The 54,074-nt window shown below is 71.5% G+C and carries 48 protein-coding genes; 35 read left to right on the top strand and 13 right to left on the bottom strand.

The window, feature by feature from the left end; all coding sequences use genetic code 11:
• Nucleotides 1-254 precede the first annotated feature (254 nt).
• Nucleotides 255-1,361 (bottom strand): pyridoxal-phosphate dependent enzyme, encoded by a 1,107-nt coding sequence (locus tag ACFY3J_RS06515; RefSeq protein ID WP_384171871.1) that lies wholly within the window; start codon nt 1,359-1,361, stop codon nt 255-257.
• Nucleotides 1,362-1,630: 269 nt separating this feature from the next.
• On the opposite strand from ACFY3J_RS06515, the gene ACFY3J_RS06510 reads away from it, so the two are divergent.
• From ACFY3J_RS06510 to ACFY3J_RS06490, 5 genes are all read left to right on the top strand, one after another.
• Nucleotides 1,631-2,383, top strand: coding sequence for a GntR family transcriptional regulator (locus ACFY3J_RS06510; protein ID WP_384171868.1), 753 nt, complete (start codon nt 1,631-1,633; stop codon nt 2,381-2,383).
• A 439-nt stretch (nt 2,384-2,822) separates the two neighbouring features.
• Nucleotides 2,823-3,017 (top strand): SPOR domain-containing protein, encoded by a 195-nt coding sequence (locus ACFY3J_RS06505; RefSeq protein ID WP_384171865.1) that lies wholly within the window; start codon nt 2,823-2,825, stop codon nt 3,015-3,017.
• Between the two features lie 42 nt (nt 3,018-3,059).
• Nucleotides 3,060-3,488 (top strand): (deoxy)nucleoside triphosphate pyrophosphohydrolase, encoded by a 429-nt coding sequence (locus ACFY3J_RS06500; RefSeq protein ID WP_384171862.1) that lies wholly within the window; start codon nt 3,060-3,062, stop codon nt 3,486-3,488.
• Between the two features lie 145 nt (nt 3,489-3,633).
• Nucleotides 3,634-4,086: an ATP-binding protein gene (locus tag ACFY3J_RS06495; protein ID WP_384171859.1), complete on the top strand. Its 453-nt coding sequence runs from the start codon at nt 3,634-3,636 to the stop codon at nt 4,084-4,086.
• A 274-nt stretch (nt 4,087-4,360) separates the two neighbouring features.
• A complete protein-coding gene (locus ACFY3J_RS06490; RefSeq protein WP_384171856.1) occupies nt 4,361-6,973 on the top strand; it encodes a SpoIIE family protein phosphatase in 2,613 nt (870 codons plus the stop codon).
• A gap of 20 nt (nt 6,974-6,993) precedes the next feature.
• On the opposite strand, the gene ACFY3J_RS06485 is transcribed toward ACFY3J_RS06490, so the two are convergent.
• Nucleotides 6,994-8,766 carry a hypothetical protein gene (locus ACFY3J_RS06485; RefSeq protein ID WP_390840417.1) on the bottom strand — a complete coding sequence of 591 codons (1,773 nt, stop codon included), beginning with the start codon at nt 8,764-8,766 and terminating at the stop codon, nt 6,994-6,996.
• A gap of 815 nt (nt 8,767-9,581) precedes the next feature.
• Here ACFY3J_RS06485 and ACFY3J_RS06480 point away from each other — a divergent pair.
• Both ACFY3J_RS06480 and ACFY3J_RS06475 read left to right on the top strand, forming a co-directional pair.
• Nucleotides 9,582-10,652, top strand: coding sequence for a hypothetical protein (locus ACFY3J_RS06480; protein WP_390840509.1), 1,071 nt, complete (start codon nt 9,582-9,584; stop codon nt 10,650-10,652).
• A 19-nt stretch (nt 10,653-10,671) separates the two neighbouring features.
• The gene (locus ACFY3J_RS06475) at nt 10,672-11,013 is read left to right on the top strand and encodes a hypothetical protein (protein WP_390840416.1); all 342 of its coding nucleotides are present in this window, start codon (nt 10,672-10,674) and stop codon (nt 11,011-11,013) included.
• On the opposite strand, the gene ACFY3J_RS06470 is transcribed toward ACFY3J_RS06475, so the two are convergent.
• From ACFY3J_RS06470 to ACFY3J_RS06455, 4 genes are all read right to left on the bottom strand, one after another.
• Nucleotides 11,010-11,780 (bottom strand): succinate dehydrogenase/fumarate reductase iron-sulfur subunit, encoded by a 771-nt coding sequence (locus tag ACFY3J_RS06470; RefSeq protein ID WP_390840415.1) that lies wholly within the window; start codon nt 11,778-11,780, stop codon nt 11,010-11,012. The genes ACFY3J_RS06475 and ACFY3J_RS06470 overlap by 4 nt on opposite strands.
• The gene (locus ACFY3J_RS06465) at nt 11,777-13,720 is read right to left on the bottom strand and encodes a fumarate reductase/succinate dehydrogenase flavoprotein subunit (RefSeq protein ID WP_384171845.1); all 1,944 of its coding nucleotides are present in this window, start codon (nt 13,718-13,720) and stop codon (nt 11,777-11,779) included. Before ACFY3J_RS06465 ends, ACFY3J_RS06470 begins: the two co-directional genes overlap by 4 nt.
• A gap of 25 nt (nt 13,721-13,745) precedes the next feature.
• Complete coding sequence (locus tag ACFY3J_RS06460; protein ID WP_390840414.1) at nt 13,746-14,582, bottom strand: hypothetical protein; 837 nt, start codon at nt 14,580-14,582, stop codon at nt 13,746-13,748.
• A gap of 81 nt (nt 14,583-14,663) precedes the next feature.
• Nucleotides 14,664-14,951, bottom strand: coding sequence for a hypothetical protein (locus tag ACFY3J_RS06455; RefSeq protein ID WP_361413207.1), 288 nt, complete (start codon nt 14,949-14,951; stop codon nt 14,664-14,666).
• Between the two features lie 329 nt (nt 14,952-15,280).
• Between ACFY3J_RS06455 and ACFY3J_RS06450 the strand changes: the two genes are divergently transcribed.
• Nucleotides 15,281-17,557, top strand: a complete 2,277-nt coding sequence (locus ACFY3J_RS06450; RefSeq protein ID WP_390840508.1) for an ABC transporter family substrate-binding protein — start codon at nt 15,281-15,283, stop codon at nt 17,555-17,557.
• 67 nt (nt 17,558-17,624) lie between these two features.
• On the opposite strand, the gene typA is transcribed toward ACFY3J_RS06450, so the two are convergent.
• Nucleotides 17,625-19,532, bottom strand: a complete 1,908-nt coding sequence (gene typA, locus ACFY3J_RS06445; RefSeq protein WP_384171839.1) for a translational GTPase TypA — start codon at nt 19,530-19,532, stop codon at nt 17,625-17,627.
• A gap of 287 nt (nt 19,533-19,819) precedes the next feature.
• Here typA and ACFY3J_RS06440 point away from each other — a divergent pair, with 287 nt between their 5' ends.
• The 13 genes from ACFY3J_RS06440 to ACFY3J_RS06380 all read left to right on the top strand — a co-directional run bounded on the left by ACFY3J_RS06440 (nt 19,820) and on the right by ACFY3J_RS06380 (nt 33,998).
• On the top strand, nt 19,820-20,410 hold the full coding sequence (locus ACFY3J_RS06440; RefSeq protein WP_384171836.1) for a hypothetical protein: 591 nt from the start codon (nt 19,820-19,822) through the stop codon (nt 20,408-20,410).
• A gap of 610 nt (nt 20,411-21,020) precedes the next feature.
• Nucleotides 21,021-22,673, top strand: coding sequence for an ABC transporter substrate-binding protein (locus tag ACFY3J_RS06435; protein ID WP_390840413.1), 1,653 nt, complete (start codon nt 21,021-21,023; stop codon nt 22,671-22,673).
• A 190-nt stretch (nt 22,674-22,863) separates the two neighbouring features.
• The gene (locus ACFY3J_RS06430) at nt 22,864-23,790 is read left to right on the top strand and encodes an ABC transporter permease (RefSeq protein ID WP_384171831.1); all 927 of its coding nucleotides are present in this window, start codon (nt 22,864-22,866) and stop codon (nt 23,788-23,790) included.
• Nucleotides 23,791-23,823: 33 nt separating this feature from the next.
• Nucleotides 23,824-24,747, top strand: a complete 924-nt coding sequence (locus ACFY3J_RS06425) for an ABC transporter permease (protein WP_390840412.1) — start codon at nt 23,824-23,826, stop codon at nt 24,745-24,747.
• Nucleotides 24,748-24,798: 51 nt separating this feature from the next.
• Nucleotides 24,799-25,845: an ABC transporter ATP-binding protein gene (locus tag ACFY3J_RS06420; protein WP_384171825.1), complete on the top strand. Its 1,047-nt coding sequence runs from the start codon at nt 24,799-24,801 to the stop codon at nt 25,843-25,845.
• Nucleotides 25,838-26,998, top strand: coding sequence for an ABC transporter ATP-binding protein (locus tag ACFY3J_RS06415; RefSeq protein WP_384171822.1), 1,161 nt, complete (start codon nt 25,838-25,840; stop codon nt 26,996-26,998). Before ACFY3J_RS06420 ends, ACFY3J_RS06415 begins: the two co-directional genes overlap by 8 nt.
• A gap of 135 nt (nt 26,999-27,133) precedes the next feature.
• Nucleotides 27,134-27,589, top strand: a complete 456-nt coding sequence (locus ACFY3J_RS06410) for a VOC family protein (RefSeq protein WP_390840411.1) — start codon at nt 27,134-27,136, stop codon at nt 27,587-27,589.
• Between the two features lie 94 nt (nt 27,590-27,683).
• On the top strand, nt 27,684-28,274 hold the full coding sequence (locus ACFY3J_RS06405) for a GNAT family N-acetyltransferase (RefSeq protein ID WP_384171816.1): 591 nt from the start codon (nt 27,684-27,686) through the stop codon (nt 28,272-28,274).
• 153 nt (nt 28,275-28,427) lie between these two features.
• A complete protein-coding gene (locus ACFY3J_RS06400) occupies nt 28,428-30,041 on the top strand; it encodes an ABC transporter substrate-binding protein (RefSeq protein WP_390840410.1) in 1,614 nt (537 codons plus the stop codon).
• 6 nt (nt 30,042-30,047) lie between these two features.
• Nucleotides 30,048-30,971, top strand: a complete 924-nt coding sequence (locus tag ACFY3J_RS06395; protein WP_384171810.1) for an ABC transporter permease — start codon at nt 30,048-30,050, stop codon at nt 30,969-30,971.
• The gene (locus tag ACFY3J_RS06390; protein ID WP_384171807.1) at nt 30,964-31,929 is read left to right on the top strand and encodes an ABC transporter permease; all 966 of its coding nucleotides are present in this window, start codon (nt 30,964-30,966) and stop codon (nt 31,927-31,929) included. The genes ACFY3J_RS06395 and ACFY3J_RS06390 overlap by 8 nt, the downstream gene beginning before the upstream one ends.
• Nucleotides 31,930-31,936: 7 nt before the next feature.
• Nucleotides 31,937-32,923 (top strand): ABC transporter ATP-binding protein, encoded by a 987-nt coding sequence (locus tag ACFY3J_RS06385; RefSeq protein ID WP_384171804.1) that lies wholly within the window; start codon nt 31,937-31,939, stop codon nt 32,921-32,923.
• Nucleotides 32,904-33,998: an ABC transporter ATP-binding protein gene (locus ACFY3J_RS06380; protein ID WP_390840408.1), complete on the top strand. Its 1,095-nt coding sequence runs from the start codon at nt 32,904-32,906 to the stop codon at nt 33,996-33,998. The genes ACFY3J_RS06385 and ACFY3J_RS06380 overlap by 20 nt, the downstream gene beginning before the upstream one ends.
• Nucleotides 33,999-34,098: 100 nt before the next feature.
• Here the strand turns inward: ACFY3J_RS06380 and ACFY3J_RS06375 are convergent, their stop codons facing one another.
• Entirely contained in the window at nt 34,099-36,228 is a 2,130-nt protein-coding gene (locus ACFY3J_RS06375; RefSeq protein WP_390840407.1) for a prolyl oligopeptidase family serine peptidase, read from the bottom strand.
• Between the two features lie 198 nt (nt 36,229-36,426).
• On the opposite strand from ACFY3J_RS06375, the gene ACFY3J_RS06370 reads away from it, so the two are divergent.
• Nucleotides 36,427-36,621: a hypothetical protein gene (locus ACFY3J_RS06370; RefSeq protein ID WP_361413222.1), complete on the top strand. Its 195-nt coding sequence runs from the start codon at nt 36,427-36,429 to the stop codon at nt 36,619-36,621.
• A 67-nt stretch (nt 36,622-36,688) separates the two neighbouring features.
• Here the strand turns inward: ACFY3J_RS06370 and ACFY3J_RS06365 are convergent, their stop codons facing one another.
• A complete protein-coding gene (locus tag ACFY3J_RS06365; RefSeq protein ID WP_384171794.1) occupies nt 36,689-37,135 on the bottom strand; it encodes a hypothetical protein in 447 nt (148 codons plus the stop codon).
• 92 nt (nt 37,136-37,227) lie between these two features.
• On the opposite strand from ACFY3J_RS06365, the gene mshB reads away from it, so the two are divergent.
• The 9 genes from mshB to ACFY3J_RS06320 all read left to right on the top strand — a co-directional run bounded on the left by mshB (nt 37,228) and on the right by ACFY3J_RS06320 (nt 46,182).
• Nucleotides 37,228-38,142, top strand: coding sequence for an N-acetyl-1-D-myo-inositol-2-amino-2-deoxy-alpha-D-glucopyranoside deacetylase (mshB, locus tag ACFY3J_RS06360; RefSeq protein ID WP_390840406.1), 915 nt, complete (start codon nt 37,228-37,230; stop codon nt 38,140-38,142).
• Nucleotides 38,139-38,555 carry a DUF6113 family protein gene (locus ACFY3J_RS06355; RefSeq protein WP_384171788.1) on the top strand — a complete coding sequence of 139 codons (417 nt, stop codon included), beginning with the start codon at nt 38,139-38,141 and terminating at the stop codon, nt 38,553-38,555. Before mshB ends, ACFY3J_RS06355 begins: the two co-directional genes overlap by 4 nt.
• A gap of 159 nt (nt 38,556-38,714) precedes the next feature.
• On the top strand, nt 38,715-40,946 hold the full coding sequence (locus tag ACFY3J_RS06350; protein ID WP_384171786.1) for a hypothetical protein: 2,232 nt from the start codon (nt 38,715-38,717) through the stop codon (nt 40,944-40,946).
• A 239-nt stretch (nt 40,947-41,185) separates the two neighbouring features.
• Nucleotides 41,186-41,590: a peptidase inhibitor family I36 protein gene (locus ACFY3J_RS06345; protein ID WP_390840405.1), complete on the top strand. Its 405-nt coding sequence runs from the start codon at nt 41,186-41,188 to the stop codon at nt 41,588-41,590.
• A 300-nt stretch (nt 41,591-41,890) separates the two neighbouring features.
• Complete coding sequence (locus tag ACFY3J_RS06340; protein WP_390840404.1) at nt 41,891-42,589, top strand: hypothetical protein; 699 nt, start codon at nt 41,891-41,893, stop codon at nt 42,587-42,589.
• Between the two features lie 107 nt (nt 42,590-42,696).
• Nucleotides 42,697-43,626, top strand: coding sequence for an ABC transporter ATP-binding protein (locus tag ACFY3J_RS06335; RefSeq protein ID WP_384171777.1), 930 nt, complete (start codon nt 42,697-42,699; stop codon nt 43,624-43,626).
• Complete coding sequence (locus ACFY3J_RS06330) at nt 43,623-44,363, top strand: ABC transporter permease (protein WP_141358700.1); 741 nt, start codon at nt 43,623-43,625, stop codon at nt 44,361-44,363. Before ACFY3J_RS06335 ends, ACFY3J_RS06330 begins: the two co-directional genes overlap by 4 nt.
• Nucleotides 44,364-44,368: 5 nt before the next feature.
• Complete coding sequence (locus tag ACFY3J_RS06325; protein WP_384172611.1) at nt 44,369-45,571, top strand: sensor histidine kinase; 1,203 nt, start codon at nt 44,369-44,371, stop codon at nt 45,569-45,571.
• Nucleotides 45,568-46,182: a DNA-binding response regulator gene (locus ACFY3J_RS06320; protein WP_225075431.1), complete on the top strand. Its 615-nt coding sequence runs from the start codon at nt 45,568-45,570 to the stop codon at nt 46,180-46,182. Before ACFY3J_RS06325 ends, ACFY3J_RS06320 begins: the two co-directional genes overlap by 4 nt.
• A gap of 266 nt (nt 46,183-46,448) precedes the next feature.
• On the opposite strand, the gene ACFY3J_RS06315 is transcribed toward ACFY3J_RS06320, so the two are convergent.
• A complete protein-coding gene (locus ACFY3J_RS06315; protein WP_384171773.1) occupies nt 46,449-47,300 on the bottom strand; it encodes a SirB1 family protein in 852 nt (283 codons plus the stop codon).
• A 29-nt stretch (nt 47,301-47,329) separates the two neighbouring features.
• Nucleotides 47,330-48,469: a GNAT family N-acetyltransferase gene (locus ACFY3J_RS06310; protein ID WP_390840403.1), complete on the bottom strand. Its 1,140-nt coding sequence runs from the start codon at nt 48,467-48,469 to the stop codon at nt 47,330-47,332.
• 140 nt (nt 48,470-48,609) lie between these two features.
• Here ACFY3J_RS06310 and fdxA point away from each other — a divergent pair, with 140 nt between their 5' ends.
• Nucleotides 48,610-48,930: a ferredoxin gene (gene fdxA / locus ACFY3J_RS06305; RefSeq protein ID WP_100568222.1), complete on the top strand. Its 321-nt coding sequence runs from the start codon at nt 48,610-48,612 to the stop codon at nt 48,928-48,930.
• Between the two features lie 113 nt (nt 48,931-49,043).
• Nucleotides 49,044-50,165 carry a bifunctional succinyldiaminopimelate transaminase/glutamate-prephenate aminotransferase gene (locus ACFY3J_RS06300; protein WP_384171770.1) on the top strand — a complete coding sequence of 374 codons (1,122 nt, stop codon included), beginning with the start codon at nt 49,044-49,046 and terminating at the stop codon, nt 50,163-50,165.
• Between the two features lie 112 nt (nt 50,166-50,277).
• Here ACFY3J_RS06300 and ACFY3J_RS06295 read toward each other — a convergent pair whose 3' ends face one another.
• Both ACFY3J_RS06295 and ACFY3J_RS06290 read right to left on the bottom strand, forming a co-directional pair.
• The gene (locus ACFY3J_RS06295; RefSeq protein WP_384171767.1) at nt 50,278-50,649 is read right to left on the bottom strand and encodes an ATP-binding protein; all 372 of its coding nucleotides are present in this window, start codon (nt 50,647-50,649) and stop codon (nt 50,278-50,280) included.
• A gap of 231 nt (nt 50,650-50,880) precedes the next feature.
• Nucleotides 50,881-51,795, bottom strand: coding sequence for a heavy metal transporter (locus ACFY3J_RS06290; protein WP_384171764.1), 915 nt, complete (start codon nt 51,793-51,795; stop codon nt 50,881-50,883).
• A 157-nt stretch (nt 51,796-51,952) separates the two neighbouring features.
• Here ACFY3J_RS06290 and dapE point away from each other — a divergent pair, with 157 nt between their 5' ends.
• Nucleotides 51,953-53,032: a succinyl-diaminopimelate desuccinylase gene (dapE, locus tag ACFY3J_RS06285; protein WP_390840402.1), complete on the top strand. Its 1,080-nt coding sequence runs from the start codon at nt 51,953-51,955 to the stop codon at nt 53,030-53,032.
• Nucleotides 53,033-53,226: 194 nt separating this feature from the next.
• Nucleotides 53,227-53,985, top strand: coding sequence for a TIGR00730 family Rossman fold protein (locus tag ACFY3J_RS06280; protein WP_384171758.1), 759 nt, complete (start codon nt 53,227-53,229; stop codon nt 53,983-53,985).
• The last annotated feature ends 89 nt before the right edge of the window (nt 53,986-54,074 follow it).

Here is a 54,074-nt window from a genome sequence, read left to right as displayed (position 1 = left end):
CCGCGCCGGGCCGAGCTGGGCCGGGCATGGCATCGAGCCGGATCTCGCCGAACCGGGCCGGACATGGCGTTGTACCGGGCCGGGCCGGACATGGCACCGCGCCGAATCGGGCCGGGCATGGCACCGGGCCGGGCTGGGCATGGCGTTGTACCGCACCGCGCCGGACCGCGCGCCGGACATGGCACCGAGTCGAACTGAGCCGAACTGAGCCGGACCGGACCCGGCCGGACCCGGCAGGCCTGGCCCAGTCGGGGTTACGGCCGGGCCAGGCCCGACTTCAGGCCTGCGCCGCACAGGGGGACCACCGCCGACTTCCCGCCGAGGGCGCCCTCGCGGATCGCCGCCCAGCAGACCGCGCCCGTCGACTCGACGTACAGGCCGCGGGAGGCCAGGTCCAGCTGGGCGTGGCGGATGCGGTCCTCCGTCACGGTCAGGAAGGTGCCGCCCGAGTCCCGTACCGCGCGCAGGATCTGGCGGGCCCGGGGCGGGTGGGGGACGGCGATGCCCTCGGCGTGGGTGGGGGCCACGGGGGTCGTGCCGGTGAGTTCCTCCGCGCCCTCCTCCCAGGCGCGGGCGAGCGGGGCGACCGCCGCCGCCTGCACCGCCCACAGCGCCGGGCGCCGGTCCAGCAGACCGGCCCCGAACAGCTCGGCGATCGCCAGCGCCGCGCCCAGCAGCAGCGTGCCGTTGCCCACCGGCAGGACCAGGACCTCCGGCAGACGCCCGCCGAGGTCCTCCCACAACTCGTGCACGTAGGTCTTCGTGCCGTGCAGGAAGTACGGGTTGAAGACGTGCGAGGCGTAGAACGTGTCCGGCTCGTCCGCGGCGCGCTGCGCGGCCCTGCCCGCCGCCTCGCGGTTGCCGTCGACCACCTCCAGGCGGGCGCCGTGCGCCTCGATCTGCTCCAGCTTCTTCGCCGACGTGCCGAGCGGGACGTACACCGTGCACGGCAGCCGCGCGCGGGCGCAGTACGCGGCGATCGCCGTGCCCGCGTTGCCGCTGCTGTCGGCGACCACCCGGCGCGGGTCGGCGCGCAGCGCCAGTTCGGCCAGCAGCACCGCGCCCCGGTCCTTGAACGACAGCGTCGGCATCAGGAAGTCCAGCTTCGCCGAGACCTCGTCCGTCAGCGGCACCAGGGGGGTGCGGCCCTCGCCGAGGGACAGCGTGGGCGCCGGCATCGGCAGCGTCTCCGCGTACCGCCACAGGGAGTTCACCCTCCCGGTGAGGGACTTCAGGGACGCCGGGGTGGGGGAGAAGTCGAGATCGAGCGGGCCGTGGCAGGAAGGGCAGCGCCAGGCGAGGGAGTCGCCGGGGACGCGGACGCCGTCGGTGGGGCAGTAGCGGTCCGGCAGAGGTGTCATGTACGGAGGTTAAGGGGCGAGGTTCGCCGACGCCCCGTCATCACTCCCGCACGGCACGTCCGTCGCACTCGGCCGCGCCTCCTCGCCCCCCGACGCCTCCGTTTTCCGCCATGTGGAGGTGTGACGGCGGCCGTAGCGGGGAGAAAGCGCCTGGGCATGCCTTCGCCACCCGCAAGTCATCACTTCGAGTGATTCTCTGGCCCCTGCTTGCAAGTACAACCCATGGTTGCCACGCTGTTGCTGTCTGTACAGCTTGATGGGAGCGGCCAGTGACTTTCGGTGAGCAGCCGGCGTACCTGCGCGTCGCGGATGATCTCCGCAAGAAGATCGTCGACGGTCTGCTGCCCCCGCACACCCGGCTGCCCTCACAGGCCAGAATCCGCGAGGAGTACGGCGTCTCGGACACGGTCGCGCTCGAGGCCCGCAAGGTGCTGATGGCCGAGGGGCTGGTCGAGGGCCGCTCCGGCTCGGGGACGTATGTGCGCGAGCGGCCCGTGCCGCGCCGGGTCGCCCGTTCCGGCTTCCGCCTGACCGGCGGCGCCACGCCGTTCCGGCAGGAGCAGGCCGACGCCGAGGTGCGCGGCACCTGGGAGTCGAGCAGCACGCAGGCCGAGTCGAGCGGCGCCATCGCCGAGCGGCTCGGCATCAAGCCCGGCGACCGCGTGATGCGCACCAAGTACGTGTTCCGGGACGCCGGCGAGGCGATGATGCTCTCCACCTCCTGGGAGCCGCTCGCGCTCACCGGCCGAACCCCCGTCATGCTCCCCGAGGAGGGCCCGCTCGGCGGCATGGGCGTGGTCGAGCGCATGCGCGCCATCGACGTCATCGTCGACAACGTCACCGAGGAGGTCGGCGCCCGCCCCGGCCTCGCCGAGGAACTGCACGCCCTCGGCGGTGTCCCCGGCCATGTCGTGGTCGTCGTCCAGCGCACCTTCTACGCCTCCGGCCGCCCCGTGGAGACGGCGGACGTCGTGATCCCCGCCGACCGCTACCGGGTGGCGTACCACCTGCCGGTGAGGTAGGAGCCGCGCGGCAGGGGCCGTGCGGCAGGAGCGTGCGGTAGGAGGTGCGGCGGGGCGGGCGCCGGCCCGGAAGCAGGCCCGGAAGCGGTGATTCCCGGGGGTGGTGTGCGCCCCCTCGGCGCCCGGCCCGCCCGTCCGTCTGCCGCGCCGCCTCGCCCGTGCGCCGTATTCCGGCCGTTCTCGCAGGTCGCCACCGCGGCTGCCGCATGCCCCCGAGTGGATGTACAGAGCCCCTCGCACGGCGCGTTCGCCTCCGTGCGCCCCGGGCGGCCGATTTCCATACTGGCCGGTTGCCTACCTCTTTGTGAAAAGCCGTATTCGCTGCGTGAAGGTTGGGCGTAGGCTCAGGCATATGCGGATTGCGGTTTCCTCAACAGGCGGGACGCGGCGGGGGCCGGGAGCCGGACGCACAGGGGCGGGAAGGAGCAGTGGGGGCGCGATGAACGACAGCACGATCACCCTTCCCTGGCTCGTCGTCCGGCAGGACGACAACGGCAATCGCTACAGCGTCGGCCGGTACGCCACCCGTGCCGAGGCCCAGAAGATCGCGGAAAGCCTCGACGGTCCGGACACCCAGCTGTACTGGGTCGAGCGGATCGAGCAGAGCGCCGGCGGTGCGGGCGGCGACGGCTGACCCCTTCGCCGGACGCAGGCCCGCTCCCGTAGGCTCCGGCGCATGAGCGAACGGATCGTGGTGGTCGGTGCCGCCCTGCTCGACGGCGGCCGCCTGCTCGCCGCGCGCCGCAGCGCGCCCGCCGAGCTGGCCGGTCGCTGGGAGCTGCCCGGCGGCAAGGTCGAGCCCGGCGAGCGGCCCGAAGCCGCTCTCGTGCGCGAGTTGCGCGAGGAACTCGGCGTCGAGAGCGAGGCCGTCGAGCGCGTGCCGGGCAGCTGGCCCCTGCGACCGCCGTACGAACTCCAGGTGTGGACCGCGCGGCTGCGCCCCGGCTCCGCCGACCCCAAGCCCCTCCAGGACCACGACGACCTGCGCTGGCTCACCCCGGCCGAGATCTGGAGCGTCCCCTGGCTGGACCAGGACGTGCCCGCCGTGCGGCAGGCCCTCACCCACCTCGGAGCCGGCCCGGCGGACGGCGCCCCAGGGGCGTGAGAGTCATCGAGCGCTCCGTCGAAGTCCAGGGCGCACGGGAGACGTAGGGCGCGCGCCGGTACGCCGTTCGTGCCACACCGCACCGTCGCGAGCGGTAATGCCCCCTGGATACCGGGTATGTCCCCTTTGTTCTCTGGAACCGTACATGGGTGGGCTTGCCGGCCTGCGAAGTGATCGGCGTGCCTGGGAAGTGAACGGCGTGATCGACACCGATGAAGACACCGCCGAGTGGACCTTTCCCGCGGATCCCGGCGCGGTGCGCGCGGCCCGGGCCGCCGTCCGCGGCAAGCTGCGCAGCTGGGACCTGGACGCGCTCGGCGACATCGCGGCCCTGCTGGTGAGCGAACTGGTCACCAACTCCCTGCGGTACGCGACCGGTCCCATCGGTGTTCGGCTGCTGCGCCGCGCGGACCTGCCCAAGGTGCTGCTGGTCGAGGTCTCCGACCCACTGCCGGACCCGCCCCGCGAGCGTCCGGCCCGCCCGGACGACGAGTCCGGCCGCGGCCTGCAACTGGTCGCCTCCACCTCCCGCCGCTGGGGCACCCGGCCGGACGACGCCGGCAAGACGGTCTGGTTCGAACTGGCCGTCCCGGGGTGAGCGGAGCGGTGGACGGGCCGTGCGCGGAGCCCGCCGGAGAGCCCCCGCCACTCAGTGGCCGGCGGCGGCCGGCGACGGTTGTCCGCGAGCGGGGTTCGACCTGGTCCTGCCCGGTTAGAAGACTGATGGTGTTGTCGCAGGCCCGGACCGGAAAGCATCGGGATGGTCCTGTGATCGTGAACACCGTGTTGTGCGGCGCCGTAGTGCTGGATACTGCGGGCAGCCGCCCCCGGTGACCGGTGCCGGACGCGGTGAGCTGGAGGGGACGGTTCGCGTGAGCGAGATACCAGCGAAGACCACGGAGTCCGAGGACCCGTCGGACGGCGCGAGGGCGGGGTCCGCGGGCGGCGGTGCAGCCGACGGGGCGCCGTCCGGGGACGCCATGTGGCAGAGCAGCCCGCCCGGCTCGATGTACGACTACATCAAGGTGGCCTCCTTCTCCATCGGCCCCGACGGTCACGTCGACCAGTGGAGCCTGCGCGCCGAGCGGCTCTTCGGCATCCCCGCCGAACGCGCCGTCGGGATGGACCCCATCGAGGCGTTCGTCGACCCCGACCTGCGCGAGCACGGCCAGCGCAAGATGGCCGAGATCCTCGACGGGCGGGAGTGGACCGGCGTGGTCCCCTTCCGGATCCCGGACGACGAGGACGGCCGGCGCGGTGAGGAGGGACTCGCCGAGGTCTACGTGATGCCGACGACCACGGTGGAGGGCGACAGGGCCGCCGTGTGCACCGTCGTCGACGTCCGCACCCTGCGGCGGATCGAGACCGACCTCGCCGCCTCACAGGCGATTTTCGGTCAATCCCCGTTCGGTTTCCTGCTGATCGACACCGACCTCAAGGTCCGTCGCGCCAACGAGCGGTTCGCCTCCGTCTTCGGCGGCTCGCCGGACGACCACCGCGGCAGGGGCGTGCACGACTACCTGCCGCGCGGCGAGGCCGAGCGGGTCACCGCCACCCTGCGCCGGGTACTGGAGAACGGGCAGTCCATCACGGACATGCACGTCTCCGGCTTCGTGCCGGGAACCGACGAGCGCCGCCACTGGTCCGTCAACCTCTACCGCGTGCACAGCGGCAGCGGCCGCACCATCGGCGTCGCCTGGCTCGGGATCGACATCACCGCCCGCCGCGACGCCGCCCGCGAGGCCGCCGCCGCGCGGCGCAACCTCGCCCTCCTCAACGAGGCCGGCGCCCGCATCGGCAACTCCCTCGACCTGGAGACCACCGCGCGCGAACTCCTCGACATCGTGGTCCCCGGCTTCTGCGACCTGGCGACCGTCGACCTCTACCAGGGCCTGCTGGCCGGCGACGAGACCCCGCCCGGCCTCGCCGACGGCAGCGCCGAACTGCGCCGCGTCGCCTTCGCCAGCGCGGTCTCCGGCGCGCCGTTCGGCGGCACCGGCGCACACGTCGAACTCGGCGCCGTCCACCACTACCCGTTCAACTCGCCCCGCGCGGACGCCCTGCGCACCGCCCGCCCGACGACCGTGCCCGGTGAGGACGGCGGCCTCGTGCAGACCACGCTGGCCGTGCCGATGGTCGCCCACGACACGGTGGTGGGACTCGCGCAGTTCGCCCGGACCAAGGGCAGCGAGCCGTTCGGCCAGCGCGACCGCGATCTCGCCGTCGAACTCGCCGCGCGCGCCGCCGTCTGCATCGACAACGCCCGCCTGTACCGGCGCGAGCACGAACGCGCCCTGATACTGCAGCGGTCCCTGCTCCCGCCCGGCGACCCCGAGGCATCCGGCCTCGACATCGCCTGCCGCTACCTGCCCGGCAGCGCCGCCACCGGCCGGCCCAGCGAGGTCGGCGGCGACTGGTTCGACGTCATCGAACTCCCCGGCCACCGCACCGCGCTGGTCGTCGGCGACGTCATGGGCCGCGGTCTGCGCGCCGCCGTCGCCATGGGCGAACTGCGCACGGCCGTACGCACGCTGGCCCTGCTCGACCTGGAACCGGCCGAGGTGCTCTCCCAGTTGGACGAGATCGCCCGCGGCCTCGGCGCGCCCGGCGGTGTCCAGCAGGCCACCCGGGCCGCCCGCCGCCCCCGCGAGGCCGACCTCTCCGAGGTGTACCTGGCGACCTGCATCTACGCCGTCTACGACGCGGTCACCCGACGGTGCACCTTCGCCAACGCCGGCCATCTGCCGCCGGTGCTCGTCGAACCCGGCGAGTCCGCGCTGATGCTGGACGTGCCGCCCGGCATGCCGCTCGGCGTCGGCGGCGAACCCTTCGAGGAGGTGGAGGTCGAACTCCCCGAGGGCGCCCTGCTGGCCCTTTACACGGACGGCCTGGTCGAATCCCGCGACCACCCTCTGGACGAGGGCCTCCAGGCCTTCGTCGGTGCCCTCACGGACCCCTCCCGCCCCCTGGAGGACGTCTGCGACCACATCCTCAACACGCTCGGCACCCACCACGGCGAGGACGACATCGCGCTGCTGATGGCCCGCGTCCAGGGCCTGCCCGCCGAGTCCGTCGGCGACTGGGCCCTGCCGCGCGAACCCCGCAGCGTCGGCCGCGCCCGCGAGTACGCCCGCGCCCAGCTGACCGCCTGGGACCTCGAACCGCTGATCGACACCACCGAACTCCTCGTCAGCGAACTCGTCACCAACGCCCTGCGCTACGGCGAGGGCGAGATCAGGCTCCGCCTCCTGCTCGACCGCACCCTGGTCTGCGAGGTGTGGGACTCCGGCCTCGTCCAGCCGCGCCGCCGCCGCGCCCGCGACACCGACGAGGGCGGCCGCGGCCTCCAGCTGGTGGGCCTGCTCAGCGCCGCCTGGGGCTCCCGCCGTACTCCCCGCGGCAAGACGGTCTGGTTCGAACTCCCCCTGCCCGACGGGGAGAACGCCCTGACCGACCCGGCGGAGGCGCTGCTGAGCCTGTTCTGACCGTTCCGCCCGGCCACCGTCTACGCCGCCGGTCCCGGACGGCGACGCCCCCGCGTCCGCGGGCCGCCGTAGCAGGCGGGCGGACCGCCGTCGGGATCCTCGGCCAGGAGGATGCCGCCGAGCACCGCTGCGGTGGCGCCGGCGGACGGGTCGGTGGTGGCGGTGCACGGGTTGCCGTGCAGGCGTACGTCCTGTTCGGCGAGGTCGTGGGCCTGGCGGGCCAGGGTGTCGGCGGTCTGCGGATCGGTAGGGAGGAGGCGCAGTGCCTCCGACAGCCGGATGCGGGCCGTGGCGCCGACCGCGGCCCGGTGCGTGCCGACGAAGTCGTCGGCGGCGGCGACGGCGCTGCGTGCGACGAGTTCCTCGGCGGCCGCCAGGACACCGGCCCGCCGTGTCCCGACCGGCGCGGTCGCCCGCACGATGCGCCGCAGCGCGTCCAGCGGGTCGTACGGCCCCGCGGCCGGCTCGGCGTGTACGCGTACGCGGGCCAGTTCCAGGTCGGCGTGCGTGACGCGGGCGCGCAGCTCACCGGCGGCGACGTCGACGGGGACGGCCGCCGAGGGAGTGCCCGGTGCGAGGGCGGGTGCCTCGTCGGAGGCGGTGGCCGTTTCCGAAGCCTGGCCGTCGGCCGTACGCCGCGCGGGCTTGCGGGACTCGGCGGACTCCGGGGAGCCCGGGGTGGGCGCGGTGGTGCGGTCCGGGTCGCCGGTCAGTCGCGCGGCGGCGGACTCGGCCGCTCGCCGGATCGCCTCGAGGTCCGCCTCCGCGCCGCCGAGCGCCGCCGGTACGAGTCGCTCGGCGGTCGACAGCTCCTCGGCCAGCCGTTCGACGCCGTGCACGAACACCGCGATCTGGGCGATCGCGCCCTCGGCCACGCGCAGGTGACAGGCCGCAGCCAGGGGGTTTCCCGAGTCCGCCGACTGGCGGGCGCGGTTCAGCCGGGAGGTGGCGAGCAGCAGGCGGTCCTTGGCCTGCTCCACGTGTCCCGTGACGGATGCGACGGCCGCCGGACCGTACCGTTCGCGTAGCGCGGCGACGGTCGAGGCGGCGGTCCCCGTGCGCCCCGCCAACTTCCGGAACCGCGCCTCCGCGACCTCCAGCGCCTCACCCAGTCCCCGCTCCAGACCGCGCAGTTCGTCGAACGCGGCGGCCTCCGCGTCCAGCAGCCGGCCCGCCTCCTCACAGCGCCCGACCACGCCGGCCAGCGCCTGCCGCCGGGCGGCCGCGTCCTCGGGGACCCCGTGGTCGTACCGCTCCCGCATCCGGCAGGCAGCCGCGAATTCCGCCTCCGCCTCCCGCACGGCCCGTGCGAACGGCTCGACGGCCGCCGCGCCGAACCGCGCCTCGGCGAAGCCGAGTTCCTCCCGGCTGGTGCGCACCCAGTCGTCCGCCAGTCGCATCAACTCCGTTGACCTCTCGCCGAGTTCATTGGACGGCGGCGGCGGTCGCCACGGCCCGGAGGGCGGGGCGGAACCGCCGCCGGGGGTCGTACGGGTCCTGGCCCGCCGCGTCCGCCGGACGTACCCGTACCCGGCGAGCACCCCCGCCGCGCCCACCGCCACGAGCGGCAGGGCGAGATAGCCCGGCGAGGTCTCGTCGTGCCGCTGTGCGGCGGTGGCGGTCACCGGAGGGGTCTGGGGGAGCGCAACCGCGGCGCCGCTGTTGATCGTCGTCCCCGGAAGCACCAGCCACACCAGGCCCGCCGCGCCACACAGCACGGTGTGCGCCACCCGCCCCGACAGGCGGCGGGTCGTGCGCCGCGGCCGGGCCGCCCGGAACACCGATGCCGTCACATTCGGGAGCGTATGACCGCCCGAGCGGGCACGCGACCGGGGCCGCGGCACTGGTGGGGCCGACGGGACACGTCAACGCGGGAGGGAACACCAGCATGAAGAACACCACCGGCAGACAAGAAACGTCCGGCCAGGAAGACACGACCGGCACCCCTGGCGGGGAGGACGCGTCCGGTACGGGCGACATCACGGGCGGGCGGGAGACCGCCGGCGGGGAGCTGGCGTCCGACGTGGGGAGTGCGAGCGGTACGGGCGACATCGGCGGTACGCACGACAACCTCGACGCGGAGCCCGCGAGCGGCGGGGCCGGTATCACCGGCGGGGAGGACGCGTCCGGTACGGGCGACATCACCGGCGGGCGAGAGGCCGCTGACGCGGAGCACACGTCCGATGCGGGGAGCGCGACCGGTACGGGCGACACCGGCGGCACGCACGACGCGGAGCCCGCGAGCGGTGGGGCCGGTATCACCGGCGGGGAGGACGCGTCGGGCACGGGCGACATCACCGGCGGGCGAGAGGCCGCTGACGCGGAGCTGGCGTCCGATGCGGGGAGCGCGACCGGTACGGGCGACACCGGCGGCACGCACGACGCACCCGGCGCGGAGCCCGCGAGCGGCGGGGCCGGCACCCCCGGCGGGGAGGACGTGTCCGGTACGGACGACCCCGCCGGTGAGCGAGAGACCATCGGTGCGGAAAGCGCGACCGGCAGGGACGACAGCACCCGCGCGAGGAGCGAGACCGGCACCCGCGCGGCGAGTGCGTCCGGTACGGGTGGCACCGTCGCCGGGCGAGAGGCCGCCGCCGTGCCGCGCACCGTGGGCACGGCGCGCCCCGACCCCGATCAGGGGCGCGCGGGTCCGCCGCCCCGACGGCGCCGTGGGCTGCGCTGGGTCCGTCGTGTCGCCCTCGGTGTCGTCCTGCTGCTGGTGTTGCCGCTGCTCGCCGCCGAGTCCGCCCTGCGGGTGAACTACACGGGCGACCCCGTCGACGGGACGTACACCAGGGGCCAGGACGCGATCTGGCTGGGCCACGCCTGGGTGGACGGCCGGAAGACGGACGCCGATGTCGCGGCTCTCGCCCGGCGCCTGCGCGGTACCGGCATCCGCGACCTCTACGTGCACGCGGGCCCGCTCGAACACGACGGCACGCTCCCCAAGTCGTCCTATCCCAAAGCCGGTTGGCTGATACCCGCCGTGCACCGCGTGCTGCCCGGCATCCGCGTGCAGGCCTGGCTCGGCGACGAGCTGGCCACCGAGAGCCCGGACGGGATGCGGCTGGAGCGGGCCGCGACGCGCGCGGCCGTGGTCACCTCCACCCGCGAGATCCTGGCGGCCGGTTTCGACGGCGCCCACTTCGACCTGGAGCCGCTGCACTCGGGCGACCGCGACTACCTGGACCTGCTCGACGACCTGCGCGCCGTCACCCGCGCCCACGGCGTACCCCTGTCCGTCGCCGCCCACCAGATCGACCCGCTGCCCGCCTTCCACTCCGTGTGGGGCACGCTCACCAACCACCCCAAGTGGTGGTCGCAGGCGTACTTCGCCCAGGTCGCCCGCCGCGTCGACCAGATCGCCCTGATGTCGTACGACACCATGCAGCCGCTGCCGAGCCTGTACGGCGGCTACGTCGCCCAACAGACCTCCCTCGCCCTGGAGGTCACCCCGCCCACGACCGACCTGCTGATGGGCCTGCCCTTCTTCCACGACAACCGCTTCGGCCACCGCGCCTCCGCCGAGACGGTCCCCGCCGCCGTCCGTGGCGTCCGCCTCGGTCTCTCCCGCACGGACGCCGGCCGCGAGCGCTTCGGCGTCGCGCTGTACGTCGACTTCGCCGCCACGGAGGACGACTGGACCGCGTACCGGGAAGGCTGGGTTCGGCTGTCATGATCACGGCGCTGATGGGAGGATGATCGGTATGGAGTGGATGGCGATGGCGACGACCGCGCTGGCCGTCGTGGCCGTGACGGGGGCGGCCGTGATCGGGATCGCGGCGATCACGACCGGTTGGGTGCCGCCGGTCGGCTGGAAAAAGGTCCTGCGGCCCAAGCTGTGGGGGTACGGCTCACTGACCGCCGCCGTCGGCATGGGCGCGTTCCTGAGCCTCGGCCCGCTCAGCAGCAGGCCGGCCGCCCACTTCAACATCGCGCTCGTCGGCATGGCCGTGTTCTTCCTGGGCACGTTCCTGCAGTACCTGTCCCAGCGCCCCGCCCGCACGGACTCCCTGAACCGCCCCCAGGACGGGACCTAGGACGACCGCCGCCCGATCTTCGAGCCCAGCCACACCAGAGGGTCGTACTTGCGGTCGACGGCCCTTTCCTTCAAGGGGATCAGCGCGTTGTCCGTGATCCTGATGCCCTCGGGGCAGACCTCCGTGCAGCACTTGGTGATGTTGCAGTAGCCGAGCCCGTGGTCGTCCTGGGCCGCCCGCTTGCGGTCCAGGCCGGTGTCCGCGGCGGCGTCCAGCGGGTGCATGTCGAGTTCGGCGACGCGCATCAGGAAGCGGGGGCCCGCGTACGCCCGCTTGTTGTCCTCGTGGTCGCGTACGACATGGCACACGTCCTGGCACAGGAAGCACTCGATGCACTTGCGGAACTCCTGCGGCCGGTCCACGTCCTCCTGGAACATGCGGTACTCGCCCGGACCGAGACCGTCCGGCGGGACGAACGCCGGAACCTCGCGCGCCTTGGCGTAGTTGTAGCCGACGTCCGTCACCAGATCACGCACGACCGGGAAGGTCCGCAGCGGGGCCACGGTGATCGTCTCCTCGGGCTCGAAGACCGACATACGGGTCATGCACATCAGCCGTGGCCGCCCGTTGATCTCCGCGGAGCACGAACCGCACTTGCCCGCCTTGCAGTTCCAGCGCACGGCGAGATCCGGCGCCTGGGTGGCCTGGATCCGGTGGACGATGTCAAGCACGACTTCGCCGTCGTTGACCTCGACCGCGAAGTCCTCCAGGCCCCCGCCCCGAGCGTCACCCCGCCACACCTTGAAGCGGGCCTCATAGCTGCTCACTCGTACAGCTCCTCTTCGGCGAGGTACTTGACCAGCTCCTCCTTCTCGAAGAGGGCGAGCAGGTCGGGGCGGATGGGTTCGGTGGTCTCCCGGGAGAGGGTGATCTGGCCGCGCACGGGGTCCGTCGCCGCCAGCCCGCCCGTCGGGTCGGTCAGCCGGCACAGCAGGTTGATCCGGCGCCAGGCGCGCTCCATCGACGGGCAGTCCTCGCGGGTGTGCCCGCCGCGGGACTCCGTGCGCTCCAGCGCGGCCCGTGCCACGCACTCGCTGACCAGCAGCATGTTCCGCAGGTCGAGCGCGAGGTGCCAGCCGGGGTTGAACTGCCGGTGCCCCTCGACCCCGGCCCGCCGCGCCCGCACCCGCAGCTCGGCGAGCTTCTTCAGTGCCTGCTCCATCTCGCCCTCGCGGCGGATGATGCCGACCAGGTCGTTCATGGTCTGCTGGAGTTCCAGGTGCAGGGTGTACGGGTTCTCCGGCGGCCCGTCCGCCGGTGCCCCGCCCTGCGCGCCCTCCGCCGAGAACGGCCGCAGCGCCTCCGCGGCCGCCGCGTCCACCTGGGCGCCGTCCACGGCCGGGCGTTCGCGCGCCGCCCCCTGCGCGTACTCGGCCGCGTGCCACCCGGCCCGGCGCCCGAACACCAGCAGGTCGGACAGCGAGTTGCCGCCGAGCCGGTTGGAGCCGTGCATCCCGCCCGCGACCTCCCCGGCCGCGAACAGCCCCGGCACCCCGCGGGCGGCCGCCGTGTCGGAGTCGACCGCGATGCCGCCCATGACGTAGTGGCAGGTCGGCCCGACCTCCATCGGCTCCGCCGTGATGTCGACGTCGGCCAGCTCCTTGAACTGGTGGTACATCGAGGGCAGCCGGCGCCGGACGACCTCGGCCGGCATCCGTGTCGACACGTCGAGGAACACCCCGCCGTGCGGCGAGCCGCGGCCCGCCTTGACCTCGGAGTTGATCGCGCGGGCGACCTCGTCACGGGGCAGCAGCTCCGGCGGACGCCGGTTGTGGTCCGGGTCCTCGTACCAGCGGTCCGCCTCCTCCTCCGACTCGGCGTACTTCTCCTTGAAGACGTCGGGGATGTAGTCGAACATGAACCGCTCGTCCTCGGAGTTGCGCAGCACCCCGCCGTCGCCGCGGACCGACTCGGTGACGAGGATGCCCTTCACCGACGGCGGCCAGACCATGCCCGTCGGGTGGAACTGCACGAACTCCATGTTCAGCAGTGGCGCCCCGGCGAGCAGCGCGAGTGCGTGCCCGTCGCCGGTGTACTCCCACGAGTTGGACGTCACCTTGAACGACTTGCCGATGCCGCCGGTCGCGATGACGACCGAGGGCGCCTCCAGCACGAAGAAGCGGCCGGACTCGCGCTCGTAGGCGAAGACCCCGCAGACACGGTCGCCGTCCTTCAGGACCCTGGTCACCGTGCACTCCTGGAAGACCTTCAGACGGGACTCGTAGTCCCCGGTCTCCCTCTTGTCCTCCTGCTGCAACGAGACGATCTTCTGCTGGAGCGTCCGGATCAGCTCCAGGCCCGTACGGTCGCCGACGTGCGCCAGGCGCGGGTACTCGTGCCCGCCGAAGTTGCGCTGCGAGATCCGGCCGTCCTTCGTACGGTCGAACAGCGCGCCCCAGGTCTCCAGCTCCCACACCCGCTGCGGCGCCTCCTGCGCGTGCAGCTCGGCCATCCGCCACTGGTTGAGGAACTTGCCGCCGCGCATGGTGTCGCGGAAGTGGACCTGCCAGTTGTCGTGCTCGTTGACGTTGGCCATGGCCGCCGCGATGCCGCCCTCGGCCATCACCGTGTGCGCCTTGCCGAACAGCGACTTGCAGATCACCGCGGTACGCGCCCCGCGCTCGCGCGCCTCGATCGCGGCCCGCAGCCCGGCGCCGCCCGCGCCCACCACGACGACGTCCCACTCCTGCCGGTCCACCACGGTCATCACAAGGCCCCACTCGTCGTACTCATCAGAAGAACCGCGGATCGTCGAAGACGCCGGAGGCGACCAGGAACACGTAGAAGTCGGCGAGCGCCACGCTGAACAGCGAGGCCCAGGCCAGCTGCATGTGGCGGGCGTTCAGCCGGCTCACGAACTGCCAGAGGCGGTAGCGCACCGGATGCTTCGAGAAGTGCTTGAGCTTGCCGCCCACGATGTGCCGGCAGGAGTGGCAGGAGACCGTGTACGCCCAGATCAGCACGATGTTGACCAGGAAGACGAGGGTGCCGAGGCCCATGTGGCCCCAGCGGTAGTGCTGGTCGCGGAAGGCCAGCACGGTGTCGTAGGTCAGCACGCCGGCGACCAGGATCGCCGCGTAGAAGAAGTACCGGTGGACGTTCTGCAGGATCAGCGGGAAGCGGGTCTCACCGGTGTACCTCCGGTGCGGCTCGGCGACCGCGCAGGCCGGCGGGGACGCCCAGAAGCCCCGGTAGTAGGCCTTGCGGTAGTAGTAGCAGGTCAGCCGGAAGCCCAGCGGGAAGATCAGGATGATGATCGCCGGGGAGATCGCCCACCAGCTGCCGAACAGGTCGGCGTTGGGTCCCGCGTGCATGGTCCGGCAGTTCTGCGCCAGGCACGGCGAGTAGAACGGCGAGACGTACGGCGCCGCGTAGTAGTGGGTGTTCGCGAAGGCCCGCCAGGTCGAGTAGACGACGAACGCGAGCAGTCCGGCCGCGGTGGCGGCGGGCGCCAGCCACCAGCGGTCGGTCCGCAGATGCCGGGCGGCGATCGCGGCCCGCCCGGGGGAGCGGACACCGCCGCCGAGCGGATGGGGTTGTGTGCCGGGAGGTTCCGTACCTGTGGCCAATGCGGGACGCACCTTCCTGTCGGGCTCGCCTCCGGGGCACTGGAGCCGGTGTCGAGCCCCTTCGGGTCATGCGCGGTCGGTTCAGGGGGCGTGGCGGTCGCGGGCGCCGAGTCCCTCGTCGTCCGAGTCCGTCCACAGGGAGACGTCGTAGGGAGCGTCGGAGATGGTGACGAGCGAGGGCCGCTGGGGGGCGGCCTGGCCCTGGGAGGCCTCGCGCAGCAGGGCGACGCTCTCCCGCAGGTGGTCGGCGTCGGTACGCACGCGGCGTATCTCCAGCCCGCCACCGAGCTGCTGCTCCAGTCGGCCCACCGAACGCAGTAGATCGTCGAGGGCTCGCTGTACCGACGTCAGGTCGTCGTGCACGGACATGACGTGACCTCGCTTCCATGGGCGTACAGCCCTAGGCGGCAACGTTCATGCGCCTGCGAGTGTTGCGCGTCACACCTGTCGGTGGGAAGGGATGTGCCGCGATTGGCGGATTGCACATCCCACACGCACGCCCGCACGCGCTCTGTGTGCGCCGGGGACCACCTGCGCCGAACGGGTGACCTTCCGGACCCGCTCCGCCGTGTCGCCTCCGGCTGACGAACCCTTTCCTCTTCAGTGGGCCGTAGATCTGATGAACACCAAAATACCGCCAAATGCGATCAAACCCCACCCGTGCCACCGGCGGGAGCGGCTCCACGGAGGTAGCGCAGATGTCCTACGACGGTGTCGGTCCGCGCGCGGTCATGCGCTCGGTCGCCTTCCTGACCGCGGGCGCCCTCGCGGTGCCCCTCCTCGCCGGCTGCGGCTCGGACGACGAGGGCAACAAGCCGCTGGCCGCCCAGGACATCGCGCCCGCAGCCCGCAAGCAGATCGCCGACGGAGGCAGGCTGCGCTGGGCGGTGGACTCGATGCCGCAGACGCTGAACGTTTTCCAGGCGGACGCCGACGCCGGCACCACCCGCATCGCCCAGGCGGTGCTGCCCACCATGTTCCGGCTCGACGCGAACGGCCACCCGCAGCCCGACGCCGACTACCTGGAGTCCGCCCGGGTGGTCGGGACCGAGCCCAAGCAGGTCGTCGTCTACCGGCTCAACCAGCAGGCCGTCTGGAGCGACGGCCGCGAGATCGGCGCCGCGGACTTCGCCGCCCAGTGGCGCGCCCTGTCCGGCAAGAACTCGGCGTACTGGACCGCCCGCAACGCCGGGTACGACCGCATCGAGAAGATCGAGCGCGGCGCCAACGACCTGGAGGTCCGGGTCACCTTCGCCCGCCCCTACGCCGACTGGCGGTCGCTGTTCTCGCCGCTGTACCCGAAGGACGTCATGGGCACCGCGAACGCCTTCAACGACGGCGCCCGCAGGAAGCTGGCGGTCAGCGCCGGACCGTTCGCCGTGCAGAAGATCGACACCAAGACCAAGGACGTCGTCCTCGGCCGCAACCCGCGCTGGTGGGGCCACTCGGTCAAGCTGTCCGAGATCGTGCTGCACGAGGTGCCGCGCGACAAGCGGGCCGCCGCCCTCGCCGAGGGTTCCGTGGACGTGGCCGACATCGACCCCGCCGACGTCCCGCGGATCACGTCCGCCGGCGCCCGGGGCGGCAGCCCCCTCCAGGGCCCGGCCGGCGGCCGCACCGCCGCCAGGGCGCTGCTCTCCTGGGCGGTGCTGCACGGATCCGACGACAAGGCGGCGGACCGCGAGCGCCGCGCCCTGGCGGCGGAGCGCACGTCGCTCACCACGTACCTGCGGCAGCAGCAGGTGCTGCGCGACTTCCAGGTGCGCAAGTCCCTGGAGCCCGCATATACCCAGCTCGCCCTCAACGGCTCCGAGGGCCCCCTGGCCGACGAGCGCGTCCGCCACGCGGTGGCGCACGCGCTGGACCGCAAGGAACTCGCCGAGATCGTCCTGAAGCCGCTCGGCCTGCCCGCGGTCCCGGTCGGCAGCCACCTCGCCGTGTCCGGCCAGAACGCCTACGCCGACAACAGCGACGCCCTCGGCGGCCATGACGCCGCCCAGGCGCGGGACCTGCTCGCGGACGCCGGCTGGGTGCCCGGCCCGGTCAAGGAGCAGAAGGCCCCCAAGGAGTCCAAGGAGCCCAAGGAGTCCAAGGAGCCCAAGAAAGGGGACAAGGCGGCCGGCGGCGAGGGGCACGGATCACAGAACTCCGCCGGGGACGGTGACGGGACGTACATCGTCGGCCGGAACGACCACGTGGAGGACGGCAAGGCACCCGGCCCGAGCGAGCAGGAGCGGGACCACAAGGACCGGCAGGAGCAGCGCGGGCCGGGCGACGAGGGTGCCAGGCAACTCGCCCAGGACGGCAGGCATTACACGAACGACCACCTCAAGCAGGGCGGCCCGCCCGGCGCCTACGCCCCCAAGGGCACCGCCGCGCCGCGGCCCGGCGCCGCCGCCGGGCCGCTGGCCAAGGACGGCAAGCCGCTCACGCTGCGCTTCGTGGTTCCCTCCGGCCCCGGCTCGGACACGCTGCGCAAGGTGGCCGACCGGGTGACCGCCATGCTCAAGAAGGTCGGCGTCGGCACGGAGATCACCAGGGTCCCCGACGAGAGCTACTTCCGGGACCACATCGCCTCCGGGCAGTTCGACCTCGCGCTGTATTCCTGGCCCGCCTCCGCCTGGCCGGCCACCGACGCCCGCCCCATCTACGCCAAGCCCGTACCGGCCGCCGACGGCTCCCTGAACGTCCAGCAGAACTACACCCGCGTCGGCACCGACCAGGTCGACCAGCTCTTCGACCAGGCCATCACCACCCTGGACGAGGGCGAGCAGGCCGGCCTGCTGCGCAAGGCCGACGCCCGCATCTGGGCGGCGGCCGGTTCGATCCCCCTCTACCAGCGTCCCCAGCTGACGGCCGTCCGCAAGAACCTCGTGAACGTCGGGGCCTTCGGCTTCCAGACCCCCGTCTACGAGGACATGGGCTTCCTGAAGAAGGGGGCACAGCCGTCGGGCGGCGGGTCGCCGAAGGGCTGACGCCGCAAACACGCCGGCAGGCGCCGCTCCGGAGAGCGGCGCCTGCCGGTGTCGTCGTGCCCGAGGGTCAGGCGTGCTTGGCGCGGCTGGCGGCGCGGGCGCGGTCGCGCTGGTCGAGGACGACCTTGCGGATGCGGACCGCCTCCGGGGTCACCTCGACGCACTCGTCGTCGCGGCAGAACTCCAGCGACTGCTCCAGGGAGAGCTTGCGCGGCGGGACGATCGCCTCGAACGAGTCGGCCGACGACGACCGCATGTTGGTGAGCTTCTTCTCCTTGGTGATGTTGACGTCCATGTCGTCGGAGCGGGAGTTCTCGCCGACGATCATGCCCTCGTACACCTCGGTGCCCGGATCCACGAAGAGCACGCCGCGCTCCTGGAGGTTGGTCATCGCGAAGGCGGTGACGGCGCCGGAGCGGTCGGCGACCAGGGAGCCGTTGTTACGCGTCTGCAGCGTGCCGAACCAGGGCTCGAAGCCCTCGTGGATGGAGTGGCCGATGCCCGTGCCGCGGGTCTGGGTCAGGAACTCGGTGCGGAAGCCGATCAGACCCCGGGAGGGCACGACGAACTCCATGCGGACCCAGCCGGAGCCGTGGTTGGACATGTTGTCCATCCGGCCCTTGCGCACGCCCATGAGCTGCGTGACGGCGCCCATGTGCTCCTCGGGCACGTCGACCGTCATGCGCTCGACCGGCTCGTGAACCTTGCCGTCGACCTCCTTGGTGACCACCTGCGGCTTGCCGATGGTCAGCTCGAAGCCCTCGCGGCGCATCTGCTCGACCAGGATGGCCAGCGCCAGCTCGCCGCGGCCCTGCACCTCCCAGGCGTCGGGGCGGTCGGTTTCCAGCACGCGCAGCGACACGTTGCCGATCAGCTCGCGGTCCAGGCGGTCCTTGACCTGGCGGGCGGTCACCTTGCGGTCCTTGACGGCCGCCTTCGCGTCGGCGCCCTTGCCGGTGCCGCCGCGGCCGACCAGAGGGGAGGTGTTGGTGCCGATGGTCATGGAGATCGCCGGCTCGTCGACCGTGATCAGCGGCAGCGCGACCGGGTTCTCGGTGTCCGCCAGGGTCTCGCCGATCATGATGTCCGGGATGCCCGCGACGGCGCAGATGTCACCGGGGCCGGCCTTCTCGGCGGGCTTGCGGGTGAGCGCCTCGGTCATCATCAGCTCGGAGATCCGCACGTTCTGCACGGAGCCGTCGCGCTTGATCCACGCGACCGTCTGGCCCTTGCGCAGCTCGCCCTGCTCCACGCGCAGCAGCGCGATACGGCCGAGGAAGTTGTCGGCGTCGAGGTTGGTGACGTGCGCCTGGAGGGGGGCGGCCTCGTCGTAGACGGGGGCCGGGATGTGCTGGAGGATCGTGGAGAAGAACGGCTCCAGGTTGCTGGAGTCGGAGGGGACCGTGCCGTCCTCCGGCTTGGTCAGCGAGGCGATGCCGTCCCGGCCGCACGCGTAGACGATCGGGAACTCGATCTGGTCCTCGTCGGCGTCCAGGTCCAGGAACAGGTCGTATGCCTCGTTGACGACCTCGTCGATGCGGGCGTCGGGCCGGTCCGTCTTGTTGATGCAGAGGATCACGGGCAGCCGGGCCTGGAGGGCCTTGCGCAGCACGAAGCGGGTCTGCGGCAGCGGGCCCTCGGAGGAGTCGACGAGCAGGACGACGCCGTCGACCATCGACAGGCCGCGCTCGACCTCGCCGCCGAAGTCGGCGTGGCCGGGGGTGTCGATGATGTTGATCGTGATGGGCTCCCCGCCGTCCTTGGGGTGGTACTTCACCGCCGTGTTCTTGGCGAGGATCGTGATGCCCTTCTCACGTTCCAGGTCGTTCGAGTCCATCATGCGGTCGTCGACCTGGTCGAGCTGGTGCGCGGCGAAGGCGCCGGCCTGCTTCAGCATGGCGTCGACGATGGTGGTCTTGCCGTGGTCGACGTGGGCGACGATGGCGACGTTGCGGATGTCGTGGCGCGTGGCCATAGTGAGGCGTACTCCCGAAGTGTGCGGACGACCTGCGCGTACGTCGGTGTTACGCGGGCCCTGCCGGGCGGGACACGCCACGGCCTCACCCCATGGTACGGGGTGCCATCACCCCGCCGTCGTCCCAGACCGGCGCGAAGGCCGCAACCGGCCGCAAGCTCAGGTTTCCCTCAAGTCGCTGGTGTCCCTTGGATCACGACTGTCTACTTTGACCTGACCTCGTCATTCGGCGGGGGGCCGCCCGGCCGGGACCAGCCGGCCGGGCCAGTTGAAACGGGGAGAAGACAGTGACCAAGAAGTTCATGTCGGCGGTGGCGGCCACGGGTCTGGCCGCGGCGTCGATCGTGGTGCTCGGTCCGGTGACCTCGGCCAGCGCCAAGCCCCTGGTGTGTGAGCCGGGCTACAAGTCCGCGACCTGGTCCAGCCTGAGCAACGCCTGGGTGATCACCCACGCCAAGCAGATCAACATCCCCAGCGGAGGCACCGGCGCCTACACCAAGTCCGCGACCTACCGCAGGACCGTCAGCTCCGGCCGGGAGATCACCGGCGGGGCCAGTTACTCGGCCGGCTGGGTCATCTCCAGCATGGATGCCCATGTCTCCGGGACCCTGACCAAGGCGGGGGAGAAGACGAAGGAGACGAGCGAGTCGGTCACCTTCAACTTCAACAAGCCGGGGACCTACGTGGTCTTCAGCGGTGTCAAGAAGGCCTCCGGCTACTACAAGGCCAAGACCTGCAACAGCAACGGCACGGGCTGGACCAAGGTCGGCTACGGCAAGGCCCGAAGCTGGAACGTCCAGGCGGAGGGCGCCGTCAAGTGCAGCGAGAAGCCGAAGAGCGGGACCGTGAAGCTCGCGGCGAAGAAGGGGTACTGCTGACCCCTGGGCCCTGCCGGGCCCGCTGATCGGGGCGCACCGCCGGCGCGGTGCGCGCCCGGCCGCGGCCGGGGTTCCGCGAGGAGCCCCGGCCGCGGCGCGTTCGCAGGCGGGACCAGCGGATAGAGGGTTTTCCCTAGGGAGCGGCCGGGGGGCCGCTCAGGGATCGCATCAGCGACTCCGCGGCACTAGGGTGGCGCAAATGTGCCTGCCCTTCGGTGGGTGTGTCCCGGTTCATCCCGCTCGCGGTGCCGCGAGCACGACTGTGTCGACGGGCGCAACTGATTTGCCGTCAGGTCGTCCGCTATCCGGACACTCGATCCCGATAGTTGTGTAACAAGTCCGTTTCGCAGGGATCTTTCGCCAAACGGTTTGTCCGGATTTTGGAAGATGTAGACATCAGGTGTGATCGAACCGAGACCGAATGGCAGTGGTCCCACCGGTGAGCGATGGCAGATAGTTAGGCGCGTAGAGCTCGGGTCGACGGGTCATGCGCTGCAGGAGGCGCCGACTCACGAGCGTTGCGGGTGCATCTGACCTTCCCCGTTCTTCGTGACCGCGGGATGTCGTGTGCTCCGCCTTGCGGTGAACATAGGACTCAGAGGAGGAACCCATGCGTGGTGCCAGGAGCGCCAAGTGGGTCGCTGGTGCAATCGTCATAGCCCTCGCTGCGACCGCCTGCGGAGGCGGCGACGACAAGAGCAGCGATGGCGGCAAGGGCTCCGGCAAGGACGGTGGCACCTTCCGGATGGGTATCACCGAGCCGGTCGCCATCGACCCGTACAACGCCCAGGAGTCCGAGGGCATCCTCGTCACGACCAACCTCTTCACCGGTCTGTACTCGCCGACCGCGGACGGCCAGGTCGTTCCGGCGCTGGCCACCGACAAGAAGGTCAGCGACGACGGCAAGACCTGGACCTTCAACATCAAGAAGGACACCAAGTTCACCAACGGTGAGGCGGTCGACGCCGAGTCGTTCATCCGCGGCTGGAACCGTGTGGCGCAGAAGTCGGCCGCCTCCGACGTCGCGTACCACATGGGCGGCGTCGAGGGCTTCGGCGACGTGCAGGCCGGCAAGGCCACGACCATGTCCGGCCTGAGCGCCCCGGACCCGTACACCCTCCAGGTGAAGCTGTCCGAGCCGGACTTCGAGTTCTACGTCAAGCTCACGCACTCGGTCTTCAGCCCCGTCCCCAAGGTCGCGGGCGACGCGAAGAACAAGGCGTACAACGACGCCCCCATCGGCAACGGCCCCTTCAAGATGTCGGGCAAGTGGGAGCACAACAAGTCGATCACGCTCGTCCGCAACGACGACTACGGCCTGGAGAAGGCCCACCTCGACAAGGTGCAGATCGACATCCTCAACTCCAACAACGGCGTGACGCTGGAGTACCAGGGCTTCCAGTCGGGTCAGTACGACTGGGCCCGCATGCCCACCCCGCAGCAGCCGGCCGCCAAGGCCAAGTACGACCCGCAGGGTGAGTGGATCGAGCAGGACACCAATGGTATGAACTACCTCCTGCCGATCACGGATAACGGCCCGATGAAGAACCCGAAGGCGCGCGAGGCCGTCTCCTACGCGATCGACCGGGACGCCATCATCAAGGGCGTCTTCCAGAACATGCAGAGCAAGTCGACGACGATCCTGCCGCCGGCGTTCAAGGACGTGTACCAGAAGGACCTGTGCACCTCCTGCGTCAAGCAGGACACGGTCAAGGCCAAGCAGCTCGCCAAGGAAGGCGGCCTGAAGCCCGGCACCACCATCGACCTCGGCTACAACACGGGCGCGGGCCACGAGGAGTGGATCCAGGCCGTCAAGGCGCAGCTCGAGGAAGTCCTGGGCGTCAAGGTGAAGGCCACCGGCAAGCCGTTCGCCGAGCTGCTCGCCGACCAGCAGAAGCCGAAGGCGACGGGCCTGTACCGCTTCGCCTGGGGTGCCGACTACCCGACGCCGGACAACTTCCTGTACCCGCTGCTGGCCACCGCGTCCATCAACAAGGACGACACCGGCAAGGTCACCGGTGACAACCGCGGCCGCTACAGCAACAAGAAGTTCGACGACCTGCTCGCCAAGGCCCGCGGCACCGAGGACGAGGCCGGCCGCAACGCCATCTACAAGGACGCGGAGAAGGTCGCCATGGACGACATGGCCCTGATCCCGCTGTGGAACCGGCACCAGCTGCGTCTCGCCAACACCAAGAAGTTCAACGACCTCACGATGGACTTCCACGAGAACCCGAGCCTCGTTGACGTCAAGTTGAAGTAACGGGTCGCCGCGCTCGGCGCGGAATCCGGCAACCGGGGGGTCGTGGGGTTCGAGCTTCAGCTCGAACCCCACGACCCCCCGCCGACCGTCGGGAGCGGTGTGATCCACCCCTCCCGCCCCCACCCCACCCCCCACATGCCGGGGCGCGAGGGAGCTGCTGAGGAAGTGGCAGCGAGGTAGAGAGGCAGTTATGGGAAGGTACGTGGTCCGCAGGCTGGGCCAGCTCGTCGTGGTCGTGCTCGGCGCGACGATGATTCTGTTCGCCTGCCTGTTCGTGATCCCCGGCGACCCGGTGGGTCAGATCGCCGGCAGCGACAAGGCGCGTGACCCTGCCGTCATCGCGGAGATGCACAAGCAGTACGGGCTCGACAAGCCGCTGGTCGTCCAGTACGGCACCTACGTCGGCAAGCTCGTCACCGGTGACCTCGGCACGGACTACACACAGGACCGCCCGGTCACCGAGATCCTGGGCCCGAAGCTCGGGAACACGGCGAAGCTGGCCGTCGCGGCCATCGTGATCGACATCGTCATCGGCATCTCGGTCGGCGTACTCGCCGCCATGCGCAGATACTCCGTCTGGGACGTGTCGGCGACCTTCCTCACGACCCTGGCCATCGGCGTGCCGTCCATCGTGCTCGGCATGATCATGCAGCGCATCTTCGTGATCCAGCTGGGCTGGTTCCCGCTGATCGCCGGCGACAGCCTCGACGCCATCGTCCTTCCCGCCGTCACCCTCGCCATCATCGACGCGGCCCTCGTGGCGCAGCTCGCGCGCAGCACGATGCTGGAGGTACTGCGCGCCGACTACGTCAAGACGGCCATCGCCAAGGGCCTTCCCCGCCGGACGGTGCTCATCCGGCACATCATGCGCAACTCGGTCATCCCGGTGATCACCTACCTGGGCATCTCCTTCGGCGCGCTGCTCGGCGGCGCCATCATCACGGAGACGATCTTCAACTGGAACGGCATCGGCCTCGCGCTGATCCAGGCGATCCAGCAGAACAACAACCCCATCATCGTCGGGGTGGTGACGATCAGCGTGGCGGTCTTCGTCGTGCTGAACCTGATCGTCGACCTGCTGTACGCCGCTCTCGACCCGCGCATCCGCCTTGCCTGACCCGCAGGGTCGTTCCCCTCTAGGAGTCACACCATGACCGAACTCGTCTCGGGCACGGGAGAGCCGACGACGGCCGACCCCGCCCCGGCGCGCCCGGACGCCGAACCCAGCGTCGCCAGGGTCAGCCAGTGGTCCGACATCCGGCACCGCTTCTTCGCCAACAAGCTGGCGGTGGTGGGCCTGGCGATCATCGTCATCCTCGTCCTCACCGCGATCTTCGCGCCGCTCATCGCGCCGTACGACCCGCTCAAGCAGAACCTGATGAACACGCTGCAGTCCCCGGGCGGCGATCACCTGCTGGGCACCGACTCCCTCGGCCGTGACCAGCTCTCCCGGCTCATCTACGGCAGCCGGATCGCCATCATCGTGGGTCTCGCCTCGATCCTCGTGGCCGTCTCCATCGGCATCCTGCTGGGCTCCCTGGCCGGCTACTACGGCCGCTGGGTCGACACGGTGATCATGCGCGTCGCCGACGTCTTCTTCGCCTTCCCGCTGCTCATCGGCGCCATCGTCATCATCCTGCTGATGGGTCGCGGCGTGCTGCCCGTCGTGCTCTCGCTCGGTATCTTCTCCTGGGCGACCTTCGCCCGCCTGCTGCGCAGCCAGATCCTCTCCGTGCGCGAGATGGACTACGTGCACGCCGCCAAGGCGCTGGGCGCGAGCCAGGGCCGGATCATCCGCAAGCACATCCTGCCCAACTCGCTGACGTCGGTGCTGGTGTACGCCACCAGCAACGTCGGTATCGTGATCGTGGCCGAGGCGTCGCTGTCGTACCTCGGCGTCGGCGTCGACCCCGAGGTCGCCGAGTGGGGCAACATGATCGCCGCGGGCCGCGACTTCATGGGCGTCAAGGACTTCATGTGGACGTACCCGAGCCTCGCCATCGTCATCACCGTGCTGGGCTTCGTCCTGCTGGGCAACGGCCTGCGCGACGCGCTCGACCCGAAGCTGCGGTGAGGTACCGCCATGAGTCGAACCCCTGTGACCAAGCACGATGAAGGTGACGGCATGACCAGCCTGGAGATGGCCCCCAGCAACAGCGGGGCGGACGGGACCGCGCCGCTCCTCGAAGTCCGCGACCTGCACGTGGAGTTCAAGGTCCGCGACACCGTGACCAAGGCGGTCAACGGCGTCAACTACAGTGTCCGTGCGGGCGAGACGCTCGCCGTGCTCGGTGAGTCGGGCTCCGGCAAGTCCGTCACCGCGCAGGCGATCATGGGCATCCTGGACAGCCCGCCCGGACGGATCGCCAAGGGCGAGATCTTCTTCCAGGGCCAGGACATCCTGAGCCTGCCGGAGAACGAGCGGCGCAAGCTGCGCGGCGCCAAGATGGCGATGATCTTCCAGGACGCGCTGTCCTCGCTCAACCCGGTGCTGTCGGTGGGCTACCAGCTCGGCGAGATGTTCCGGGTGCACCAGGGCATGTCCAAGAAGGACGCCAAGGCCAAGGCCATCGAGCTGATGGACCGCGTGCGCATCCCGGCCGCCGCCCAGCGCGTCGGCGACTACCCGCACCAGTTCTCCGGCGGTATGCGCCAGCGCATCATGATCGCCATGGCCCTCGCCCTGGAGCCGGACCTGATCATCGCCGACGAGCCGACCACGGCTCTCGACGTGACCGTCCAGGCCCAGGTGATGGACCTCCTCGCGGAGCTTCAGCGCGAGTACAACATGGGCCTGATCCTGATCACCCACGACCTGGGTGTGGTCGCGGACGTCGCCGACAAGATCGCGGTGATGTACGCGGGCCGGATCGTCGAGACCGCGCCGGTGCACGAGCTGTACAAGCGCCCCGCGCACCCGTACACCAAGGGCCTGCTGGAATCGATCCCGCGCCTGGACCACAAGGGCCAGGAGCTGTACGCGATCAAGGGTCTGCCGCCCAACCTGCAGGCGATCCCGCCGGGCTGCGCGTTCAACCCGCGTTGCGGCATGGCCCAGGACGTCTGCCGCACCGACGCACCGCCGCTGGTGCCGGTGACCGAGCGCGACGGCACGGAGCTGCCCGGCCGCCGCTCCGCTTGCCACTTCTGGAAGGAGACGATCCATGGCTGAGCCGACGAAGCTCGCGAAGGACGACGAGCCCAAGGACGACGCCACGCCGAACGTCTCCGAGGTGGACACCGTCGACGCGGCCTCCGAGGAGGAGGCGGTCGCGGCGATCGACGCGACCGTCGAACGCGGCGAGCCGATCCTCCAGGTCCGCAACCTGGTCAAGCACTTCCCGCTGACCCAGGGCATCCTGTTCAAGAAGCAGGTCGGCGCGGTCAAGGCGGTCGACGGGATCTCCTTCGACCTGTACCAGGGCGAGACCCTGGGCATCGTCGGCGAGTCCGGCTGTGGCAAGTCCACCGTCGCCAAGCTGCTGATGAACCTGGAGCAGGCGACCGCCGGCGAGATCTTCTACAAGGGCCAGGACGTCACCCGGCTGTCCGGGCGCGCGCTGAAGGCGGTGCGCCGCAACATCCAGATGGTGTTCCAGGACCCGTACACCTCGCTCAACCCGCGTATGACGGTGGGCGACATCATCGGCGAGCCCTTCGACATCCACCCCGAGGTGGCCCCGAAGGGCGACCGGCGCCGCAAGGTGCAGGAGCTGCTGGACGTCGTCGGTCTCAACCCGGAGTACATCAACCGCTACCCGCACCAGTTCTCCGGCGGTCAGCGCCAGCGCATCGGCATCGCCCGCGGCCTCGCGCTCAACCCCGAGGTCATCATCTGCGACGAGCCGGTCTCGGCGCTGGACGTGTCCGTCCAGGCGCAGGTCATCAACCTGATGGAGCGGCTGCAGGACGAGTTCAACCTCTCCTACGTCTTCATCGCGCACGACCTGTCGATCGTCCGGCACATCTCGGACCGCGTGGGCGTGATGTACCTCGGCAAGATGGCCGAGATCGGCACCGACGAGCAGATCTACGAGCACCCGACGCATCCCTACACCCAGGCGCTGCTGTCGGCGGTCCCGGTGCCGGACCCCGACGCCCGGGAGAACCGCGAGCGGATCATCCTGGCCGGCGACGTGCCGTCCCCGGCCAACCCGCCCTCGGGCTGCCGCTTCCGCACCCGCTGCTGGAAGGCCCAGGACAAGTGCGCCGAGGAGGTCCCGCTGCTCGCCGTGCCCGAGCGCTTCAAGGGCTCGGACTCCCCGGCGGCCCACGAGTCGGCCTGCCACTTCGCCGAGGAGAAGGACGTCGTCGGCGCGGCGTGACCTGCTGAGAGACAGAGCCTGATCCCCGACTGGTTCCCGGTACCGCACGGCGGTGCCGGGAACCAGTCGTATGGGCCGGCCGTTTCCGTGGTGGCGGGCGAGGCCACGGAGCAACGCAGGGAGGAGAGCCACCGGGTGACACTGCATCACATCGAGCTCTGGGTGGCCGACCTGGAGCGCGCCCGCGCCTGCTGGGGCTGGCTCCTCGAACGGCTCGGCTGGTCGCCGTACCAGGACTGGCCGGCGGGGGTGAGCTGGCGGTCGGGTGACACCTACCTCGTGATCGAGCGGTCCCCGGCCCTCCGCGGGGACCGGCACGACCGGCTCCGCCCCGGCCTCAACCACCTGGCGTTCCATGTGCCCACGCGGCACGGGCTCGACGCCCTGGTCACCGAAGCGTCCCGGCACGGCTGGACGCTGATGTTCGCCGACCGTCACCCGTACGCCGGCGGCCCCCGGCACTACGCCGCCTACCTGGAGAACGCCGACGGCTTCGAAGTGGAGCTCGTGGCCCGCCCCGAGCCGGCCGGGGAGCACGCCGACGCCGCGCCGGACGAAGCCGACCCCGGGCCGCCCGGCGAGCACCCGTGACGCCGAGCGACGTCCGTGTGCCGCGTGACGTCCGCGTGCCGGGCGGGCACAGCGCCGGGCGGACCGGTTCCCTACTGTCCCCAAGGAGCACCCCATGACGGAGGCCGCGGCGGCGAACGCCCTGCCGTACACGGAACTCGACGGCTTCGGCCTGCGCCTGCGGGCCTGGCGCGAGGACGACGTGCCGGCCCTGCTGAAGGGCCTGAACGACGCCGAGTCGCGGCGCTGGTCCGGGGCCCAGCCCGTGCCCATGGACGAGGCCGGAGCGCTGGCCTTCATCGCCAGGCGGGCCGCGCTTCTCGAACAGGGCACGTTCGCGCCGTACTGCGTCACCGACGCGGCCACCGGAGAGGTGCTCGGCAGCGTGGAACTCCACAAGATAGAGCCCCGCATGGGTCACGCCGGGGTCGGGTACTGGCTCCTGCCCGAGGCGCGCGGCCGCGGCACGATGACCCGGGCCGTCGAGCTGTGCGTCCGCTGGGGCTTCGAACGGCTCGGTCTGCACCGCATCGATCTGGGGCACGCGGTCGGCAACACGGCCTCCTGCCGGGTCGCCGACCGCTGCGGCTTCGTGTACGAAGGCGTGCTGCGCGGCTTTCTGCCCGCCGCGGGCGCGCCGGGCACGTACGACGACACCCACCTCCACGCGCGACTCGCGACGGACCCGTACCCGGACTTCGTCTGAGCGTGCCGAGGATGCCGAGGACCCGGCCGCTGACGTAGTCGGTCCTCCGCGGACCTTTCCACCCGTCCGGCGGGAGTGCCCGGTGCGGCGACCACGTGATATGCGGCTTATGTGCTGATATATCTCAGGTCACCGCATCCCGAGGAGGCACCCATGCGTGGAGTCGCGCGCGCTGCCGCGGGGGCGGTGGGGGCCATGCTCGTCCTCGCCGCCTGCGGGGGCGGGGGAGCGGGCGTCGGCGCCAAGGCGCTGACCGCGTCGTGGGGCGACCCGCAGAACCCGCTGGAGCCGTCCAACACCAACGAGGTGCAGGGCGGCAAGGTGCTCGACATGATCTTCCGTGGACTGAAGCGGTACAATCCGAAGACCGCCAAGGCCGAGAACATGCTCGCCGAGCGCATCGACACCACCGACTCGCGGCACTTCACCATCACCGTCAGGAACGGCTGGCGGTTCAGCAACGGCGAACCGGTCACCGCCAGGTCCTTCGTCGATGCCTGGAACTACGGCGCGAGCCTGCGGAACAACCAGAGGAACGCCTACTTCTTCGGCTACATCGAGGGCTACGACAAGGTCCACCCCGAGAGCGGACGGCAGAGCGCCGACACCCTCTCCGGGCTGAAGGTCACCGGCCCGCGCACCTTCACCGTCACCCTCGGCCAGAAGTTCTCCACCTTCCCGGACACCCTCGGATACGCCGCCTTCGCCCCGCTGCCCCGCGCCTTCTTCACCCACCACGCCGCCTGGCTGGGCAAGCCGGTCGGCAACGGCCCGTACACCATCGAGTCGTACACCAGAGGCGCGCAGATGACCCTCAGGAAGTGGGACGGCTACCCCGGTCCGGACAAGGCGCGGAACGACGGCGTGACCCTCGTGGTCTACACCGACAGCAACACCGCGTACACCGACGTGCTGGCCGGCAACCTCGACCTCGTCGACGACATCCCCGCCGGCCAGCTCAAGAACGTGCGGACCGACCTGGCCGGCCGTTACATCAACAGCCCGGCCGGCATCCTGCAGACCCTCGCCTTCCCGTTCTACGACCCGAAGTGGAACACCAGCGGGGCGCGCAAGGTCCGCACCGGCCTGTCCATGGCCATCAACCGCAAGCAGATCACCGAGACCATCTTCCGGAACACCCGCACCCCGGCCACCGACTGGACCTCACCGGTCCTCGGCACGGCCGGTGGCTTCAAGCCGGGCCTGTGCGGCCACGCCTGCGACTACGACCCCGCCGGGGCCAGGAAGCTGGTCCAGGAGGGCGGTGGACTCCCCGGCGGCCAGGTGAGGATCACGTACAACGCGGACACGGGCTCGCACAAGCAGTGGGTGGACGCCGTGTGCAACTCCATCAACAACGTGCTCGGCAACGACAGGGCGTGCGTCGGCAACCCGGTCGGCACCTTCGCCGACTTCCGCAACCAGATCGGCCGGCACCGGATGACCGGACCCTTCCGGGCCGGCTGGCAGATGGACTACCCGCTGATCCAGAACTTCCTGCAACCGCTGTACTACACGGACGCCTCCTCCAACGACGGCAAGTGGTCCGACCGGCAGTTCGACCACCTCGTCGACCGGGCCAACGCCGAGACCGACAGACCCCGGGCGATCGGGCTCTTCCAGCAGGCCGAGGGCGTCGTACGGGACAACATGGCCGCCATCCCGCTGTGGTACCAGAACGGCAGCGCCGGCTACTCCGACCGGCTGCACAACGTGGCGCTCAACCCGTTCAGCGTCCCCGTCTACGACGAGATCAGGGTCGGCTGATCCGGCATGGGACGGTATGTCGCCAGGCGGCTGCTCCAGATGATCCCGGTGTTCTTCGGGGCCACCCTGCTGATCTTCCTGATGGTGAACGTGATGGGCGACCCCATCGCCGGACTGTGCGGCGAGCGCGCCTGCGACACCGCGACGGCCACCCAGCTCAGACGGGAGTTCGGCCTCGACAAGCCGCTGTGGCAGCAGTACGCGACCTACATGGGCAACGTCTTCACCGGCGACTTCGGCACCGCGTTCAACGGACAGCCCGTCACACAGCTGATGGCGTCGGCGTTCCCCGTCACCATCCGGCTGACCGTCGTCGCGATCCTCTTCGAGATCGTCGTCGGCATCACCCTGGGCGTGCTGACCGGGCTGCGCCGGGGCCGGCCCGTGGACACCTCGGTCCTGGTCCTCACCCTCGTCGTCATCTCCGTCCCCACCTTCGTCACCGGTCTGCTGCTGCAACTGCTGTTCGGCGTCCAGTGGGGCTGGATCAGACCCTCGGTGTCCCCGGTGGCGGCCTTCGGCGAGCTGATCGTGCCCGGCCTGGTCCTCGCCTCCGTCTCCCTCGCCTACGTGACCCGGCTGACCCGTACCTCCATCGCCGAGAACCGGCGCTCGGACTATGTGCGCACGGCCGTCGCCAAGGGACTGCCCCGGCGCCGGGTCGTCGTCCGGCACCTGCTGCGCAACTCCCTGATCCCTGTGGTCACCTTCATCGGCACCGACATCGGCGCGCTGATGGGCGGCGCCATCGTCACCGAGCGCATCTTCAACATCCACGGTGTCGGCTACCAGCTCTACCAGGGCATCCTGCGGCAGAACACCCAGACCGTCGTCGGCTTCGTGACGGTCCTCGTCGTGGTCTTCCTGGCCGCCAACCTGCTCGTGGACCTGCTGTACGCCGTACTCGACCCGAGGATCCGCTATGCCTGAGCAGCCGCAGGAGCCCGAGCGCGTCATCGCCGGGACCGGCATGGGCGGTGCCATGGACCTCGCGGCGAGCGAGGCGACGACGCTGGAGCGGGCGCCGGGCGGGCCGGAGGGCAAGCCCCGCTCCCTGTGGTCCGACGCCTGGCGCGACCTGCGCCGCAACCCCGTCTTCATCCTCTCCGCGCTGGTGATCTGCTTCCTGGTCCTCATCGCGATCCGGCCGTCCCTGATCGCCTCGGGCAACCCCCTCACCTGCGACCTGGCCAGAGCCCAGGACGGTCCCGCGCCCGGCCACCCCTTCGGCTTCGACGGCCAGGGCTGCGACGTCTACACGCGCACCGTCCACGGCGCCCGCGCGTCCGTCACGGTCGGCGTGTGCGCCACGCTCGGGGTGGCGCTCTTCGGCTCGGTGCTGGGCGGGATCGCCGGATTCTTCGGCGGCGCCGGGGACGCCGTGCTGTCCCGGACCACCGACATCTTCTTCGCCATCCCCGTCGTCCTCGGCGGTCTCGTCCTGCTGTCCGTCGTGCCGAGCAGCACCGTCTGGCCGGTCGTCGGGTTCATCGTGCTGCTCGGCTGGCCGCAGATCTCCCGGATCGCGCGCGGCTCGGTCATCACCGCCAAACAGCTCGACTACGTCCAGGCCGCCCGCGCCCTGGGCGCCTCCAACTCCCGCATCCTGCTGAGGCACATCGCGCCCAACGCCGTCGCCCCGGTGATCGTCGTCGCCACCATCGCGCTCGGCACGTACATCGCGCTGGAGGCCACCCTGTCCTACCTCGGCGTCGGGCTGAAGCCGCCCAGCGTCTCCTGGGGCATCGACATCTCCGCCGCCTCCCCCTACGTCCGCAACGCCCCGCACGCGCTGCTGTGGCCCGCCGGGGCGCTGGCGATCACGGTCCTGGCCTTCATCATGCTCGGCGACGCGGTGCGCGACGCCCTCGACCCGAAGCTGAGGTGACGGCGCCTTGCTGCTCGAAGTCCGTGATCTGCACGTGGAGTTCCGGACCCGGGACGGGATCGTCCACGCCGTCAACGGAGTCGGCTACGAGGTGGACTCCGGGGAGACGCTCGCCGTGCTCGGGGAGTCCGGCTCCGGCAAGTCCGTGACCGCGCAGGCGGTCATGGGCATCCTCGACGTGCCGCCCGGCCGGATCAGCGGCGGGCGGATCCTCTTCCGCGGCAGGGACCTGCTGGAACTGAAGGAGGACGAACGGCGGCGGATCCGGGGCGCCGAGATGGCGATGATCTTCCAGGACGCGCTGTCCGCGCTGAACCCGGTGCTGACCGTCGGCGACCAGCTCGGTGAGATGTTCGTCGTGCACCGGGGCATGTCCCGCAAGGACGCGCGCGCCAGGGCCGTGGAGCTGATGGACCGGGTGCGCATCCCGGCCGCCGGGCAGCGCGTCCGCGACTACCCGCACCAGTTCTCCGGCGGCATGCGCCAGCGCATCATGATCGCCATGGCGCTTTCCCTGGAACCGGCGCTCATCATCGCCGACGAGCCGACCACCGCTCTCGACGTCACCGTCCAGGCCCAGGTGATGGACCTGCTCGCCGAACTCCGGCGCGAGTACCGCATGGGGCTCGTCCTCATCACCCACGACCTGGGCGTGGTCGCCGACGTCGCGGACCGGATCGCGGTGATGTACGCGGGCCGGATCGTGGAGTCCGCGCCGGTGCACGACATCTACAAGGCGCCCGCCCACCCGTACACCAAGGGCCTGCTGGACTCGATCCCGCGCCTGGGCCACAAGGGCCGGGAGCTCTACGCCATCAAGGGCCTGCCGCCCAACCTCCGGGCGATCCCGCCCGGTTGCGCCTTCCACCCGCGCTGCCCCATGGCCCGGGACGTGTGCCGCACGGACGTACCGCCCCTGTACGAGGTCTCCGAAAGCCGCGCGAGCGCCTGCCACTTCTGGAGGGAGTGCCTGGATGGCAGAGCAGACGGTTGAGCGGACGGCCGAGCCGATCCTGGAGGTCAGCGGGCTCGTCAAGCACTACCCGCTCACCCGGGGCGTCCTGTTCAGGAAGCAGATCGGGGCGGTCAAGGCGGTCGACGGCGTCGACTTCACCCTGGCCCGGGGCGAAACTCTCGGCATCGTGGGCGAGTCCGGCTGCGGCAAGTCCACGGTCGCGAAGATGCTGTGCAACCTGGAGCGGCCCACCGCGGGCGAGATCCACTACCGGGGCGAGGACATCACCCGGCTGTCCGGCCGGGCACTGAAGGCGGTGCGCCGCAACATCCAGATGGTGTTCCAGGACCCGTACACCTCGCTCAACCCCCGTATGACGGTGGGCGACATCATCGGCGAGCCGTACGAGATCCACCCCGAGGCGGCCCCCAAGGGCGACCGGCGCCGCAGGGTGCGGGAGCTGCTGGACGTGGTCGGCCTCGACCCGGAGTACGTCAACCGCTATCCGCACCAGTTCTCCGGCGGTCAGCGCCAGCGCATCGGCATCGCCCGAGGACTGGCCCTGCGTCCCGAGATCATCGTCGCCGACGAGCCGGTCTCCGCGCTCGACGTCTCGGTGCAGGCCCAGGTGATCAACCTGATGGAGCGGCTTCAGAACGAGTTCGACCTGTCCTACGTCTTCATCGCGCACGACCTGTCGATCGTGCGGCACATCTCCGACCGGGTGGGGGTCATGTACCTCGGCCGGATCGTCGAGATCGGCACCGACGAGCAGATCTACGACCATCCGACGCACCCCTACACCCAGGCGCTGCTGTCCGCCGTTCCCGTGCCGGACCCGGGGGCACGGGAACGCCGGGAGCGGATCATCCTCTCGGGAGACGTGCCGTCCCCGACGAACATCCCCTCCGGCTGCCGCTTCCGCACCCGCTGCTGGAAGGCGCGGGAGCGCTGCACGCTGGAGGTGCCGGAGCTGACGGTGCCCGCGGAGTTCCGGCACGACACCGGGCCGGCGGTGCACCCCTCGGCGTGCCACTACGCGGCGGAGCTCCAGGTGGTGCCGCCGGAGGAGCGGGACACCGGGGGACAGGGGAGCGGCAATAGGGCACCGTGACCGCGTCGGCGCGCGGACGCCCTCACGGCCCGGGACGGGGCCGGGGCGGCGTGTCGCGTGCCCCCCGGCCCCATGCCCGTGTGCGGTGTCCCGCCGGCGCTCAGCCGAGCCCGAGGGAACGCTTGAGGAAGTCCACCTGGAGCAGCAGCAGGTTCTCGGCGACCTGCTCCTGCGGCGTCATGTGGGTGACCCCGGACAGCGGCAGCACCTCGTGCGGGCGCCCGTCGGCGAGCAGGGCGGAGGACAGCCGCAGGGCGTGGGCGACCACCACGTTGTCGTCGGCCAGACCGTGCACGATCATCAGCGGCCGGTGCGGCTCGGCGGGCGAGGACAGCCCGTCGTCGGTGACCAGGGAGCTGTGGGCGTACACCCCGGGAGCCTGCTCCGGGTCGCCCAGATACCGCTCGGTGTAGTGGGTGTCGTACAGGCGCCAGTCGGTGACCGGGGCGCCCGCGATGCCCGCGTGGAAGACGTCCGGGCGGCGCAGCACGGCCAGGGCGGCCAGGTAGCCGCCGTAGGACCAGCCGCGGATCGCCACCCGGCCGAGGTCGAGCGGATACGTCTTGGCAAGGTCCCGCAAGGCCTCGATCTGGTCGTCGAGGGTGACCGTGAAGTCGTGGTGGACGGCCTTCTCCCAGGCGGGGGAGCGGCCCGGGGTGCCGCGGCCGTCGGCGACGACCACCGCGAAGCCCTGGTCGGCGAACCACTGGGAGGTGAGGTGCGCGTTGTGCGCGGCCACCACACGGGAGCCGTGCGGGCCGCCGTAGGGGTCGAGGAGGACGGGCAGGGGGGCGGAGGCGGCAGTGTCACGGGGGTAGTCCGTAGGCATAAGCACGGCGCACGGGATTCGGCGTGCGCCCCCCTGGGTGAGGGTCGCGCGCGGGGACAAACCGGGATCTTCGGCGTGGGAGCGGATGGTGGCCACCGTCCGGCCCTCGCGCACCACCCGCACCCGGGCGCCCGGCCGGTCGAGCGTGGCGGAGACGAGGACGGCCACGCCCCCGGCGCGCACCGCGGTGTGCACGCCGGGCTCCTGGCTCACGCGCTCCACGCCCAGCTCGTTGACGCGGTAGACGTGCACCTCACCGGTCTCCGGCTCGGCCGCCTCCTCGCCGGCCGAGGCGGAGACCAGCACGTCGTCGTCCGACACGTCCAGCACGGCCCGCACGTGCAACTGCGCTCCCGTGAGCGGTCGTTCACCGACCGCCAGCACCCGCGCGCCGCCCTCGTCGGCGAGTCGCACGAGCTGCCCGGAGGGGGACCAGCACGGCACCCCGGGGAAAAGATCAAGCCAATCTGGATCTTCGTCCGCGTGCACCATACGGGTCGCGCCGGACTCCGGGTCCACCGCCAGGTACAGCTGGCTGCGCTGGTCGCGCGCCTGCACGAGGAGCAGCGGCGCCCCTGCCGCTGACCAGTGCGCATGAGCCAGATACGGGTAACGGGAGCGGTCCCAGAGGACCTCCGTGCGGGTCCCGTCCAGACCGAACACGAACAACTGTACGTCCGCGTTGGGGGTGCCGGCGGCCGGGTAGGGGACGCGGCTCGGCTCCCGCCCGGGATGCGCCGGATCCGAGATCCACCACCGCCGCACCGGCGTGTCGTCCACGCGCGCCACGAGCAGCCGGTCCGACTCCGGCGCCCACCAGAAGCCGCGGGAACGGTGCATCTCCTCGGCCGCGATGAACTCCGCGAGGCCGTAGGCGACGCCCTCGGACTCCGGTTCGGCGAGCGCCCGGTCGCCGTCGCCCTCGGCACCCACCACCCGCAGGGCCCCGGCGGTGACGTAGGCGACGTGCCGTCCGTCGGGGGACGGACGGGGGTCGATCACCGGCCCGGGGACGGGCAGTTCGCGTGCCGTACCCGCTCGCAACTCGGCCGTGAAAAGCCGCCCTGACAAGGCGAAAGACGCCAACTCCGCAGCGGTGTCGGTGGCGTAGCCGACGATGCCCGCGCCACCCTCGCGGCTGCGTTCGCGGCGGGCCCGTTCCTCGGCCGAGAGGTGCTCGGAGGCGCCGCCGAGGAGGGCGCGCGGGTCGGCGGCCATGCGCTCCGCGCCGTCGTCAAGGTCGAGCACCCAAAGGGAGTTGGCCCGGTCGGTGCCGGATCCGGAGCGCAGGAACACGACGCGGGAGGCGTCGGGAGCCACGGTGAACGCGCGCGGCGCGCCGAGCGTGAACCGCTGGGTGCGCGCGTGCCGTCGGGGGAAGGAGACAGGCTCGGTCGTCATGCCATGACCATATTGGCCATGCGCCCCCTTGTGCGGCCGTGCGCCGATCGATGCGCGCGTGCGGATAGTTATGATCGTTAGCGCATAGTGGGTATGAACCTGCTGCCCACTGTGTGGATTTATCTGCCCCTCATAGTCCGACGACCCCCGATACCCCCGACACCCCCCGCGTCCTGGGATCTTTGGAGGTGAACCGCCGTGGCACTCTCGATTTCGGCGGTGGTGCTGCTGGCGATCATCGTCTTCCTGCTGATCAAGAAGTCAGGCCTCAAGGCCGGTCATGCGGTCGTGTGCATGCTCCTGGGCTTCTACCTGGCGTCCTCCACGGTCGCCCCCACGATCAGCGAACTCACCACGAACATCGCGGGGATGATCGGCAGCTTCAAGTTCTGATGTCGTCCGGCGCCCCGCTCGCCCGGCCCCGCCGGGGCCGGGTTCCGGATCGGAACCGGCTTCCGGGTCAGAGATCGCCGCAGGCGTCCCGTGCCTTCGCCAGTTCCTTCTTCACTTCCTTGCCGAAGTCGAAGGTCTGCGCATGGAGCGCCTGCGCTCGCCGGATGCTTTCGGCGAGCGGTTCGTACCGCTTGTCGCCCGCGGCCGCCGACGCCGAGAGCACACCGGCGGCGGCGAACCGGTTCAACGCGATGTCGCCCTCCGGCCCCTTCGCGCCGTACTTCGACTCGTCGAATCCGCTGAGGGCGCGGCACGCGTCGCGCGCGTCGTCCGCCGGGGCGTTCGCGGTGGACCGGCCGTCATCGCTCAGAGCCCAGGCCGCGCCCACGGCGCCCCCGCCGGCCAGGAGGCCCGCCACCAGCGCGACGACCGGGACGGCACCGGGGCGCCGGGAAGGCGTCGGTGCCGGTGATGCGGGCGGGACCGGAGCGCTGTACTGCGGCTGCGACGACATGCCCCCAACTTACGACATGCATATGACAGCTTCGCCGGGAGCCCGGCGGCCCGCGCCGGGGGCGGGGCCCGGCCCCTCGTAGGGTGGGACCCATGACGGAACGGGCCGCTCGGCGGCTGATGCTGGTGCACGCGCATCCCGACGACGAGTCGATCAACAACGGCGCGACCATGGCGCGGTACGCGGCCGAGGGCGCCCTGGTGACGCTGGTGACCTGCACGCTCGGGGAGCTGGGCGAGGTCATCCCGGAGGAGCTGCGGCACCTGGAGGGGTCGGCCGGGCTCGGGACGTACCGGAGGCAGGAGCTGGCCGCGGCCATGCGGGAGCTCGGAGTCGAGGACTTCCGGCTGCTCGGCGGCGCCGGGCGGTACCGGGACTCCGGGATGATGGGGCTCGCCGACAACGACGACCCGGACTGCCTGTGGCAGGCCGGCCTCGACAGCGCCGCCGAGCACCTCGTCGCCGTGATCCGGGAGGTGCGCCCGCAGGTCCTCGTCACCTACGACGACAACGGCGGCTACGGCCACCCCGACCACATCCAGGCCCACCGGGTCGCGATGCGCGCCGCGGACCTGGCCGCCGACCCCGCCGTACGCCCCGACCTCGGCGAGCCCTGGCGGATCGCCAAGGTGTACTGGAACCGCGTCCCGCGTCCGGTCGCCGAGGCCGCCTTCGCACGGCTCGAGGACGACCTGCCGGGGCTGCCGTTCGACGAGCCGGCGACGATCGACGACGTTCCCGGAGTCGTCGGCGACGAGCGCGTCACCACGGCGGTCGACGGCAGCGCGTACGCCGCCGCCAAGGCCGCCGCGATGGCCGCGCACGCCACCCAGATCGAGATGGCCGAGCCGTACTTCGCCCTGTCCAACCAGCTCGCCCAGCCGGTCTTCACCACCGAGTTCTACGAGCTGGTGCGCGGGGAACCCGGAGCCGGGAAGGGGGAGCGGGAGACCGACCTGTTCGCCGGGGTCGATCTGTTCGCCGGGACAGAGAAGGAGGCGTCATGAGTTCAGGGGGCGGGGGCCCGATGCTCGCGCAGCCCCTCAAGCCGCCCTCCGTCGGGCGGGCCGCCGCGTATCTCGGGCTCTTCCTGCTCGGCGCGGTTGTCGCGGTCGCGGGCGCCCTGGTGCAGGCCGCCTGGTTCCCCGGCGGGCTGCTGCTCGCGCTCGCGGGCGCCGCCGGGCTGTTCCTGGGCGGGGCGCGGGCCGCGCGCAGCCGGGGCGGGGCCGTGGCGGGCGCGGCCGGTTGGATCGTCACCGTGTTCGTGCTCACCGCCAGCCGCCCCGAAGGCGACTTCTTCTTCGCGGCCGAGAGCGGCTCCTATCTCTTCCTGCTCGGCGGCATGGCCGTTGCTGTGATCTGCGCCACTCTTGCGCCGGGGCGGCAACGGCACGACCGCGACGCCCGACTTGGCAAGTGACGTACCACTTCTTCCCGTGGTGCCGGTGCGTGTCCGGTGGGGGTTTACCCAGCGGTCCTGGGATAAGGGCCCGGAGTGGCCAGTATGGTGGTGCGCGCGCCGCCGAGCCGCCCGCACTGAGGTCGTAACGTGCGGCGGAGCCAATCGGGAGAACCTGCCTTGAGTCGTGAAACTGACACTCCGTCGTCCGGGCCCAACGGGCGCGGCGGAGCCGCCTACCCCTCGGGGACCCCGCCGTACGGAATCCCGGCGGTCTCCGACGACCGTGCGGACGCGAGCCGTTCGGCCACGCAGCCCGAGGAACGCAAGACGGAGACCACGCTGACGACCCGGATCCGGATCAACATCCCCGGATCCCGGCCGATCCCGCCGGTCGTCGTGCGTACGCCCGTCTCCTCGGAGGGATCCGAGAACAGCGCCCAGGACACCGGCGGCGAGGCCCAGCAGCCGTCCGCCCCGGCGCCCGAGGCCGTCGTCGAACCGCCCGCCGAACCCGCGGCACCGGCCGGGGAGAAGGTGACCAGCGACTGGTTCGCGCCCCGCAAGCCCCAGGCGAACAAAGGCGGTCAGGGCGGCGGCTCCACCAACGGCGCGGGAGTGCCCGGTGGTTCGGGCGCACCCGCGGCGAACGGGTCGGGCCCCGGCGCTTCCGGTCCGGGAGCCTCCGTCCCCGGGCCCTCGGGTGCCGGCTCCTCCGTTCCGGGCTCTTCCGGCGGGGCCCGCCCCGGCGGCGTGGTCGGCTCCATGAACGTGCCCGGGGCGGCCAACGGCTCCCGCCCCGGCTCCACCAACGGCGCCGGGCTGCCCGGGGTCACCGGGGGTCCCGTCGCCCCCGGCCACGGCGGCGGCACGGGGTCCTTCGACGTCACCGAGGCGCTGGCCGCGGGCCCGCTCGCCGGCGGCCCCCGCCCCGGCGACGAGCCGCGCCGCGAGGACCTCGCGTACTTCTCCGACAACGGGCACGGCGGACGCGACGGCCAGGGCGGCCCGAGCGGCACCGGCGGCCTGGGCGGTCCGGGCGCCCCCGGTGTGCCGGGCGGTCCGCAGGGCCCCACGGGCCCGACGGGCGGTCCCGTCACCGGCGACGGACCGCTGCGGCCGCCCGGGGTCGGCGCACCCGCGGGTCCCGCCGCGGGCGCGGGACACCCGGGCGGTGCCCCCGGCGCGCGCACGGCGCGTCCCGGCGGCGGTCTGAGCGACGACACCGCTGTCCTCACCCCGCAGCAGCAGGTTCCGCAGCCGGGCACCCCCGGTTACGGCGCCCGGCCGGACAACGTCTCCGGGAACACCGTCACCAGCGGCATGCCCGTGATCCAGCCCGGTCCCGACTCGCCGTTCGGGCCGGAGGCCGACTGGAGCGGGCCGCAGGCGCACATGCCGCCGGGGCTGTCCGAGCCGGCCCCGCAGAGCGCCGCCGCGGCCCCCGCCGCGCCCAAGGCCAAGAAGAAGGGCCGCAACAAGCTCGTCCTGCTCTGCGGCGCCGTGATCTTCGTCGCCGGTGTCGCCTACGGCGCCGGGCTGCTGATGAACCACTCCGACGTGCCCAAGGGCACCACCGTGCTCGGCGTCGACATCGGCGGCGGCACCCGCGACGACGCGGTCAAGAAGCTCGACGACGCCTTCGGCGGCCGGGTGAACCAGCCGCTGAAGCTGTCGGTCGAGGGCAGGACCGTCACCCTCAAGCCCGACCAGGCCGGGCTCCAGTTCGACACCCAGGCCACAGCCAGCTCGGCCGCGACGAGCGACTACAACCCCGTGTCGGTGATCGGCTCGCTGTTCGGCAACCACCGGGTGATCGAGCCGCGGATGCCGGTCGACGAGGAGAAGCTCCAGGTCGCCCTGCAGAGCCTCTCGGGCGGCGACGGGTCGATGACCGAGGGCGGCATCAAGTTCCAGTCCGGCAAGGCCGTCGCCGTCTACGGCAAGCCGGGCAAGGGCATCGACGTCGGCGGCTCGACCCAGCTGGTCCAGCAGGCGTACCGCGCGCAGGTGGAGACGGGCACGGCCACGCCGGCCCAGCTGCCCACGGCCACCAGGCAGCCGACGGTCTCCAATGCCGAGGTCGACCGGATGATGAAGGAGTTCGCGGAGCCGGCGATGTCGGGCATTGTCGCGATCGAGGCGGGAGGGGTGGAAGTCAAGTTCAGCCCCCAGAACTCCCTGTGGAGGTTCCTCGCCGTCAAGCCGGTCGGCAACAAGCTGGTCGAGTACTACGACAAGGCCGCGCTGAAGGAGCTGTACGGCGGCGCCTACGACAGCGTGCTGGTCACCCGGGGCAACGGCAAGAAGACCCCCGTGACGCCCGAGGACGTCATCGGTGCCATGCACAAGGCCCTGCTCGGCAAGACGGCGGCGGACCGGGTCGGTGTGATCGAGACCAACCCGAGTTAGCGGCGAGCATTTCGAGGGGGCGTCCCGGTCCATGGCCGGGGCGCCCTCTCACGTTCGGAGGGCGTCCAGATGCTGCTTGCGAATGACCGAAATCAATCCCTCCTGTACTCGCGTGACCGCCTAAGATCGCTCCGGCGCATGGGCCAAACCAAGTTCACCCCATGGGGTCGGGGATTCGTTGTGCGCTCATTCCAGCGCCTGCCGACTTCAGTGGGTATGAGTACAGGATTGGTGAGTGGATGAGCGCAAGGAAGAAAGCCCTCGTGGGACTGGCGAGCGCGGCGCTGGTTCTGGGATTCAGCGGCACCGCTTCCGCCGGCAGTTACAACGGTGTGTGTGAGTCCTCGGGTGGCGGCGAGGTATGTATCTACAGACTCGCGAACTACAGCGGCGGCCTGTACGACACGCTCTACAGCAAGCCCAACTACAACGGCAGCACGTACTACGGCACCAGCACCCTCATCGACAACACCATGTCCTCGGTGAAGAACATGGACCCTGACACCTTGGTGTACTTCTACCAGTACTCCGGATACACCGGTGCCCTCACCGCTATTCCCCCGGGTGAACAGATCAATCAGGTACCCAACGACAACACGGCGAGTTCGCACTGCTTCGGCTCGAACTCCGCCTGCCCGAACTGAACGCGACGATGCGCCCCTGTCTCGGGGCGCATCCCGTTCGGAGCTTCTCCAGCGAAGAAAGCGTCTGAACCGATGCGGAAGAGCTCAGTGGCCGTCGGCATTGCCGCCCTTTCCGTCGTGCTGCTGTCGGCATGTCAATCGGGTGGCCGGACGGGGAGCGAACCCGAGATCTCTTCCTCTCCGGCCACGAAGACCGTTGCCGGTGTTCCGACGCCGGTCCTTCCCCTTGATTCCTATGGCGTCAGCGCGGAGCAGCGAGCCGTTCTCGACCAGGCCGTCGACGAACTGGCCGGTACGTGCATGAAGGCGAAGGGATACACCTGGCCCGCTCGTCCGAAGCGGCTGGGCGTGGCGCGTTCGGCCAATGAGCGGCGCTACGGGGTCACCGACCCCGGAACCGTGCGCGTGTACGGCTATCACCTGGCTCCGCCGGCCGGCGTGACCGCCGAGCAACTGGCCGAGGAGACGCGGCAGGAGAAGAAGCGCAAGGCCCTCATGACGGATGCGCTCACCAAGGCCTACACCGGCCGTGACGGGGCGACGACCGGAACGAGCCTCACGGGCGGCTGCCGCGGCGAGGCCCTGAAGCAGCTCGGCCTGCTCCGGCTGGAGGCGTTGAACGCCGTCGACCTGGCGCAGCAGCAAGGATGGAAACGCACGGAGGCGGACAGCCGGGCCAAGGCCGTGAACGCCAAGTGGAGTGCCTGTATGAAGAAGGCCGGCCACACCTACGCGGATCCCCATGCCGCCGCCGGCGACCCGACCTGGTGGACCGAGGGCGAGGGGGACTCCGCCGCCCCGAAGAAGACCCGTACTCGCGAGATCGCCACCGCGGTGGCCGATGTGAAATGCAAGCAGCAGGTGGACTACGTGACGGTCTGGCAGTCCGTCGAGACCACCTACCAGAACAAGATCATCGAGGCCAACAAGCAGGACCTCGAAGACGTTCGGCAGCGGTGGCAGAGCGCTCTGCGGAAGGCGGCCCAGGTGCTCCGCTGAGCTGAGGCGGCCGGCCGGCCGCCGTGTGGCGCCATGACATCTGTCATACGGGAGTCAGGACCGCCGACACTGCCCGGCAACCCCGCCCGTCGGCCAGCATGGCGGCCATGACGACAACAGCGGAGCGAGCCGGCACCACCACGGTGGTGGGGTTCGACCAGGTGACCAAGAGCTACGGGGACGTACGGGCCGTGGACGGGCTGACCCTCGCCCTGCGTCCGGGCGAGACCGTGGCCCTGCTCGGCCCGAACGGCGCCGGCAAGTCGACCACCCTCGACCTGCTGCTCGGCCTCCGGCAGGCCGACAGCGGCACCGTCAGCGTCTTCGGCACCAGCCCGCGCGAGGCGATCGTCGCCGGGCGCGTGGGCGCCATGCTGCAGAGCGGCGGGCTGATGGAGGACGTCACCGTCGCCGAACTGGTGCGGCTCGCCTGCGACCTGCACCCCAAGCGGTACAAGACCGCCGACGTGCTGGCCCGGGCCGGCATCTCCCAGATCGCCGACCGCAAGGTGAACAAGCTCTCCGGCGGGCAGGCCCAGCGCGTCCGCTTCGCCCTGGCCACCGCCGGCGACAGCGACCTGATCGTCCTGGACGAGCCGACCACCGGCATGGACGTCTCCGCCCGCCAGGCCTTCTGGGCCACCATGCGCGAACAGGCCGACCAGGGCCGCGCGGTCCTGTTCGCCACCCACTACCTGGAGGAGGCCGACGCCATCGCCGACCGGGTGCTGGTGCTGCACCGGGGACGGCTGCTGGCCGACGGCACCGCCGCCGAGATCAAGGCGAAGGCGGGGGCGCGACGCGTCTCCTTCGACCTTCAGGGCCCCATCGACGAGGCCGCCCTGCGCGATCTGCCCTTCCTGACCTCGATGACCGTGAGCGGCCAGACCGTCCGCATCCAGTCCTCCGACGCCGACGCGACCGTGCACGCCCTGTACGCGCTCGGCGTCTACCCCCGCAACCTCGAAGTCGCCGGGCTCGGGCTCGAGCAGGCCTTCGTCGCCATCACCGAGGCCGAGGAGGCCAGGCAGTCGTGAACAGTCTGATCCGGCTGGAGCTCGCCCGCGCCCTGCGCAACCGCAAGTTCCTGTTCTTCTCGGTGCTCTACCCCTCGATCCTCTTCCTGATCATCGCGGGCAAGGCGGACGGCGTCACCAAGGTCGACGGCACCGGCCTGACCGTCCCGACCTACATGATGGTCTCCATGGCCTCCTTCGGCGCGCTCACCGCCGTGCTCATGGGCAACAGCGAGCGCATCGCCAAGGAGCGCGAGAGCGGCTGGGTACGGCAGCTGCGGCTCACCCCCCTGCCCGGGCGCGGCTACGTCCTCGCCAAGACCGCCGGCGCCGCCGTGGTCAGCCTGCCGTCCATCGTCGTCGTCTTCGTGGTCGCCGCCGCCGTCAAGCAGGTCCGCCTGGAGGCCTGGCAGTGGCTCGCCCTCACCGGCGCGATCTGGGCCGGCAGCCTGGTCTTCGCCGCGCTCGGCGTCGCCATCGGCTACCTCGCCACCGGGGACGCGGTCCGCCCGATCACGATGATCATCTACTTTGGTCTGTCCATGCTCGGCGGTCTGTGGATGCCCTCGACCACCTTCCCGCGGTGGCTTCAGGACATCGCCGAGTGGCTGCCCACGCACGCGTACGCTGCACTGGGGCGGGCGATCGAGGAGAGCCAGGCCCCGCACGCGAAGGACATCGCCATCCTCGTCGTCTTCTTCGCCCTGTTCGCGGGCGGCGCGGCCTGGCTGTACCGGAAGGACACGCTGAAGGCGTGAGCGCCATGACGGAAGACGCGCGGCCCGGCGAAGCCCGGGGGGACCGGCTGATGCGCATGGGGGTACCGCCCCGGAACGGGGGCGAGGCGCTGCGCAAACTGGTGTGGATCCTGCCCTGGCTGATCTTCCTCAGCTCGCCGGTCCACGACCTGGTCTCGGGCGCCCACACGGCCGCCGCCACCGCGGCCGGCTGGGCGGGCCTCGTGGCCTTCACCGGGACCTATCTGATGCTGGTCTACCGGAACATGGGCCGGCCGTTCTCCGGGGCGGTCGTCGGCCGGCTCGTCGCCGCGCTCGGCGCGCTCTCCGTCGTGCTGTGCCTGACCCTCGGCTCGCCGTGGATCGGCCTGTTCGTGTACGTCTCCGTGGCCTGCGGCGCGACGAACCCGCTGCGGATCGCCTACTGGACGATCCCGCTGACCACGGCCGTGATGCTGCTCGTCGCCCGGCACACGGGCGCCGAGGGCGAGTGGACCCTGTTCCTGCTGGTGATGCTCGTCGGCTTCGCGATGACCGGCGTACGGCAACTCGTGCGCACCACGATCGACCTGCGCAAGGCCCGCGCCACCGTGGCCCAGCTCGCCGCCAACGAGGAGCGGCTGCGGCTCGCCCGCGACCTGCACGACCTGCTCGGCCACTCGCTCTCGCTGATCACGCTGAAGAGCGAGCTGGCCGGCCGGATGCTGCCGGACCACCCCGACAAGGCGGCCCAGCAGGTCGCCGACATCGAACACGTCAGCCGCCAGGCCCTGGTCGACGTCCGCGAGGCCGTCACCGGCTACCGCCGCCCCCGCCTGCACGCCGAACTGGCGGGCGCCCAGGTGGCGCTGACCGCCGCCGACGTCACCGCCGACGTGCCCGCCGAGCCCGACCTGCACGGCGTCCCCGAGGAGAGCGAGTCCGCGCTCGCCTGGGCGCTGCGCGAGGCGGTCACCAACGTCGTACGGCACAGTGGCGCGACCCGGTGCACCGTCGACCTGGTGCGCCGCCAGACCCTGGACGGGCCGTTCCTCGAACTCTGCGTCGAGGACAACGGCCCGGGCGGCTCCGGCAGCGTGGGCAAGGGCCCCGGCAACGGTCTGACGGGCCTGGCCGAGCGCCTGGAGAAGGCGGGCGGGCAACTGGAGGCGGAGCGCGCCGGGCGCGGCTTCCGGCTCGTCGCCCGGGTGCCTCTCGCCTCCCCCGCGGACGTAGGATCCCCGGCATGAGCCGAACGATCAAGGTCCTCCTGGCCGAGGACCAGTCGATGGTCCGCGAGGCACTGGCCGCCCTGCTCGGCCTCGAGGAGGACATCGAGGTCGTCGCCCAGGTGGCGCGCGGGGACGAGGTCGTGGCGGCGGCGCACGCCCACGGCGTCGACGTGGCCCTGCTCGACATCGAGATGCCCGGCTGCACCGGCATCGAGGCGGCCGCCCGGCTCCACAAGGAACTGCCCGCGGTGAAACTGGTCGTGCTCACCACCTTCGGCCGCCCCGGCTATCTGCGCAGCGCCATGGAGGCGGGCGCGGACGCGTTCCTGGTCAAGGACGCCCCGGCCGCGCAACTCGCCGCGGCGGTACGGAAGGTGCTCGGCGGCGAGCGGGTCATCGATCCCACGCTGGCCGCGGCGGCACTGGCCGAGGGCGCCAATCCGCTGACCGACCGGGAGCGCGAGGTCCTGCGCGCCGCGGCCGACGGCTCCACGAACGCCGAGCTGGCCGCAGCCCTCCACCTGTCCCAGGGCACGGTCCGCAACTACCTGTCGACCGCGATCCAGAAACTCGCGGTGCGCAACAGGACGGAGGCGGTGCGCATCGCACGGGAGAAGGGCTGGCTGTAGCAGCGCTCGCCGGGTACGCCGGACGGCCGCGCGAGCGCCCCTGGTGCTGTGACCGGAGAGGTTCACCGGCTCGCGACGCCCGGCACGGCTCCCCCCAAGCTCTTCGAGCAGGGGGGACCCCCAGCCGCGTTGTCGCATCACCCGAGTACGTCCAGTACGCGGGTCATGCTCCGCCTTGCGATGTTCCCCCACTGCCTGAACGGCGTGGGAGGTGCCCCCAGCACCGGACGCCGCGAGCTTCCCGGCAAGCCTTTCCGGTCACAGCACTAGTTCAGCAGGGCCCGCGCGGCCCGCGCCTGCCCCCGTACCTGCTCGGCCGCGGGCTCGTCCACCGCGCCCAGCACATCGGCGTACGCCTCCAGCTCCCGGGCCCCGCCCACGAAGTCCCCGCGCTGCACCAGCAACTGCGCCCGCTCGTAACGCAGCCGCGCCGGATGCGACGGCAGCAGCAGCGACAGCTCCACCGCCCACAGCGCCACGTCCGACCGCTCGGGCCGTATGGCCGCCCAGGCCCGGATGTTGTTCAGGATCCGGGACACGACCTCCAAGGGAGAGGCGGGAACCAGCATCGACGGGTGCAGCGGCGCGCCCGTCGCCCCGACCACCAGCAGTTCGGCGTCCGCCCCCGTGAGCACCCGGCCCCCGTCGAACGGGTCCGCGAGCACCTGTTCCCCGGCCGTCCCGAACCCCACGACGAAGTGCCCGGGCAGCGCGACCCCGTACACCGGCGCCCCGGCCCGCCGCGCGACCTCCATCCACACCACCGACAGCAGGATGGGCAGCCCGCGCCGCCGCACCAGCACCTCGTGCAGCAGGGACGACTCCAGCCGCTGGTAGTCCGCCGCCGAGCCGTGGAAGCCGTACCGCTCGCCGAGCAGTTCGCACAGGGCCTGCGCCCAGTCCCGCGGCCCGCCCGGCCGGTACGGCAGCTGTCCCGCGAGCCGGTCCAGCTCCAGCTGCGCCGCGTCCATACCGGCCTCGTCCAGCGTCCCGTCGGCCGCCGCGCCCACCAGCAGGCACAGCGTCGCGAGGTCCGGCCGCTCGGACCGCACCTCCTCGCCGAACCACCGGCGCACCGCGGCGGATCGTTCCGGAGACGGCGGATGCAGGGGACGCATAGCAGGCTCGTGCCCTTTCACGACGATCCCTACGACGGACGGGCGCCGGAGTTTCGCGGGGGCCCCGACGGGAGCCCCGGCGCTGGCTCCGCCCGCGACGGCCGCGGGTGGCCGTCGTCGCCGGATTCCGGGGCGCGGTAGTGGTGGTACGAGTGGTGCGCGCCGAAACCCATGCCGGCGTACAGCGCCCGCGCCGCGGCGTTGTCGTTCTCGACCTGGAGCCAGGCCGCCGACGCGCCCTCGTCGAGGGCCCTGCGGGCGAGCGCGGCGAGCACGGTGGTGGCGAGCCCCCGTCGCCGCAGCGCCGGATCCACCTCGACGGCGGCGAAGGACGCCCAGCGGCCGTCGACGACGCAGCGTCCGATCGCCGCGGGGACACCGCCCTCACCGGGCACCGTCGCGAACCACACCGACGGCCCGCTGCCGAGCACCCTCAGGGCCACCTCGCTCACCCCCTTGCGCTGGTAACGCGCAAGCCACGCCTCGTCGGCCGTGCGGGACAGCACGACCCCGGAACCCTCGGCCCGGTCGGCGACCGGCGCGAGCGCCCCGATCCACAGCTCGGCGGTCACCTCGCGCACCCAGCCCCGCCGCTCCAGCTCCGCGCACAGCAGTTCCTGCGTGCCGTCGGCGCCGGTGGCCGTCTGGATGTACGCGGGCAGGCCGCGCTCGCCGTACCAGCGTCGTACGGCGGCCAGGGCCGCGTCGAGCGGAAGTCCGGGATCGCCGAGCGGCAGCACCGAGTTGGCGCGGCGCGTGAAGCCCGCCCGTCGCCCGACCACCACCCCCCGTCGACGTGCTTCGCGCGGCACCTGCTCGACTGCCGCCCGGAGTTCCCACCCGCCCAACGGCTCGCTCTCCACCGGCCGCCAGGCCCGCGCCGCCGCGCGCGCGAGTTCCTCGTACGTGGCCGCCGGACCCCGCCGCCTGGCCGGTGCGGCCGGTACGACCTTGCCCGCGACCAGGGAGGACTCCGCGATCCGCACGGTCTCGCCACTCTTTCGTGTGATCAGCAGCACACCGTGGTCCCATGATGTGAGAACTCCGACCGTGTCGGTGAACTTCTCACCCGGCGCGCCAGGTTCGCTCAAGCGCCGTATTGAGACCCGTTTGCCCACGTCAGCAGCGGTGATTCGGACCTCGAGGCGCCCTGTCGCCGATATTTCCACAGGTCTGTTCACCCCTCCTGTTCGGATCATGCCCCGGAACGGAGATACTAGGGGCGGGCATCGACGACGCCGCGCTCCCGCGCGCCAGGCGGCGGAGCCTGTGGAGGCCCGCCAGCGCCCTATCGAGGAGGAACGACAGCGTGACCTACGTCATCGCGCAGCCTTGTGTCGACGTCAAGGACAAGGCGTGCATCGAGGAGTGCCCGGTCGACTGCATCTACGAGGGCCAGCGGTCCTTGTACATCCACCCGGACGAATGCGTCGACTGCGGAGCTTGTGAACCGGTCTGCCCGGTCGAGGCGATCTTCTACGAGGACGACACTCCCGAGGAGTGGAAGGACTACTACAAGGCCAACGTCGAGTTCTTCGACGAGCTCGGCTCTCCCGGTGGCGCCAGCAAGCTGGGGCTGATCGAGCGCGACCACCCCATTATCGCCGCGCTGCCGCCGCAGAACCAGTAAGAGCGGCCCGCCTTCGCGCCGCCTCGGTCCCGTACGGCCTGATCGCACTCCAGCGCTCCGCCCGCCGCACGGGACCGAGGCGTTTTCCGGACCAGAAAGTGAGCCTGATCCCCGTGTCCGCACTCTCCGACCGGCTCCCCGCCTTTCCCTGGGACAAGCTGGAGCCGTACAAGAAGACGGCCGCAGCCCATCCGGACGGCATCGTCGACCTGTCGGTCGGCACCCCGGTGGACCCGGTCCCCGACCTGATCCAGAAGGCGCTGATCGCGGCCGCGGACTCCCCGGGCTACCCGACGGTGTGGGGCACGCCCGAACTGCGTGACGCGATCACCGGCTGGGTCGAGCGCCGCCTCGGCGCGCGGGGCGTCACCCACCGGCACGTCCTGCCGATCGTCGGCTCCAAGGAACTGGTCGCCTGGCTCCCCACCCAACTGGGCCTCGGCCCCGGCGACAAGGTCGCGTACCCGCGCCTGGCCTACCCGACCTACGAGGTCGGCGCCCGCCTGGCCGGCGCCGAGCACCTCGTCTACTCGGCGACACCGGGCGCCGGCGCACCGGGCCCCACGGAGCTGGACCCGGCGGGCCTGAAGCTGCTGTGGCTGAACTCGCCCTCCAACCCCACGGGCCAGGTGCTGCCCAAGGAGGAGCTGAAGAGGATCGTCGCCTGGGCCCGCGAGCACGGCGTGCTGGTCTTCTCCGACGAGTGCTACCTGGAGCTGGGCTGGGAGGCGGATCCGGTCTCGGTACTGCACCCGGACGTGAACGGCGGCTCGTACGAGGGCATCGTCGCGGTCCACTCGCTGTCCAAGCGCTCGAACCTGGCCGGCTACCGCGCCGCCTTCCTGGCCGGCGACCCGGCCGTCCTCGGCCCTCTGCTGGAGATCCGCAAGCACGGCGGCATGATGACCTCGGCGCCGACGCAGGCGGCGGTCGTGGCCGCCCTCGGCGACGACACCCACGTCCGCGAGCAGCGCGAACGCTATGCCGCCCGCCGCACGGACCTGCGCCGGGCCCTCCTCGCCCACGGTTTCCGCATCGAGCACAGCGAGGCGAGCCTCTACCTCTGGGCCACCCGCGACGAGTCCTGCTGGACCACGGTCGCCCACCTTGCCGAACGAGGCATCCTGGTCGCCCCCGGCGACTTCTACGGTCCGGCGGGCGCGGACTTCGTGCGCGTCGCGCTGACGGCGACGGACGAGCGGGTCCGCGCCGCGGTGGAGCGCCTGGCCGAGTAGTCCGCGACGGCGGTACCCGCGCCCACGCGCGGACGGGCTCCGCACGCCGATGGATCCGCACGCCGACGGGGTCCGGGGAGGAAACCCCGGACCCCGTCGGTCGTTCGGGCGCTCAGCCGAGAGGCAGACCGGAGACCGGCAGGGACTGTGTCGGCAGCCCGCCCTTGGCCGCCGTGTTCGTGGCGCCGCCGAGGAGCCCTCCGGCGGACCCCGCCGCGTCGCCCGCCGCCTTCCGCGCCGTCGGCGTCGCCTGCTTCACGACCTTGCCGCCGGTGTCGCCCGCGACCCCGGCGACGTGCTGCGCGGCGCCGTCCACGGTGTTGCCGACGCTCGCCCCGTCCAGGGCGGTCAGCCCGCCGAGGTTCGGGGCGGCCGGCAGCTCGGGGGCAGCGCTCGCGGCTCCGGCCGCACCGATCCCGGCGGCCGCTCCCGCAGCGACGAGCAGCGCGGCACGGGCGATCCGGCGGGTCAGGGGGAGGGACATGTTGCTCCTTCGACGGAGGGAACGGACGCTCTGACTACCGCTCGAAGTCCGCGAAGGTTGCGGCGGGCCAACGTAAAGAGTTGGTAACGCGTCGCATTATCGGGTACGCGTAAAACCGAACAAAAGGCACTCGGTGCTCGTCGGGGGCGGCGGCAGAACCCCTTGCCGCCCTGTGCTCCCAAGGGCTCCGGCGCCCTTGGGAGGGGTGACCCGTCGGAGTGAGGACCCGTACTAACGCGCGGTCGTGGTGATGAGGACCGAGCCCGCCGCCCGCTCCGCTCCGGCGGCACCCCGCGTCTGCGCCGTCCGCCACCGGCTGTCGGTCATCCCGGCCGTCCACTGCCAGCCGCCGTAGGAGACCTGCTCGATGTGCAGCGCGGAGGCGTTGGCCACCGCCCAGTGCGCCAGCTGCCAGCCGCGCTGCCGCGCGCCGCGCCCGGCGGCGGCCGTGTCGTCGGGCACGGGCACCGTCACGGTCCGCCCGTCCCCGCTCGCGGCCGGGCTCGGGGTGGGCGTCGGCGACGGTTTGCCGCCGACCTCCGCTCCCGCCTCCTGCACCACGTCCCGGCCGAAGTCCCGTACGAGCGCGGCACGCACCGCGTCGGGTCCGCTGGTCCGGGTGGGCCCCGGGCGGCCCCGGCAGGCCAGCGTGGCCCCGGAGCGCCCGGTGAGCGCGGCGGCGAGCAGCGTCGCGTCCGGCTCGTGCTTGGCGTACGCCTGCGGGAAGCCGCTGCGCTGCACGCGCTGGGCGGCCACGGTCAGCGGCAGCCGCGTGTAGCCGGGGACCTTGTTCAGGTGCTCGTAGAAGATCCCCGCCGAGTAGGCCGGGTCCATGATCTCCTCCGGCGTGCCCCAGCCCTGTGAGGGCCGCTGCTGGAACAGGCCGAGGGAGTCCCGGTCGCCGAAGTCGATGTTGCGCAGCGCGGACTCCTGGAGGGCGGTGGCCAGTGCGATGGTCACCGCCCGCTCGGGCATGCCGCGCCCGGTGCCGACGGCCGCGATCGTCGCCGCGTTCACCGCCTGCTCCGGCGTGAACCGGTACGACGCGCCGTCCCCCTTGCCGGAGACGACCTCGCAGCCCGGGCCTCCGGTGCCTCCGGTGAGGTACTGCACCGAGAGGTAGCCCGCGAGCCCGAGAAGGACCACGACGGCCGCCCCGAACCGGAGGAGGCGGCCACGACGCTTGGATGAGGGGGGAGGGTGCGGCACGCCTACAAGGTACTGGAGGCCCGCGGGGCGCATGAGGCAGGTGTGGACAACGCGCGGCGACGTTCGGGCGGTTCGCCGGGTTAGGGTCGACCGCATGGCCGATAACCCGCTTGACCTCACGCTGGACGCCGCACGCCTGACCGCGCGACTCGTCGACTTCCCCTCGGAGAGCGGCACCGAGAAGCCGCTCGCCGACGCGATCGAGGCCGCCCTGCGCGCCCTGCCGCACCTGACGGTCGACCGCTTCGGCAACAACGTCGTCGCCCGCACGAACCTCGGGCGCGCGCAGCGGGTGATCCTGGCCGGCCACATCGACACGGTCCCGATCGCCGGAAACGTCCCCTCGCGGCTCGACGAGGACGGCGTCCTGTGGGGCTGCGGCACCTGCGACATGAAGTCCGGCGTGGCGGTCCAGCTGCGCATCGCGGCCACGGTCCCCGCCCCCAACCGCGACCTGACCTTCGTCTTCTACGACAACGAGGAGGTCGCCGCCGAGCTGAACGGCCTCAAGCACGTCGCCGAGGCGCACCCGGAGTGGCTGGCCGGCGACTTCGCCGTGCTGCTCGAACCCTCCGACGGCGAGGTCGAGGGCGGCTGCCAGGGCACGCTGCGGGTGCTGCTGAGGACCACGGGCGAGCGGGCTCACTCGGCGCGCGGCTGGATGGGCTCCAACGCCATCCACGCCGCCGCGCCGATCCTGCGGCGGCTCGCCGAGTACCAGCCGCGCTATCCGGTCATCGACGGCCTGGAGTACCGCGAGGGCCTCAACGCGGTCGGCGTCACCGGCGGGGTGGCGGGCAACGTCATCCCCGACGAGTGCGTGGTCACGGTCAACTTCCGCTATGCCCCGGACCGCACCGAGGAGGAGGCCGTCGCCCACGTCCGCGAGGTGTTCGCGGACTGCGGGGTGGCGGAGTTCGTGATCGACGACCACAGCGGTGGCGCCCTGCCGGGGCTGAACCACCCGGCCGCGGCCGCGTTCATCGAGGCGGTCGGCGGCACCGCGCGCCCGAAGTACGGCTGGACGGACGTCTCGCGCTTCTCGGCGCTGGGCATCCCCGCTGTCAACTACGGCCCCGGCAACCCCCACTTGGCGCACAAGCGCGACGAGCGGGTGGAGACGGCCAAGATCCTCGCGGGCGAGGAGCGGCTGCGGGCCTGGCTGACGGACTGACCGCCGTCACGGGCGTCCGACCGCCGCCACGAGTGTCAGACCGCCGGCACGGGCGTCCGACCGCCGCCACGAGTGTCAGACCGCCGGCACGGGCGTCCGCACGGCGCTTCACGGCGGACATACCGACGTCCCCCTCTCGTAACCCCCGCGGATCTACGCTGAGGTGGAACATCACGCACACGGAGGGAGCGCACATGCCGACAGGCAATCCCGAGGGCAAGAAGCAGCCACCGGAGGAGCAGCGACTCGGACCGGTCCTCCGGCGGCGTGGCCAGGTCCAGACGAGCACCACGGACCAGCGGTTGCTGGACGAGCGCGCCCCCACGGACTGGGTCCACACGGACCCCTGGCGCGTCCTGCGCATCCAGTCGGAGTTCATCGAGGGCTTCGGCACGCTCGCCGAACTCCCGCCCGCCATCAGCGTGTTCGGCTCCGCGCGGACGGCGGTGGACTCGCCGGAGTACGACGCGGGGGTGCGGCTCGGCCGTGGCCTGGTCGAGGCGGGCTTCGCGGTGATCACGGGCGGTGGCCCGGGCGCGATGGAGGCGGCGAACAAGGGCGCGCTGGAGGCCGGTGGCGTCTCGGTGGGCCTGGGCATCGAACTGCCCTTCGAGCAGGGCCTGAACGCCTACGTCGACATCGGCCTCAACTTCCGCTACTTCTTCGTCCGCAAGATGATGTTCGTGAAGTACGCGCAGGGCTTCGTCGTCCTGCCCGGCGGCCTCGGCACCCTGGACGAGCTCTTCGAGGCCCTGACCCTCGTGCAGACCCAGAAGGTCACCCGGTTCCCGATCGTCCTCTTCGGCACCGCGTACTGGGGCGGCCTGGTCGACTGGCTGGAGAACACCCTGATCGCCCAGGGCAAGGCGGCCCAGGCGGACCTCACCCTGTTCCACGTCACGGACGACGTGGCGGAGGCGGTGGCCCTGATGTCGAAGGAGGCGGGCCGCTAGTGTCCTGAGTCGTTAATTCGCTGCGTAAGTTGGTGTTTGGTCGGCATGATGGTCGGATGGCGAGGACGGGACGGCCGAAGGCCGAGCTG

The organism is Streptomyces sp. NPDC001231, assembly GCF_042896885.1.
In the GTDB taxonomy this organism is placed as follows: Bacteria; Actinomycetota; Actinomycetes; order Streptomycetales; family Streptomycetaceae; genus Streptomyces.
Note: the sequence above shows the minus strand (reverse complement) of the source record. Positions and strands in the feature narration are given on the sequence as shown.

Excerpts from the sequence above, each read along its gene's own strand:
- ACFY3J_RS06415 (WP_384171822.1), top strand. The coding sequence starts at position 25,838 with ATGGCTGAGCCGACGAAGCTCGCGAAGGACGACGAGCCCAAGGACGAC.
- ACFY3J_RS06320 (WP_225075431.1), top strand. The coding sequence starts at position 45,568 with ATGAGCCGAACGATCAAGGTCCTCCTGGCCGAGGACCAGTCGATGGTC.
- ACFY3J_RS06425 (WP_390840412.1), top strand. The coding sequence starts at position 23,824 with ATGACCGAACTCGTCTCGGGCACGGGAGAGCCGACGACGGCCGACCCC.
- typA (WP_384171839.1), bottom strand. The coding sequence starts at position 19,532 with ATGGCCACGCGCCACGACATCCGCAACGTCGCCATCGTCGCCCACGTC.
- ACFY3J_RS06420 (WP_384171825.1), top strand. The coding sequence starts at position 24,799 with ATGACCAGCCTGGAGATGGCCCCCAGCAACAGCGGGGCGGACGGGACC.
- ACFY3J_RS06405 (WP_384171816.1), top strand. The coding sequence starts at position 27,684 with ATGACGGAGGCCGCGGCGGCGAACGCCCTGCCGTACACGGAACTCGAC.
- ACFY3J_RS06435 (WP_390840413.1), top strand. The coding sequence starts at position 21,021 with ATGCGTGGTGCCAGGAGCGCCAAGTGGGTCGCTGGTGCAATCGTCATA.
- ACFY3J_RS06340 (WP_390840404.1), top strand. The coding sequence starts at position 41,891 with ATGAAGGCGAAGGGATACACCTGGCCCGCTCGTCCGAAGCGGCTGGGC.
- ACFY3J_RS06465 (WP_384171845.1), bottom strand. The coding sequence starts at position 13,720 with ATGACCGTGGTGGACCGGCAGGAGTGGGACGTCGTCGTGGTGGGCGCG.
- ACFY3J_RS06500 (WP_384171862.1), top strand. The coding sequence starts at position 3,060 with ATGAGCGAACGGATCGTGGTGGTCGGTGCCGCCCTGCTCGACGGCGGC.
- ACFY3J_RS06325 (WP_384172611.1), top strand. The coding sequence starts at position 44,369 with ATGACGGAAGACGCGCGGCCCGGCGAAGCCCGGGGGGACCGGCTGATG.
- ACFY3J_RS06365 (WP_384171794.1), bottom strand. The coding sequence starts at position 37,135 with ATGTCGTCGCAGCCGCAGTACAGCGCTCCGGTCCCGCCCGCATCACCG.
- ACFY3J_RS06375 (WP_390840407.1), bottom strand. The coding sequence starts at position 36,228 with ATGACGACCGAGCCTGTCTCCTTCCCCCGACGGCACGCGCGCACCCAG.
- ACFY3J_RS06450 (WP_390840508.1), top strand. The coding sequence starts at position 15,281 with ATGTCCTACGACGGTGTCGGTCCGCGCGCGGTCATGCGCTCGGTCGCC.
- ACFY3J_RS06355 (WP_384171788.1), top strand. The coding sequence starts at position 38,139 with ATGAGTTCAGGGGGCGGGGGCCCGATGCTCGCGCAGCCCCTCAAGCCG.
- ACFY3J_RS06390 (WP_384171807.1), top strand. The coding sequence starts at position 30,964 with ATGCCTGAGCAGCCGCAGGAGCCCGAGCGCGTCATCGCCGGGACCGGC.
- ACFY3J_RS06315 (WP_384171773.1), bottom strand. The coding sequence starts at position 47,300 with ATGCGTCCCCTGCATCCGCCGTCTCCGGAACGATCCGCCGCGGTGCGC.
- ACFY3J_RS06345 (WP_390840405.1), top strand. The coding sequence starts at position 41,186 with ATGAGCGCAAGGAAGAAAGCCCTCGTGGGACTGGCGAGCGCGGCGCTG.
- ACFY3J_RS06505 (WP_384171865.1), top strand. The coding sequence starts at position 2,823 with ATGAACGACAGCACGATCACCCTTCCCTGGCTCGTCGTCCGGCAGGAC.
- ACFY3J_RS06335 (WP_384171777.1), top strand. The coding sequence starts at position 42,697 with ATGACGACAACAGCGGAGCGAGCCGGCACCACCACGGTGGTGGGGTTC.
- mshB (WP_390840406.1), top strand. The coding sequence starts at position 37,228 with ATGACGGAACGGGCCGCTCGGCGGCTGATGCTGGTGCACGCGCATCCC.
- ACFY3J_RS06380 (WP_390840408.1), top strand. The coding sequence starts at position 32,904 with ATGGCAGAGCAGACGGTTGAGCGGACGGCCGAGCCGATCCTGGAGGTC.
- ACFY3J_RS06280 (WP_384171758.1), top strand. The coding sequence starts at position 53,227 with ATGCCGACAGGCAATCCCGAGGGCAAGAAGCAGCCACCGGAGGAGCAG.
- ACFY3J_RS06495 (WP_384171859.1), top strand. The coding sequence starts at position 3,634 with ATGGGTGGGCTTGCCGGCCTGCGAAGTGATCGGCGTGCCTGGGAAGTG.
- ACFY3J_RS06295 (WP_384171767.1), bottom strand. The coding sequence starts at position 50,649 with ATGTCCCTCCCCCTGACCCGCCGGATCGCCCGTGCCGCGCTGCTCGTC.
- ACFY3J_RS06475 (WP_390840416.1), top strand. The coding sequence starts at position 10,672 with ATGATCGGTATGGAGTGGATGGCGATGGCGACGACCGCGCTGGCCGTC.
- ACFY3J_RS06515 (WP_384171871.1), bottom strand. The coding sequence starts at position 1,361 with ATGACACCTCTGCCGGACCGCTACTGCCCCACCGACGGCGTCCGCGTC.
- dapE (WP_390840402.1), top strand. The coding sequence starts at position 51,953 with ATGGCCGATAACCCGCTTGACCTCACGCTGGACGCCGCACGCCTGACC.
- ACFY3J_RS06400 (WP_390840410.1), top strand. The coding sequence starts at position 28,428 with ATGCGTGGAGTCGCGCGCGCTGCCGCGGGGGCGGTGGGGGCCATGCTC.
- ACFY3J_RS06395 (WP_384171810.1), top strand. The coding sequence starts at position 30,048 with ATGGGACGGTATGTCGCCAGGCGGCTGCTCCAGATGATCCCGGTGTTC.
- ACFY3J_RS06455 (WP_361413207.1), bottom strand. The coding sequence starts at position 14,951 with ATGTCCGTGCACGACGACCTGACGTCGGTACAGCGAGCCCTCGACGAT.
- ACFY3J_RS06430 (WP_384171831.1), top strand. The coding sequence starts at position 22,864 with ATGGGAAGGTACGTGGTCCGCAGGCTGGGCCAGCTCGTCGTGGTCGTG.